Here is a 43,992-nt window from a genome sequence, read left to right as displayed (position 1 = left end):
CATTATTATACATAGTGCTGTTATTGGCATAGATATAAGAGTTAATCGTAGCCAAAGTCTGGTTACATTGGTTCGTAACTACTTGAGAAACTAACGGAATAACCGGTGCAGCAGGCGTAGTAAAAGTGGCTGTATTACCATTGTAAGGTTGCTCTTCCCCGTTTACGATAGCCGTAGCCTGAACTTCATATGTGGCTGAATAGGCTGCAATGGCCAATTCTGAAATAGCGAATGTGCGCGAAGCTCTTTCAAACTCTACAGGAGCAGCTGCCGGAGAAGTTCTGGTTACTTTGAATTTGTGTACAACTGAACTTCCTGAATAAGGAGTTGTATTAGTAGCCACAGAACAAGAAATATTCGTAGTCATCGCAGCCAAAGTACCACTTGCTGTGGTAATGTTAGAAACAACAGGCGCATGACCATTGAATTTAGAACCATCACAATCCTCGTCAACATTGTTGAAGTTGATTTCTGCAGCACCCGGATTAATAGCACCGTTGCCATCATTACAATCAGTATTGTTGGTAGAGAATCCTGTTGGTGCTACAGCAGCACCGGAAGAACATTCCATACTGCTGGTAGTGCTTCCGTAACCATCACCGTCAGCATCCACATAAAACAAGTATTTTGATTGTACGGTAACTACTCTATTTGAAGTTGTTGGTCCGTTACATCCAAAAGCATAGGCTGTAATTGTGGCTTCTCCTGAGAAAGCAGCGTCCCAATTCATCACTCCGGTAACATCATTAATCACTCCGGCTTCTTCAGGCTCAACACCATAGAAAATACCTCCTGTGGCATTGGCCGCCGTAGCCGTATAAATTTCATTAGGAGCATCTTGACATACCAAAGTAGCACCGGCAGTAAAACTTGGTGTTCCAACTTGAGCACCAATACTAACATGAGAACTATTAGTTGTACTAGTACTATTGGCAGTATTACCCGCAATATCACTTATCGAGATAGAAAAAGAAACAACCGAGCCGGAACAAGTTAAAACGGTAGTGGTTGCTGACCAACTAGTACCACTACCTGATACAGTAGCAGAAACACCATTCAGTACAACAGTTGGAGTTGTGATTGATTCTGTTGTACTAAAACTAAGCGTAACTGTATCACCTGGTACCGCAATTGAAGAGTTACCTGCATTGTTCGAAGCAATTGATACTGCTACAAATCCAGGCGATGAATTATCTATAGTGACAGAAGAACTATCGGTAGTAGTAGTTCGAGTAGCCGTATTCCCTGCCGCATCGCTAATACCTATGGAAAAAGTTACTATTCCGCTAGCGTCACCACCAACTACGGTCTTTGTAGCTGACCAAGTGGTTCCACCACCAGTAACAACGGCAGCATTTCCATTAATCGAAACGCTTGGAGTAACAACGGGAACCTCAGAAGTAGTAAAACTTAAAGTAATGACATTCCCTGTTTTAGCATGACTTGAACTGTTAGCATTATTTGAAGCTATAGTAGCTGAAGAAATGTTTGGTGCTGCGGTATCGATAGTAACAGAAGAACCATCCGTAACAGTATTACGAGTACCGACACAACCAAAAGTATTTTGAAATGAAATCGTAAAAGTTACTAAACCATCTGCATCACCACCAACCACTGTTTTGCTGGCCGACCATGTCGTTCCACTACCTGTTACAGTAGCTGCATTACCATTTATGTAAACGATTGGAGTGACAGACGCAGCTTCGGAAGTCGTAAAACTTAATGTAATGACATCACCGCTTTTGGCGAAAAAAGAACTGTTTGCATTGTTAGAGACTATTGATGCCGTAGTAACAGTCATCACATCACAAATCGTGACATCACCGGTAGTGTAATTAAAACTAATTGTTTTACCACCAACCAAGTTACTGGTCAATATTCTTGAGGTACTACCCCCAAGCTGCCCCGGTAAAAAATCATAAACCCCTGCTGCTTGATTTGTGGACGCAAAAGTAAAAGCTATCGCTCCGGTAGTAATACTGGCCGAATGCCCTCCCTTTTGAACAATTAAGGTTCCGGCATTTACCGCAGTAGAACCTGAATATGTATTGTTAGCTGATAGGGTTAAATTTCCAGACCCCTCTTTAATAATTTTTCCTGAACCACTTATAAGACCCGATATAGTAATATCAGCACCTGAAGTTCCTATAGTAAGATCATTGGCGCCAAGTCCAACAGTGCCAGATAAAGTCAATGAACCTGGCAATCCACTCACATCAGCATTGATTCTGGAAGCTGATGCTAAAGTAATATTACCCGGCCAAATGTTGTTTCCACCTGTACTTCTTAATGAACCATTAGACCCGCTAACGCCAAATCCATTCAAAATGGTTGGATAATTGTCATAAGTTATACCACCTCCTGAAGAAAATAGAGAGAGTGTAGCATTATTTTGCACGGTAACTCCTGAAGTTGTTCCTAGTGCTTGGGCATTTTGAAGTTCACCAAAAGCATTTGTATTGATTGTTGTAGCTCCTGAATAGGTGTTACTCTGATTTAAAACAACCTTTGAACCCACATCACCTCCTATAAAAACATCATTTACAGAAGGAGTACTAGTACTAGCGGCATCTAATCCATTTGAAATTATACCGGGTGTAAAAGTCCCCGAACTTAAAAAATAACCCAATTGTACTTGTTTGGAATTGGTTACGGTTGCGGTTTGTTTCCAAAAAGCATCGTCATTAGAATCTCCATCCCACATATCCGAACCATATACAGAAAAAGAATCAATACTAGCAGAGCCGTTCATCGTTAAATTAAAGGCTCTGTAATCTATTCCATCAACCGTCAAGAAAACGTCGGCAGTAGTACTGGAGGTAATTCTCACTGTAAACCTATAATCCTTATAGCTACTTTGTATAGGTGAAAAACCTAATAATGAAACTCCGGCATTTCGATTTACATACCACTGACCATAATTATCAGTATTCACATAAAGCCTTGATCCGCTGGTTCTGTTAATGTAGCTACTCCCTTGAATTCCTCCTGCATTCAATGAAAAACCAATCTGCCCAAAAGCTCTGGTACAAGCAACAGTAATCACAAAAGTGTCACCAACTTGCAGTGATCTGTTACTACCGGTATTGTTACCAGTTGTCTTGAACGTACGCCAAGCAGCTGCTTGTTTAGGGGTGCCAAAACTATTAGCCCACATCCCCATATTATCTGATGAAGGATTAAAAAAACCTCCTCCGTCATTAAAAGTTACGGGAAAATTTCCGGTTTGCATTACATAAGTAACCGTGGTTTGAGAATTACCAAAAAAAGTAACCGTTAAGAATAAAAAAAATAAAATTCTTTTCATAAAAATAATTTTTTAAAATAGTTATAGTAAAAAACAATAACACCTAGCCAATTTGCATTAAGCCAATATTGATCAAATTGAATTTAGTAGAATAGGGGTGTTTAAAACTACCAAATTAACCAATCCAAATTACAAAAGAAAAAACTGCTACACAAACGAAAACGTTTTCGTGTTAATAAATTATTGATTTTTAGTTAATATACTGTGTTTTATAAAAAAAACACCTGACAAAATTAACAAGTAAACAATTGGCAATTGTAGTAACCATAACGGAGTTTGCCAAATAAAAATCAACAATCAGCTGCAGACATTAAACAACTGCAAATATATTTTTATAAATTTGTAAGTAAAACCATAAAAACAAAATCAGATATGGCAAGAGTAATAGCCCCTTTCAAAATAACGGGAACTATTGATGAACTAAATTTCTATATTGACCAAAACAAAGTAAATCGGGTTAGAGAAAAAGGTAAAACAGGCGTAAGCAGTGAAGAGTTCAAAAGAAATCCTATTTTCGAAAAAGTAAAAAAACACAGTAAAGAGTTTGGCCGAGCAGTAAAATATGCACAAGGCTTTAGAGCTACAGCCTATCATTTTTTCAACAGAGCGAAAGATGGTAGCTTTGCAGGACGCGCGAATAAATTAATGTTTGAAATTATAGAAGAAGATGCCACAAACCAACATGGAGAAAGGACTCTGGAAAATGGCTTACTATCACCGGATACAAATAAATATTTTGAAGGATTCGAAGGAAATAAACTAAGACCGCTAAACAACGTATTAAAAGCTGCTTGGTCATGGGAAGAAACTACAAGCCTATTAACCATCAATAATTTTAACCCGAAAACAAGTATTGATTGGCCCGAAAATGCACAACAAGTCCACCTGGCCATTGCCCGCTCAAATTGGAATTACACAGAAAGTAAATTCACGACACATTTCAGCGAAGAAATTATTTTACAAAAAGAGGAAGCAACTACCAACCTACAGCTGCAAACAAGCATTCCTCCCAGTAATCATTTACAACTGCTATACTTATTTATAGGTTTTTCAACCCAAGAGCGAAAAAAAACAAAAGAACTAAAAAGAAGTAACAATACTGTAACCATCATCTGGTCAAAATGACGCCAATCTACAACTAAAACGAAAAAGTATCCTAGGAATACTGCTTCTCGTAATATTTAGCATATTCACCGGAAGTAACATTTTCCAACCATTCTTCATTGGCCAAAAACCAATCAATGGTTTTTTCCAAACCTTCTTCAAAAGTAACAGAAGGTCTCCAACCCAATTCAGTATTGATTTTAGAAGCATCAATAGCATATCTCAAATCGTGTCCGGGTCTGTCTTTTACATAAGTAATCAACTTTTCAGAAGTACCCGAAACCCTATTTAATTTGACATCCATCTTTTGGCAAAGTAATTTGACCAAATCAATATTTTTCCACTCATTAAAACCGCCGATATTATAGGTTTCATGGTTCTTTCCTTGATGAAAAACCAAATCAATAGCAATCGCATGGTCTATCACAAACAACCAATCTCGCGTATAATTGCCATCACCGTAAACCGGAAGGGGTTTGTTGTGAATAATGTTATTAATAAATAGCGGAATCAACTTCTCCGGAAAATGATTGGGTCCGTAATTGTTAGAACAATTGGTGATCACATAAGGCAATCCGTAAGTTTCACCATAGGCACGAACAAAATGGTCCGAACTGGCTTTTGAAGCGGAATAAGGCGAATTCGGGTCGTAAGGTGTGGTTTCTGTAAACAAGCCAGTGGCTCCTAAACTCCCGTAAACCTCATCGGTGCTTACATGGTAAAATCTTTTGCCTTCAAAATGATCTTTCCAAATGGTTTTCGCGGCATTGAGCAGATTCATTGTGCCAAATACATTGGTTTTTACAAAAGCCAACGGATCGGTAATAGAACGGTCTACATGGGATTCTGCAGCCAAATGAATAACACCGTCAAATTGGTAATTTTGAAACAAATCATGGATAAAATCGGCCTCAACAATATCACCCTTGATAAAAGTGTAATTGGGAGAATGTTCAATATCGGCAATGTTTTCAAGATTTCCGGCATAAGTCAAAGCATCTAAATTAAAAATTTGATACTCCGGATAATTCGTCACAAAACGACGAACCACATGAGAACCTATAAAACCCGCACCACCGGTTATTAGAATCTTTTTCATCTCTCTTAAATATATTATATTAAGGCTATTAAACCTTTATAAAACCCTTAACTCTCTTAACTTCTTCATGTTGAAAACTTACTCCGTAAAGTAACTGAACACTAAAGTCTACCATCTGCCTTTTCATTCAAAACACCCTTAACATCAAACAAAACACCGTTTGTCTTTTTTAGTTTTGACAAATCAATGGTGGTGAATTCTTTGTGAGCCACGCCCAAAACTATGGCATCGTAAGTATCACTTGGTAATTCGGCTGTCGTGGTCAATTGGTATTCGTGCTTGACTTCGGACGGTTTGGCCCAAGGATCATAAATCGTAATGTCAATCCCGTAATCTTCTAAAGCATGAACTACATCTACAATTTTGGTATTGCGCACATCGGGACAGTTTTCTTTAAAAGTGATGCCCAACATCAGTAATTTAGCTTTATTGATAGTGACTCCTTTTTTAATCATTAGCTTAACTACTTGTGAGGCCACATATTCCCCCATACTGTCATTCAACCTTCTTCCGGCCAAAATAATTTCGGGATGGTACCCTTTCTCTTGAGCTTTTTGGGCCAAATAATAAGGATCAACCCCTATACAGTGTCCACCTACCAATCCGGGTTTGAACGGTAAAAAATTCCATTTGGTTCCGGCAGCTTCCAAAACCGCATGGGTATCGATTTCTAATAAATTAAAAATTTTAGCCAATTCATTCACAAAAGCAATATTGATGTCTCGCTGTGAATTTTCGATAACTTTCGCGGCTTCGGCTACTTTTATGGAGGGTGCCAAATGCGTTCCGGCAGTAATCACAGATTTGTATAAATCATTGACTTTTTCACCTATTTCAGGAGTAGAACCCGAAGTCACTTTTAATATTTTTTCAACGGTATGCTCCTTGTCTCCCGGATTAATCCTTTCCGGAGAATACCCGGCAAAAAAGTCAACATTGAATTGTAAGCCACTTACCTTTTCCAAAACCGGGATACATTCTTCCTCAGTAACACCGGGATAAACAGTTGATTCATAAATGACAATATCTCCGACTTTCAATACTTTACCAACCGTTTCACTTGATTTATAAAGCGGAGTTAAATCAGGGCGATTGTTTTTATCTACAGGCGTTGGCACGGTAACAACATAATAATTGCAATCTTTAATGTCCTCAATTGAACTACTGCAAAATAATCCTTTAGTTAGGTTATTTGAGGTGGTGAGTACTGCATTCAAAGTGGCTTCATCAATCTCAAGGGTTGAATCCAAACCGGAGTTCAACTCATTAATTCTATCTTGATTGATGTCAAAACCTACGACAGGATATTTTGTAGCAAATAATCTTGCTAAAGGCAAACCCACATATCCTAATCCAATAATTGCAATTTTAATATTCATTATGATTATTTATTTATCTTTTGTTTTAAAAAAACCAGCAATCTTACTAACTGCCAATAGACTGATATACAAACCCTATGGCTTTCATTTTTTCGCCATCCAAAAGATTCCTGCCGTCAAAGACAAAAGCGGGCTTCAACATACTGTCATAAATTTTTTCCCAATCGTAGGTATTAAACTCATCCCATTCGGTCAAGATAGCCACTGCATGCGCATTTTCACAAGCCGCATACGGATTGTCAAAAGTACTGATTCGCTTCTCGTTTTCGGCCGGCTTTCTGGTTTCTAAATAATCCAAATCAGACAACACTTGATGGTGCTTTACTTTAGGATCATACAAAGCAATATTGGCTTGCTCATTAATCAAATCATCGGCTACGTAAATAGCGGCTGATTCTCTGGTATCATTGGTGTCTTTTTTGAAAGCCCAACCCAAGAAAGCAATCTTTTTGCCCGAAACTGTGTTGTATAAGGTTTGCACTATATTTCTGGAAAATCTTCTTTTTTGGTGGTCATTCATGATGATTACTTGTTCCCAATAATCGGCTACTTCATTCAAACCAAAAGCTTTGGAAATATAAACCAAATTCAATATGTCTTTTTGAAAACAAGAACCTCCGAAACCAACTGAAGCCTTTAAGAATTTAGAGCCAATTCGGCTGTCCATTCCAATGGCTTTGGCCACTTCATTGATGTTGGCTTCTGTTTTTTCACACAATTCCGACATTGCATTGATAGAGGAAACCCTTTGCGCCAAAAACGCATTAGCAGTTAACTTAGACAATTCTGAAGACCAAACATTGGTTTTCAAAATGCGCTCTTTAGGTACCCAATTGGCATAAACCTCAACCAATGAGTCAATCGCTTTTTGTCCTTCAGGCGATGTTTCACCTCCAATTAAAACCCTATCCGGATTCAACAAATCCTGAACTGCTGTACCTTCTGCCAAGAATTCGGGATTAGACAATATTTGAAATTGCACTCCGTTTCCGGTGTTGTCCAGTATGCTTTTTAAAGCTTCTGCAGTTCTAACCGGCAACGTAGATTTCTCTACTATAATTTTGTCATTTTTGGCCACTTTAGCAATTTGACGGGCACAAAGTTCAATGTGCTTTAAATCGGCTGCCATACCCTTTCCGGTACCATAAGTTTTGGTGGGAGTATTTACGGATATAAAAATCAATTCGGCTTCATCAATGGCTTTATCAACATCGGTAGAAAAAAACAAATTTTTGTTTCTGGTATTGGCCACAATTTCATTCAATCCCGGTTCGTAGATTGGAATGTTATTCACGTCATCCGCATTCCAAGCGGCTATTCTGGACTCATTTAAATCGACAACAGTAATTTTTATGTGGGGACATTTTTCGGCAATAACAGCCATAGTCGGACCTCCAACATAGCCTGCGCCGATACAACAAATATTAGTTATTTTCATTATTAGTAGTAATTTTTAGTCTTTTTTTAAATTATTCCAATACCACGCCACTGCTTCTTTCAAGCCTTCTTGAAAAGAAAACTTCGGGTGGTAATGCAACAGTTGCTTAGCCTTGTCTATGCTTGCCAAAGAGTGAGGAATATCTCCAACCCTATTGGGACCGTAAACCACAGGAACTTCAGCAATACTTTGATCAAATTCCGACAAATACAACTTGAGATAATGCAACATATTATTCAAGGTCGTTCGGTCTCCAAACGCGGTATTGTAAACGGTATTCACCGCCTCTTTATTCTGAGTCGACATCGCCAATTCATTCATTTGAATCACATTGTCAATATAAGTAAAATCTCTGGAATAGTTTCCGTCACCATTCACTACCGGACTTTCATGTGCCATCAATTGCATCACAAACTTCGGTATGACTGCTGCATAAGCACCATTAGGATCTTGTCTTCTTCCGTAAACGTTAAAATAGCGCAGCCCTATGGTTTCCAATCCGTAAGTTTTGCTAAAAATCTCCGCGTATAATTCGTTTACATATTTGGTGATGGCATAAGGAGAAAGCGGCTTTCCTATCTTGTCTTCCACTTTGGGCAAACTCTCTGAATCGCCGTAGGTAGAAGAACTCGCAGCATAAATAAAACGCTTTACACCGGCATCTCTGCAGGCAACCAACATATTTAAAAATCCGGAAACATTTACTTCATTGCTCGTAATCGGATCATTAATAGAACGCGGTACCGAACCCAAAGCTGCTTGGTGCAAAACATAATCAATATGCTTTACCGCTTCTTGACAAGTTTCCAAATTGCGAATATCGCCTTCTATCAACTTAAAATTCGGGTGGTTTAAAAACCCGGCAATATTGTGTCGGTGACCGGTGGCAAAATTGTCCAAACAAGTTACTTTATGACCTTTCCCTAAGAAATACTCACAAAGGTTAGAACCTATAAATCCGGCACCTCCGGTTATCAATATGGCTTTTGAATCCATTGTCATAACCTGAATTTTTTTAGTATTCTGTATTTCCATTTGGCAAAAAAGCCTGTTGGCTCATCATCTTCGTGGTAACCACTTCCGTAACCATAGCCATAGCTGTAGCCATAACCGTAACCATAGCCATAACCTACACCGTATTTGGCTTTATTCTCATAACCATTGAAAATAATACTCACATTGTTCAACTCTCCGCGTTTGGTTCTGTTGTTCAAAAGTGTCAACATTTCTTTCTTGGTGAAATTTTGACGGACAATATACAGCGTCACATCACAAAATTGGGCCAACTCCAAAGCATCTGAAACCAATCCAACCGGTGGTGTGTCTAAGATGATGTAATCATAATTTTTCTTCAACTCCATCATCATTTCTTTCATAGAATCGCCAAGAATCAACTCCGACGGATTCGGCGGAATCGGTCCGGAAGTAATTACATCTAGATATGGAATATGTGTATGCTGAATAACTTCTTCTAATTTTCTTTGCCCGATTAAATAATTCACAGCACCAATATCATTTTGGATATTAAAATCATCAAAAATTTTAGGCTTTCTCAAATCCAATCCTAAAATGATGGTTTTCTTTTCGCTCAAGGCAAAAACCGTAGCAATATTAATGGAACAGAACGTCTTTCCTTCACCGCTGACAGAGGAAGTCAACATTAAGGTTTTGGTTCCTTCAATACTTTGTTTTTTGTATAAAAACTGAAGCGAAGAACGAATGGCTCTAAAGGATTCCGACAGCGCCGATTTTGGTCTTTCAAAAACAGACAAATTGGTTTCCGAATGCTTAATCCCAACAATTCCGATCAACGGCAATTGGGTCAATGTGGAAATGTCTTCAATATTCTGAATCGAATTACTGATAAAGAATATAAAGAATACCAACACTAATGGCACCAACAAACCGACAAAAAATGCCAAAACATAATTCACACTGGTTTTCGGCCCCAACAATCCGCCACCAACATCTTTGGCCGGATCAATAAACTGTATGTCTGATAAGTTGGCCGCTTTTACGATAGAAGCTTCGCTCCTTTTTTGTAAAAATGTATTGTAGATATTGTCACTCAAATTATATTTTCTGGACAACTTTAACCATTCTTGCTTGTTTTCCGGAAGTCGGCTGATTTCGCCTTCCACTTTGCGGATTTTCTCATTGGCCAATTCCAAGTCATATTGTAAAGCGTTTCGCAATGAGTTGGCATTTTCCAAGAGTACTTTTTTAACCGATTGAATTTCGTTGTCTATTCTTTCGTAGTAAATATCGCCTTTGATAGAATACCCCAAATCGGAACGTTGTATAGACAGGGCAATCAACTTGGCCACATTTGTGGTAATATTGGGTTCTTCAATACCGGCTACGGTTGGCGCCGGTAACTTTGAGAAATCGACACTGCTTTTCAAGTAATTTTTTAGTGAACTTAAATACGCCAACTTGCGCTCTACTTGATCTTTTTGGGCATCATAATCAAGCAACTGACTTTTGTAAGTCGTTCCGCCTTCTTCGATGTCGATGATATTATTGGTTTTGCTGAAATCTTTAAGTTCATCACCTGAATCTTTCAACTGTCCTTCCATTTTGATCAAGGTTTCATCGATAAAGTTGATGGTGTTTTCGGCAAATTGGTTCTTATTTTCAAGTTGCTTTTTAATCAAAACATCCACTGTAGCATTGAGATAATCAACCATTCTGGCTTTGTTGGTTCCTTCCATTCCCAATTTTAATATGGAACCTGCTTTTTCGTCTAAATCAACCCTCAATCCTTTAAAAGCCGAAACCGTATTGTCAAAAGAATTAAAGCGAACCAAAATCTCTTCTTCAAAGTTTTTCCAAGAAGCTTCAGACAAGGTCAACTTCCAATTCAGAAACGGGAGATTAACTTCTTGCCCAATGCGGTAAACCCTTTTGAACTCACCATTGGGCACATTGACAACTGATTTTATATTACCGGCATAGCGAATTACTTCTGCTTGATTGCCTTGGAAAGGAATGGTCACCTGATACTTATCTTTGGTAATCATTTTGACCTTCACGAATTGGTCTAATAATTGGTTTTTCGACTTATCGATGGTTACTTTGAAAGGTACTTCTCCGTAAACATCCTGCAAAAAATATTTTGTTTGTTTCAAATAATCGATGTAAAAGTTCAACCGATCTACTACTAATTCGTTGTGCGATCTTGATTTTAAGGTTGTTGAAATCATCTGAACCTTATCAGAAGTACCGCCCCAATTGAAGACTAAACTCGTATTGGAAGTAAAGAAAGGGTTGTTTTCCTCTTTTACAGCAATGGTCGTTTCAATTCCATAAATTTTTTGCTTTCTGACATTGACTTGATGCGCAATAGAAAAAGCAATGATTAAACCTATAACAAACCATTTCCAATAACTGATGGTTTTGATTAAAAATCCTTTAAAATCAAAGCTGCTTTGTTTGTCAAAAAAAGTAAAATCTTTTACGTCTAGCATGAAGAGGAGTGTTAATTTCTAAGTAACAAAAAAGTAGTTGTAGCCAATGATAATATGGTTACAATTGTGGTTAAAGATTCTATTCCGGTTTTTCCGGTACCCCACGATTTTTGTTTTAGAGGTTTAACATAAACATAATCATTAGGTTGCAAATAAAAACCAGGAGAATTAACCACTTTGGCATCGGTCAAATCCAAACTAAAAGTTTCACTTCCTTGTGGAAAAGTTCGAATCACTTTCACATCTTTTCTATCACCTATAATGGTTATATCACCAGCGTTAGCAATAGCTTCCATGATATTGACTTTGTCTTGAAACAAGGTCTTTGTACCGGTATTGGTTACTTCACCATTAATGGTATATCGAAATCCTGAGAGTTTTACAATAACAAAAACACCGGCTTCGTTTTTAAAATATTTTTCTAAAAGTAATTTTTCAATTTTGATCCTAACCTCTTCAGTGGTAAAACCTAAAACATTGATTTCTCCCAGTATCGGCAACCTGATATTTCCGTGATCATCTACTGCATATCCGTTAAAATAATTCCCTTGATCGGGTGTAGCCACCATATTCTGAGCGCCGGACGGATTGAATATTTCTACCAATTTGGGGTCAATGGCCTTAATGGAAATATTCAATAAGTCATTGGTTTGCAATCGATAAGGCTTTTGATTAGAAGGAGTAACCGCAGTACTTGTTCCTTCACTTTTGTTTTGAAGGTACACCAAATCTTTGGTAGGAACGCAGGAAGTCAATAAAATACTAAAGAGAAAAAATAAATATATTTTGGGTTTATTCATTAGATTTTTAAAAAAAATTAGCAAACAAAGATAGATTTTTCAAATCTAATTACAAAAATGTAGTGGGCTATTATTTTGCTATAAATTTTTTAAAGAATTTTCAAAAGGAACACGGTTCAAAATACTTCTGCCCAATGTTACTTCATCGGCATATTCTAACTCGTCTCCAACGGCAATTCCTCTGGCAATGGTAGAAGTTTTAACCTCGAAATCTTTGATTTGCTTGAAGATATAAAAATTGGTCGTATCACCTTCCATGGTTGAACTTAACGCAAAAATCAATTCTTCTGACTGTCCCAAAGCCACTTTGTCGACCAAGGATTTAATGTTTAGTTGACTCGGACCGATACCGTCAATAGGCGAAATTTTGCCTCCCAAAACATGGTAAATTCCCTTGAACTGATTGGTGTTTTCTATGGCCATCACATCTCGCACATCTTCGACTACACAAATAATTTTGTGATTTCTCGTCGGATTATTGCAAATGTCACATACTTCTACATCCGAAATATTATGGCAAATTTTACAAAACTTAATTTCCTCACGCATAGTCGTTAACGCCTGAGACAAGAATTGAGTTTGCTCTACAGGTTGTTTCAGCAAATGCAACACCAATCGCAAAGCCGTTCGCTTCCCGATTCCGGGCAATTGCGCCATTTCGGCAACCGCTTTTTCTAAAAGTTTTGATGAGAATTCCATTAGGCAAATTTAGAGAAAAGAAGAAAGAAGAAAGAAGAAAGAAAGCAGAACTTTTCATCAAACTAATCGTCTTTGCTCTTTTCTCTTTTTTCTATATTCTTTTTTGTATTTTGGCGACAATAAAAACATCGCTATGTCACCAACTACCATCTTAATTATCATCGTCGTTTACTTTGGGATTTTGATTTTGATTTCCAATCTTGTCAGCAAAAAAAGCTCAGACAACGACACTTTTTTCAAAGCCAATAAAAACTCCAAATGGTATTTGGTGGCTTTTGGAATGATAGGAACAGCGCTTTCCGGCGTGACTTTTATTTCGGTTCCGGGTGAAGTGGGCAATCCTGATTTACAGTTTAAATATTTTCAATTTGTATTGGGAAATGCTATCGGTTTTTTAATCATTGCCAAAATCTTACTGCCGTTGTACTACCGTATGAATTTGACGTCGATTTACAGTTATATTGAACAAAGATTGGGTACGATAAGCTACAAAACAGCAGCATCAATTTTCTTAATCAGTCGTACCATAGGTTCGGCTTTCCGATTGTATTTGGTGGTGATAGTGTTGCAGCGCTATGTGTTTGATGCGTTCCATATACCGTTTGCGTTGACGGTTTTAATTTCATTGGGATTGATCTTTGCGTACACTTATCGCGGCGGATTGAAAACGATTATCATCACCGATACTTTGCAAACGTTCTTCTTGGTTTCCTCGGTGTTTTTGACGATATATTTCATTTGTGACAGTATGGATTTTGTGGCATTTCAAGCTTTTGAAGCGGTCAAAAACAGCAATTATTCTAAAATTTTCTTCTTTGACGATTATTTGAAAGGGAATTATTTTTGGAAACAAGTACTTGGCGGCATCTTCGTCACCATTGCCATGGTTGGATTGGACCAAGATTTAATGCAGAAAAATTTGAGTTGTAAAAATATAGGTGAAGCCCAAAAAAACATGTTCACTTTTACCGGGATTTTTGTGCTGATTAATATTTTCTTTTTAAGCGTTGGCGCTTTGTTGTACTTGTACGCTGAGAAAAACGGCATTGCGGTTCCGATGATTGACGGTGTGGCAAGAACCGATTTATTGTTTCCTGAAATTGCTTTTAATCACTTAACCATTGTTCCGGCGGTAGTGTTTTTATTGGGATTGACGGCGGCGACTTTTGCCACGACTGATTCTGCTTTGACAGCCTTAACGACTTCGTTTTGCGTAGATTTTTTAGGCATGGATAAAGCCGAAAATCAAAACAAACCCAACATTGTCAGAACTCGACATTTGGTTCATGTTGGATTTTCGTTTTTGATGTTTTTGGTGATTGTATTGTTTAATGCTGTGAATGACGCTTCGGTAGTGAAGATGATTTTCAAGATTGCGTCTTATACTTACGGACCGCTTTTGGGCTTGTATGCCTTTGGTTTGTTTGTGAAATCGAAAACGGTTCACGACAAGTTGGTACCGTTCGTTTGTGTAATGGCACCGGCAATTTGCTTTTTTATCAGTAAATATTCTGCGGAGTTATTAGGCGATTATGTTTTGGACAACGAGTTGATTATAGTGAATGGTTTCATCACTTTTATCGGATTGCTTTTGATTAGCAAACCGGCGACCCAAAACACCCGATATTAAAAAGGATTCCTTTTTAGCCCCGGTTGCAGTGGAAATCATCTCGATTTATCGGGATATTGTAACGGAAAACGGGAACATGGATAACAAATTTGCCCAAGCCATTCGCTCCTGACTTCGACTAGCCCAGTCTGACATTAGTACTGATTCGTAGCCAATAAAACCAGTGTACAAGCCACTTCTACTTTGATGCCGTTGCTTTGCAGCAATTGGTAAAACTCAGGATTTTCTGTGCCAGGATTGAAGATGACGCGTTTGGGTTTGGTTTCGATAATGTAGTTATAATATTCTCTTTGTCTTAATGGATTTAAATACAAAGTAACCGTATCGATATTTTTTAATGGAATATTTTTGGTTCTGATGGCAACTCCGGCTACTTCGCCTTGATTTTGACCAATTGCCAGTACCGAATGCCCTTTTTCGACTAACATATTGATGGCTTTGAAAGCATATCTTTCGGGTTTGGTCGTAGCGCCGAGCACTAGTGTTTTCTTATTTTTCATGGTGCAAATTTAACTAATAATGTTTTTAAATTAACACTTACTTTTATTCTTTCCCTATCTTTGTGGTTGATTCGAATTACTAGAAAAAATGGAAATCTTTTTGAATACTTTTTTTGTCCTGCTAGGCGCTTTATTTTCGGTTTTGAACCCCATAGGTGCCATTCCTTTCTTTGTTGGTTTAACGCAAGACTATGATAAATCGGAGCGTTCAAGGGTTTCTCTTTTGACTGCTATTAATGTTTGTATCATTTTATTGATCTCTTTTTTTATTGGCGAATATGTTTTGAGCTTTTTTGGAATTACGATTTCCGCGCTTAGAATTGCCGGTGGCATTTTGATTGCCAGTTCGGGATTTGGTTTGCTCAATGCCAATCCGAAAAAAAGAAAAGGAATCAGCAAAGAAGTGGAAGAAGATTTGCAAAACAGAAATTCGATAGCACTCACACCACTGGCCATGCCCATGTTGGCCGGACCGGGTTCGATTTCGCTTTTAATTGCGTTTAACCAAGACCATCATTCTACTCCGGAAATTTTATCTTCAGTCATTTCCATCATCATAGTGTCGTTATTGATTTTTTTAATTTTGAGAAGCGCTCATTATTTGGCTAAATACCTTGGTGCCTCGGGCATTGTGGCTATTTCCAGAATCGTTGGTTTCTTGACGGTTGCCATTGGAATTCAGTATATCATTAGCGCGGTTTTGAGTATCATCCGTGGCATATAATTAATTACAAATTAGAATTTACGAATTGAAAAAGCCCAAGATCGAATTGATTTTGGGCTTTTTCATATTTTACTTTAAAGTATTTATTCTTTCGGTAGAAAAATTTCCGCCATCATGCAACGGGCACTTCCTCCGCCGCAAGCTTCAATGGTATCTAAACTGGAGTGGATGATTTCAACGTGCGCTTCTAATTGGGCGATTTGTTTTTTGGTCAAACTTTTATAGGCTGACTCGCTCATCACTAAGTATCTTTTATCGTCTTTCCCTTTAACTTCGAGCATGTTTCCGGCGAAGTTGTTGACTTGGTCTTCGGTGATTAAAATTACTTCTTTGTCATCGCCACGCAGACTGTCTAAAACCATTTTGCGTTCTTTTTTATCGTCGATGCAATCGGCACAAACTACGGCAAACGTATCGCCTAAAGTCATCATGACATTGGTATGGTAAATTAGTTTTCGCTCGCCATTAACGGTTTGGAACGCTTCAAAAATAACCGGTGTGAATTCGAAATCCTCACAGAATTCAATCATCAGTTCTTCGTCGGCCCGTGGAGATAAAGCACAATAGGCTTTTCCGTTTTCGCGGTCTAACAGTAAACTTCCGGTACCTTCGAGGAAAACGTTGTCTTCTTCGGCTAAGGTATAATCCATGATTTCGTTGATTTCGAATCCTTCATCTTCTAGAATATCGAGGATATCTTCTCTTCTTTCGGCGCGACGGTTTTCTGCAAACATGGGGTATAAAACCACATCGCCGTTTTCGTGAAACGAAATCCAATTGTTTGGAAAAATACTATCCGGTGTATTCGGTTCCAAAGTATCTTCAACTACGACCACGTTTACCCCTACTTTTCTCAGCTTGTTTACAAAAGCATCAAACTCGGCTTGGGCTTTGGCATTAACAGTTTCAGGTGATAATCCGTCTAGGACTTTTTGGTAATAATTATTAACCGCAGTTTGTTCGTTCATACGAAACGCCACCGGACGAATCATTAGTATGGCATTGGTAGTTTGTTTCATTTTCTTGGTTGTATGTTGTCGGTTCTCCGTTCTCTGTTTTCAGTTAAAAAAATCAGGTTTTCCAGTTTTCTTCGACATATTTTATAAAGTTAAAAATTTTTGCTCCTAGAATATCATAATCATTGATAAACTTTAAATTATCAGGAATTAATCCTTCGTATAAATTATCTATTTTCTCTAAATGACCTTTTGTTTCCAAACAACTTGAATGGCTAAAAACCAAAAACCTGATAAACTCTGCTTTATATCTTTTTCGCCCGTAACCTTCAATAATGTTAGAAACCACAGAATCGGATGATCTTCTTAATTGACTTCCCAATTCATAAAGTTCATACTTTGGCAAAAGTAAAGTTGCCGGATGAACTTGATAGAACAAATCTAAAGCAATCTTGTAAATATCTAAATCTTTGTAACTATTCATTATTAGAATTTTAACCGACAACAGAGAACCGATAACAGAAAACTAATCTCTAATCAACGGTAAAGTCGAGCACCTCAACAATCCTTCTTGTTTGGCAATTTCTGCATATGGTATTTCTTCTACGATAAATCCGTTATCGCGAAGCCACTTGTTTAATCGGGTAAAGTTTTTTTCCGAAACGACAACATTTTCGTCAATGGAAAACACATTAGAATTCATATGGTACATTTCATCACGCGTAATATGGAATAGGTTTTCTTTGCCAAATAATTTCACCAAGAAAACATAATCCGATTCTTCGCGAAAACCGCTTTTGTAGATGATGCCTTTGTTTTTACCAACCGGTTGAAAACAACAGTCTAAATGTAGGGCATTATCTCGAGCTTCCAACTTGGATTTGACCAAATCAAATTCTTTAACGATTTTGTTTGGAAATAATTCCTTGATATAATTCACACCGTGCATGTTGGTTCGTGCAGTAATATAATCTTTATAATCGGAACCTTTGTAAGTGCCAATAAAAATATAGTCGTTCCAAAGCATGACATCTCCGCCTTCGATATGAACTTCTTCGGGTGGGCGAACCACTTTGGCAGGGTCAATTTGGTCAATAACATACTGAATGGCATCGAGTTCTCTTTCTCTTTCGGGTAAAATATTGGCTTTGACAAAAACATCATCAATGACAAATCCGATGTCTCGGGTGAAAATTTGGTTGTAGTTTTCAATGCAATTCGGGCGAAAAACCTGAACATTGTATTTTTGAAACACCTGGTTGAACGCTTCCATTTCTTTAATCATATCGGCTTCAACGGGATACGTTCCGGCCAGGATATGCTCTAATGATTTTGGGTCATACGCTTCATCTGCGGTTGGCGTTGGTCCATTATTTTTGGCACAACCGAGCACAACGGCTCTTAATCTTGAGGTTTCGTTTTTTACATTTAGTTGTAGCATAAAATAGCTTTTGGCATTGGACAAATATAAAAAAGCTTCTCGGTTAGGAGAAGCTTTGTTTATAAGTATTTCGGAGTAAATTTAATTCTTTATCAATTTCTCGGTGTGAATTCGTCCATCTTCAGAGGTTATGTTGATGATGTAAACCCCATTAGCATAACCACTGACGTCCACTTGGGTTTTGTCGGTCATTTCAATATTGCGATTTAAGACCGTTTTACCGTCGATAGAAGTGATATTGATTTTATTGAACTCGGCATTTTTCATCACGATTTCAATCGTACTGCTGGATGGATTCGGAATGATGGCGAAACCATTGGCTATTTTAATCAAATTGACCACCGTATCTTCAGTGGCACGTACCTCTTTAGTTTCAGGTTCGTTTTCGCTTTGTTGTCTGTAGACAAAATCGGTGGTACAACCTTCAGGATAAGCGGCAAACTGTGATCCTAAAGCGGCTTCAAAACCCGGATTAAGTTCAACATAATTGGCCGCATGATACACCACGCCGTTGCCAGTAGTATTGTCACCCACCGAGACAATGTTGGCGGCTTTAATCCAATCTGATCTTTCTTTTTCTTTGGTTGCAGCTACCGCTAAATTATTCAGGTCATCTGTCGGCGAGGCCAATAACAGAGTGGCCTGACAACAATCGGTAAAAGTCACATCGGGTCCAATATTCGCCGAGTTATCGGAGATTTCGTAAACAAAGGTTCCTGCCGGACAATTAACATTAAAAGTACCATTGACCTGAAACTCAAAATCACCGGATGGATTGGCACCAAACAATGTTGGATTGACCGTAAAACAATAGGTACTGGCCGTCAACGTTGTTGGAGCAGCCATAGTGCCTATCACTACATTATTTTGTAAAATATTTAATGAAATTGTATTGACAACCGCATTAACCGGAGGTTGGAAGGTACCACAAACTTCTATAGGCGTTGCACCTGTCATATCAGGACAATTGATGTTTGTTGGATCAGTACTTAATGCGCCTAATTGAGGAACGGCACAAGTAAATCCACAAATATTATCAATGTAAACGGTTCCAAAATGAGCAGAAGGTTCACAATCACTAACCGTGAATTCGATTCTTCCCGGCTGGTTTAAAATATCCTGCACATTCAATCGGGCACAAATCCAATTGGTGTATAAAACCCTTCTGTTGCTTCCAATTACCAAAGTATTGAACAGACAATTATCGGGATTGGCGATGATACAAATTTCATCAACTATATTATTGAACTGGTCATAAACTCTAACTCTGAAAAAAGGTTGTATCGGTTGTCCGTGAGCCGGTTTATTGTCCATGATTAATGAAAAATTAAAATCAATCGTAGCTTGATTGATCACCGGAAAATAGCGTGACATCGTTGTCACATCCGAAGAACCAAATCCATTGGCATTGTTAAGCTTAATAGATTTTGTTCCTCCATTAGAGTTTATCGTTGGCACATTTACGCCTAAAGCGGCCAAAGTTGGATCATATTGCTGATAGCCCGCATTTGTGCTACTAATCAAAGTTATAGTTGAACCAAAGTTGTTGGTACTTGGGGTAACCATATTTGTTGCTGTTGCAGCTGTTGGCATAGAACAAGACTGAAAAAACCCCGTTCCGGTAGCAGGTTGCGGATAAGCATCAGACCAAAAAGAATAACCGGCGGTATTGCTTTCAAAATCTCCGTTTACACAAGTTTGCATAATCGTTTGAGATGGCGTTTTGGCCAAATAATATTCTTTTTTGTCCGGGTTTTGGAGAAAGAACAACTTTCTCAATTCATAAATTTTGGTATTAACTAAGGCTTTCTGTAATTCTTCATCGGTAAATTCCTCTTCTTCTTTGAGGTGTTTGATGACCTCATCGGTAGTTTCTTTCGATAATTTATAATTCTTAAAATTATCATCCACAAAGCGTCTGATTTCATTTTCCGTTTGTTGTGAAATTGAAATCCTGCTGTTTTCATCAGCCAAATACTCATTGAGCTGGGCTGAAACCGTAGCCGAATTGAAAACAATACAGCTCAGTAAAACTATTTTAAATATCTTGTACATATTATTTAGTTTTTGCAATCAAAGCTTGTATTTGAGCTTTCAACTCTTCAATTTCTTTGCTGTTTTTTTCGATGGCTTTGCCTTGAGCTTCTATTTTTTTATCTTGATCAATGATGTAAAGTGTTAACTCTTCAATTTTCTCCATTTGTTTAGACTGCATTTCAGCAACATCAATTCCGTTTTTCGCTAATGCTTCTGCAGAATCAACACCCGGTAAATGTTTGTTAGCTTTTACAAAAGTTTCAACTTCTTTCAACGGCATTAATTTATAGTCATTGGCAAAAACATAATCCGCCCAGTTGGCAGAACTTCTTAAGGCCACTTTTACTTTCTCGGTCATAATTCCACCTTCAACAAAAAGTCTGTAGTTTCCGGTAGTACTTGGATAAGTAGCTGTTGATCCCAAGTAAATTTTACCATTGGCACTGCTGTTTCCTGTGCTGAACCAAAGGTTACTGTTGTTCATTTCCACAATTCTGTTTCCATTAACGGTGGTCGCTGTATTGATAGCACCATTATCTGCATAAAGACTGGTGTCGTTAGCACTAACTACATAAGGTGTCCCGGATGAACCGTTGCCTATTACTGTTACATTATTTCCTGCGGTTACTGTAGTGGATTGAAGCGTTATTGAACCACCTCCGTTGGATAAAGTAACAATCGCGCCGTTTTGAGTGATAGATTGCGGTCCGTGTGTAGGTAAAACAACACTATTTCCATTAGAGATAGAAAGTACTTGTCCGTTTAAGGTTAAGGTTTGTTGATCGGTATCAGTCATATTGGGAATGGTAACTGAACCTCCGCCATTTGAAAGCGTGATGGTATTACCGGTTTGTGAAAGTGTTTGCGGTACATCAGCCGGTAGTGTAACGCTATTTCCATTAGTAATAGAAAGTACATTTCCTGCTAAAGCTAAATTCTGAGCATCTGTATCAGTATCTACAACGGTCGGAATGGTAATAGAACCTCCACCGTTGGATAGTGTAATCGTGTTTCCTGATAGTGAAATCGTTTGTAACTCATTGGTTACGCTTCCATCAACTTCGGTTAAAATTCCCTGTGGTAAAGTTACCGGAGCACTTGGCACACCATTAACAGTAGTAACCAATTGATTACCGGTAATGCTATTCGATATTGAATTCACTATAGGCGCTGAAGCGGCAATATTATTAACATTGGTCGTCATCAAATTGGCATTAGATGACATTACATTCGAATTCGTTAAACCGGCCATTTTTTGTAATACCACATCACCATTGGCATTTACGGTTAAAAACTTTGTTGAAGTTTGGCTGGCTGGCGGATTAAATTGACTGGTTAAGTTGGTAAATCGAAGTCCGGAGTTACCATTTACACCATGTGTAATTTCAACTTTATTGTTTGGTGATTTATTTCCAATTCCAACTTTACCTTCAACCAACATACCGTTTAGTGGTGCTAAAGTCGTATTGGAAGCAGTAGTAGCGGCATTGGGAACATAATTTCTTCCTATCACCATTCCTCCTCCTAAATCGAGTCTGTTGGCCGGAATTACATTATTCCCTAAACCAATACCTACGTTCCCTCCTTTGTTAATGAAAACCCTTTGGTTTCCTAAACCATCAGCCAAAATAATAGTCGCATCTGTATTATTTCCAGCAACTTTAGCCGAAGATGGTGTAGCTTCCAAGCTAACATTTCCTAAAAAAACATTGTAACTTCCGTTGATTAGGTTTTTTGCGGTTTCTGCTCCAATAAAAATATTATTATTCCCTGAAACTAAATTTTTTGGTGTATTTATCCCTAAGGCAATATTGTTGCTTCCGGTAGAATACAACAACGCACCATAACCAATTGCGGTGTTGTTGCTACCAAAAACATTCGCCTCCATTGCTCTGTGCCCAAATGCAATATTACTTTTTCCGGTTAAATTGTTCCATAAACTTCGAGTACCAAAAGCACTATTAAGTGAACCACTGGTGTTATTTGCCAAAGATTCATTTCCGAAAGCACTGTTAAAACCGCCTGTTGTTACAGACAAAACTCTTGCACCAAAAGCATTATTACTGTGACTGGTGTTGTTCATCAAAGCATCTTTACCGAAGCCGGTATTAAAATTCCCGGTGTTGTTCACACCTGAACCTTCTCCTGAAAATGTATTGTCAACTTGTGCGCTAGTTTCAAAAACAACTGTCAAAAGAACTAACGTCGTAAATAAAAGGTATTTTTTTTTCATAACTAAAAAATTTGGGGCATTAGAAAAATAATTTAAAAACTCATTTATCAGGGTTGATTGGATTTGGCTTAAATTTTATTTATAACACTTTCAATGCATTTTGTAGGTTGCACATTGAAATAGCTTGTAGCGCATATATTTTTACATTGACAAAATTATATTATTTTTTTAAAACATCTATAAAATACATATTTAATCGATTAAATACATCTTTTTATCAATTATAATTGTATTATTCTTACGAATTTTAAATACATGAAATACTAACAAAAGAAAGACTAAATCGGAGCAGTGAAAAAAAAATCAGGATATATTTACATCACTCATTACAAATGAGTTAACAACGACAATAAAAAGGTATTGCCTAAAAAAATGGCTTATACCTGAGTATTGGGTATAAAAAAACTCCTTGCAAAAGCAAGGAGTTCAATAAAATATTAATTGGATTTATCTTTTATCCATTGGTTGGAAATCTCTCAGCGGATAACCCGTATAAACTTGTCTTGGACGTCCTATTGGTTCCTTGTTGATACGCATTTCTTTCCATTGTGCAATCCAACCCGGTAGACGTCCGATAGCGAACATTACGGTAAACATTTCGGTTGGAATTCCTAAAGCACGGTAAATGATTCCTGAATAGAAATCAACGTTTGGATATAATTTTCTGGATACAAAGTAATCATCCACTAAAGCTGAAGCCTCTAATTTTTTAGCAATATCTAAAATCGGATCATCAACCCCTAAAGTGTTCAATACCTCATCGGCTGCTTTTTTGATGATTTTAGCTCTTGGGTCAAAGTTTTTATAAACGCGGTGTCCGAATCCCATCAAACGGAACGGATCATCTTTGTCTTTCGCTTTTGCCAAATATTTATCGGCGTCTCCACCATCTTTTTGTATGGCTTCCAACATCTCCAATACCGCTTGATTGGCACCACCATGTAATGGTCCCCAAAGTGCCGAAACACCCGCAGAGATAGAAGCAAACAATCCTGCATGGGAGGAACCAACGATTCTAACCGTAGAAGTCGAACAGTTTTGCTCGTGATCGGCGTGAAGAATAAACAATTTATCTAAGGCGTCAATTACTACAGGATTTGCTTTATATGGTCCGGTTGGTAATTTAAACATCAACTGCATAAAATTATCAACATAACCTATAGTATTGTCGTAATAATTCAAAGGATAACCCATCATTTTTCTGTACGTCCAGGTAGCAATCACCAAGAATTTACCCATGGTTTTACATACGGCTTCGTACATTTCTTTTTCATTTTCTACATCAACCACTTTGGGGTTGAATGCGGTAAGCGCACTGGTTAGTGAAGACAAAACGCCCATTGGGTGAGCTGTTTTCGGAAAACCATCAATGATGTTTTTCATTTCCTCATTAACCAACGTATATTTTCTGATATCATTTTCAAACTGCTCTAATTGAGCTTTAGTTGGCAGTTCACCAAAAATTACTAAATAAGAAACTTCCAGAAAATCGGCTTTCTCGGCCAAATCTTCAATGGCATAACCACGATAGCGAAGGATACCTTCTTCTCCATCAAGGAAAGTGATGTCACTCTTACATGATCCTGAATTTTTATAACCCGGATCTAGTGTGATAGCGCCCGTTAATGCACGAAGTTTTTCAATGTCGATGGCGGCTTCGTTTTCACTTCCTACAATTACAGGAAACTCATACTTTACGCCATCAAGTTCTAATATAGCTGTTTTAGACATGATATAAAATGGAAATAAATCTTGATAAATTAATAATTTAACAAAATTAGGGAATTCGAAATGAAATAAAAAAGAATTACGGCAACGTTTTCGTTAATTATTTGATAAATTTTGCAAAATTGATATATAAGTAAAAAAAGGCGCACTTGCGTACGCCTTTATCACAATTAATTTAACCCAAATTTATTGCTTCACTAACTTTTCTACTTTAATTCCTTTATCAGATACCACTCTAACAAAATACACTCCGACATTTTGGGCAGCAATATCGATAGTTGTATTATTTTCATTTACTATGTTGGTTTGTAAAAGTCTGCCTTGTACATCAAACAACTGAATTGATTTGATATTAAAATCGCCTTTAATATAGACAACGCCACTGCTTGGGTTTGGATAAATACTGATGGAACGATCTGATTCGAAATTAGGATTGCTAAGCGCTTGGAAAATTGTCTCATAATCATTGGTTTCTAACGGATAATTGTAATCAAAATAGATGTTAGCTCGTTTGTTTACATTATCGCCTTGTTGCAACGAACCTACTGATTTTACTTTGAGCAATACATTGCCATGACCACCGGATTCTAACAAGATGTTTTCGAAAATAAATTCCACGGTATTGCCGGTCACTCTGGTATACATGTCATGTGAGGCACTTAATAATTGTAGTGAACTCACATCAAAATCGGCCGGATTGATATCGGTTCGCACAACAATATTTTCTGCTTCTGCCGTACCTGTATTTTCAAATCGAATCATATAATGTAAATAATCTCCAATCTCACTCGGAGCTACTATATTACCTTCAATACAAGTGATATCATTGGGATCAAACGAACCTGAAACCATTTCGTTATAAACACATAAATTATTCATTGTGTCTTCATCGCCGGCTTGCGGTAATATAGAAGCGGTGTAATTTAAAATATCTCCAATGTTCACCGGATTGGTATCTGTCGGCGCATTGATATTAAAGGTTACCAAAATGGCTCTGCTTTCAAAAGGTCTTAAGTTGGCATAATCCCAAGACAAACTTCCCGGACCCGAGGTTGATGGCGTTACTGAAGTGGAAACCAACTCCATTAAATTTTGATTAAAGAAGAAATTAACGCCATACTGTTGTGACAATGTTTGATTTCCTTTATTGCGATATACAATTTTATAAACCGCATCAAAGCCCGGACGTGCCTGATTAACCGGCGCTACTACAATTTCTAAATCGGGATGGATTCCGTTTGGTGCAATACAAAAATTTTGAGTAACAACATTGTTATTAAAATTGGCAAAGTTGATATTGGCATTTTGTGGTGAAACGGTAAACCAAGAAGGATTTTCAATACTGGGATTGATGGTGAAGTTTCCGGATAAAGTATAGAATGTATATTGCCCTTGTGCATTGGTAAATGTCGCTCCCGGACCGCTAAAGCCGGCAATGTTCATTCGGATATACGGATTAAAACCGTCTCCTGTATCACAACCGTTATTGTCATTGTCTACGGTTACAGTACCTGTGATGGTATTGTAATTTCCTCCGGGGGTAAAAGAACAATACGAATTAACCACAACATTAGACATCCCATTCTCTTGGAAATATTGTAAAAATCCCGGAATTCTGTATTCATCCATACATACATATTGCAAATTCGGATTATTCGTTAGTGGATAACCTCCGTTTATAGATAGTGCCGGTCTTCCGAATTTCATAAAAACACTCACAAGGTTTGGACTATCGGTACAAATAAGTGTAGTAAAATTGTGATTGTTGGAAACATCCACCGTAGTTAGCAAATTGGCCGAACAGTTAACATAACTCAAATTGGGCATATTGCTGAAATCTAGATTAGTTAACTGATTACTGTGCAAGTATAAGGATTCTATTGCGGTCAATCCGGTAAAGTTAATCGAGGTCAATTGATTAAACGGACAATACAATGACTGTAAATTTGTGCAAGAACTCACATCTAAAGTGGTTAAAGAATTGAAGGCGCAACTTAGTGTAGTTAAACTGGTTGTTCCCGTTAAGTTGATGTTTTGCAATAAATTATTATCTACATAAACATAAACCAACTGACTCAAACCGCTCAAATCCAAAGACGTCAACTGACTGTTTTCAGAAACAATTTGAATCAAACTGCTACAACCATTCACATTAAGACTGGTCAAATTAGAACCGCCACAAAATAATATCTCCAGATTAGGCATGTTTGACAAATCTAAAGTGGTCAAATAACTCGTACCGCTATTCAATAAGGTAATATTTTGAAAACTCTGAATTCCGGTCAAATCGTAGATAGGAAACTGACTGGAGTAATTCAAATTATTCAAAGAATACACCAATAATGCTTCAGAAACCTGAATCTCACCATCGGCATTTTGATCAATGGCTATATTATTTCCTGCACTGTCTTTGGCTATGTCAACTGTCGAGTTCGCTGCCAAAAGCCTTGCTTTAAAATTGGCATCCGGTATATTAACTATTTGGGCATTGACCAATCCTGACATCAGCAATAATAAAAAGTATAATTTTTTCATAGTATATAGAATTCGTTTTAGATTGATTTTATTTGATAATATAAATTTACTGTATGTTGTTTTAGTAATCTTTAGCAAATGAGTAATGACCTATTCTGATTTAGAATTCGTTACAACATCTTTAATAATTCCTGTAACCTGTCTTTTTTTCTTTGCGAAATAGGAAGATTACTGTTGTCTGCCATAACCACATAACCGCCGTCTTTTTTGATATAGGATTTCAAATAAGCCAGATTAATCAAGTGACTTTGGTGAATCCGTTCAAATCCGTGTTCGGTTAATAATTCTTCGTATTCTTTCAAAGTCTTCGATATTAAAATCGGTTTACTGTTTTTGATGTAAAACTTGGTATAGTTGTCTTCGCTTTCGCAACGAATGATGTCGCTCACTTCAAAAAGATGGATGCCGTCTGAGTTGGACAAAGCAATGCGTTTGAAATTATCTACTTTCTTTCGAATGTTTTCCAACAACAAATCGATATGCGATACGTTATCATTTTTATCAATAACATCTTTTAGTTTGCCGATTACTTTCTGTAATTCTTCGGGGTCAACCGGTTTCAGCAAAAAATCCAAAGCACTAAATCGGAAGGCTTTGACGGCATACTGTTCGTGCGCTGTGATAAAAACAATTTGAGAATTCAACTTTCCTTTTTTATTGACTTCTTCCAATAAATCAAAGCCCGAACCATCGCCCAAATGAATGTCCAGAAACAACACTTGCGGCGGATTTTGCAATAACAAAGGTACACCGGTTTCGACACTATCGGCTTCTCCAACAATCCTGATTTCGGGTGCGTAACGAGCCAACAGACTTTTCATTCCGTTTCTCAAATTGCAGTCGTCATCAATTAATAAGGCTGTAATCATATGGGTTTGGGTTAACTTTGAACTCGTAACTATTTACTATATTGTATCGGCAAATGCAAAGTTACTTTGGTTCCCAAAATCTCTTCGGGATGGGTTTTTACTTCTTCTATTTTGAATTCTGTTTTTTGTTTGGTCGTTGATTCTATCATTTCCAAACGCTTTTTAGTGATATCCAACGCCATTGATTTGTGGGCAACTACCGAATTTTCTTTTTGGGCTTTGGATTCATTAAAACCAATCCCGTTGTCTTCCACCGTACAAATCAGACTGTCTTTTTCTACCGTAAAACGCACGGCAATACTTCCGATTTCCTTTTTAGGAATCACTCCGTGTATGATGGCGTTTTCCACAAAAGGTTGCAATAATAATGGCGGTAAAGCCACATCGTCTTCTATCGCATCACTTTTAAAAATTGAAAAAGTAAATTTATTATTAAAACGCAGTTGCTCCAATTCTAAATAATTTTGCAAACTCTCAATTTCTTTGTCGATGGGAATCAGTGATTCTTTGGAATATTCTAAAGTCAATCGCATCAATTTAGAGAATTTTGACAAATATTTGATAGCCGAATCAGTTCCGTTTTGCACAATAAAACTCGAAATCGATCCCAAACAGTTGAACACAAAATGCGGATTCATCTGCAAATGCAGCGCTTTCTGTTCGTATTCGGCTAATTCTTTTTGTAAAGTTAAATTCTTTTTGAGTTGGATTCGGTTGTAAATCAAAAAAGCAATTCCGAACAATAACAATCCAAAAATAGCGGCAAAAAAGAGTTGTAAAGTGTTTCGCTTGGATTCTTCTTTGAGCAACAAATCTCTTTTTTCAATTTCTTTTTGGTGGATAGTTTCACGTTTTTCAAAATCAAAATTTAATTCTTCTTCCACGCTTCTTCTGATGTTTTCGGCATTGGTCAAACTGTCTTTGGCACGACTGTACAATTTAAAGTGCGCCAATGCCAAAGCCGGTTTATTTTGTTGGGCGTATATGTCACTCAGTAGTTTTTCGGTGATGACCACTTGCTCTAAGACCTTGATCTCTTTGGCTAAAGCCAATGCTTTTTCAGCCATGGTAATCGCTTCCGACAGTTTGTTCTGTTCCAAAAACAATTGGCCCAAATGAATGTAACTATCGCCTACTCCGAATTTGTCATCAATACTTGCAAAGGTCTTAATGGCCGATTTCCAGTTAGACACCGCTTGCTCATTCTGCTTAGAGGCTTTGTAATACAACCCGACATTATTATACCATTCGCCTAAAGCTCTCGGATTCGGATGCTTGTCTAAAGCGGCTTTGGCTTTGCTGTAGTAATCAAAAGCTTTGGGTAAATTGTTTTGCTTTAAGTAACCGTTTCCAATATTGGTATAAGTAATGCCTAAATTAGGATCATGGCGCTTTTCCTGTATTTTTTGGGCTTTGATAAAATATTCTAAGGCTTTAAAATCGGCCGATATTGATTTGTAAACGATACCGATGTTGTTGTAGAGCTTGGCACACTTTTCCTCGTCTTTGAGTCGCTCATAAATTGTAACCGCTTTCAAATAATATTGTAGTGCTTTCGAATAATTGCTCTGTTCCGAAAAAACAATGCCAATACTCCCTAAGGCTTTGGCCAGTCCTTTTTGCTTTTCGGTGTCATCTTTTACAGTTATGGTTTCAAAAAGATGTTGGGCATCGGTAAAATGTTGCAAGGCTTTGGCATAATTCCCAACAATGATATTGGCGTTTCCCATATTGAGCATGGCATTGCCTTCGGCCAATTGGTAATCAATCTTTTGGGCCAAATCAAAGGCTTTTTGGGCATAATCCAACATCAACTTCGGATCACTTGTTTTGTATTGATCGGCAATTGCATTGAGCAATTCGGCTTTGTCTATATCATTTCTGGTTTTTTGTAAAGCCGAAATCAAACTGTCTGTTTTTTGGTCTTGTGACCAACACAGCACAGAAAAAAACAGCAACCCATATAAAAGAAAGTATTTTTCTATTCTCATTCGTACATTTGTGTAATGTTCCAAACAAAAATAGTATTTCCTTTCGGTTGAAATGCTCAAAATGAGTATTTAGGTGGTTTGAATTAGAATTTGAAAGAGCGGCTCTTACGCTTTTCTTTTGGCAACACAAAAAGTGCTGACACCAAACGGGAAGTTAACCATTTTCAACAACTTGTTCTCAAAAACAATCAACTGCAGTAAAATGCTGTTTACAAAGGTATTCCCAATAGAAATATCGCTTTCGCCGGTTTTGTTTTTTTGGAAAACAGCCGTCAATTTTCTGAAGAGGTAAACCGGTAAAAACAAAAAGAAATTCCAATAACTCGATTTGAGAATTTCCAGGTTTTCATTTGAAATTTTCGCTCTTAACTCGGCATTAGTATACCGTCGGTAATGCATGTTTACTTCATCGTGATAACTCCACAACGACATAAAAGCCGGCACAAAAACATACATCGTTCCACCTACTTTCAGCAAAGATTTCCAGTTCTTCAAGGCTTGTTTATCGTCTTGCAAATGCTCCAAACAGTCGGAAGCCACTATGATGTCAAAAGATTCCGCAAGTGTTATGTTTTGCGCATCCATTACAAAAGTATTGGGAATGCCGTTGGCTTGGCAATTGGCTATAGCCTTGTCGCTGATGTCAACGCCGTACAAATTTTCGAGTGCGAAACCCAATTTTTCCAAGTCTTTTAAAAACACCCCGGAAGAACAGCCAATGTCTAATATTTTACTGTCTTTCGGAACATTTTCCAATAGGTCGAGTAAATATTTTCTTCTTGATTTGAACCACCAATGGTCGGTTTCTACATCGTGGTATTTTTTCTCAAAATCTTTTTTCATAGTTTATTTTCTTAATCTACTCGTTTATCAATAAAATAGCGAGGTCTTTGCTTTACTTCCGAATAAATTTTGCCGATATACTCGCCTAAAATTCCGAAACAAAACAACTGAACGCCGCCCAAAAAATACATGGGTAAAACCGTTGAAAGCCAACCGGGAACCACGTTTCCGGTATACAAAGCAAACAGGGCATAACCGGTCATTATCAAACAAAAGAAAAAGATAACAAAACCAATAATGGTCACCAATTTCAGTGGATAATTGCTAAAAGAAGTCACGCCATTCCAGGCAAAAGCCGCCATTTTTCGGAAAGGGTATTTGGATTCGCCGGCAAAGCGTTCTAATCGGTCATAATAAACGACCTCTTTGCTAAAACCGATGGTTGGGATAATTCCTCGTAAAAACAAATTCACTTCTCCGAATTCGGCCAAAGCATTCAAAACTCTTTGGCTGCACAAACGGTAATCGGCATGGTTGTGAATGATATTGACCTTCATTTTCTTCATCAAATTGTAGAACAGCAAGGCGGTGTTTCTTTTGAAAAAAGTATCGGTAGCTCTTTCCTTGCGAACGCCGTACACTACATCAATTCCCGATTTGTATTTGACTATCATTTCTGCTATCACGCGAACGTCATCCTGCAAATCGGCATCGATAGAAATCAAGGCATCGGCTTCGTCTTTAAAAGTCAGTAATCCGGCTAATAATGCTTTTTGATGACCTACATTTCCGGCCAATTTCAGTCCTTTGATATGGGTTAATTGCAACGCTTTTTCTTCGATGATATTCCAAGTTTTGTCTTTGCTCCCATCATCCACAAAAACAGCAAAACTCTTTTCAGAAATAATATTGCGCGAAACTAAATCGGCTATGATGGCATTCAACTGCACGGAAGTTTCCGGCAACACCAATTCCTCATTATAGCATGGTGACACTACACCAATAATAGGTTTGTCATGATTTTCCATTAGCTGACAGATTTAGTGGTAAAAACAAGTCCCGAAAGATAGTTAACTTTTCTTTGAATCCAAGGCAAGCGGTATAATCCGGCGGCACTCATAATATACAAAGCCACTCGCGCCGGAAACATATAACGCGGCTCCATGTAAGTCAATCCGTGGAAAATCAATAAGGCCACAATTACACCCCAAAAAAGCCAATAATTGTTAAGACTTTTTTCTTTAACCAAAAACAAAGCAGCACCAAGTATGATGATAATATTGATAAAGTTAATGATAAAAATAACCAGCCAATAACCCATAACACCGTGAATAGGTCCAAGATGAAAATCTTTGGGTTTTACGCTGTTGATAAAATACATGTGACCATAAAAACATTTGACAAAAAACTGTCTGGTAAACAGAAAAGGATGTTCTAAAGCGTCATTAATTAAGAACTCTCGGTAAACGTCGCCGTGAGAGCGTTTGGTTTCTTCTATGATTTTACCTAAAGCTTCTCCGCTTTTACCCCAATTTTGATAATCTTTACTATCCGGTCTGATATCGCTTTCCCAAAAACGGAAATCGGTTGGTTCTTCTCTGAATTGAAATCGGCCTTGGTGCGCGACAAAATATAGAAGGCCTTCCTGATTGTAACCGCTTTTGGTTCCGGTAACCATTTTGGCCAATTGTAATGTTCCATAGCCCATTAAACCTACACAAGTGAAAGTCAATACCAGTTTCTTTCCATAGGTTTTAAAGAATTGTTTGTTCTTGAAAAAGGCATAAACCACCAACAAGAACCCAATCAACAATAACAACATTGTGTTAGGTCGGTTGAGGATCAAAAACCAAAGCCCTAACAACAATAGCAGCCAACTTTTAGTTTCTCTTGCTTCTTTTGCAATTCTTGACCAACCGTACAAAGCCAAAGTCAGCGAAAAAAACGCAGGCACTTCAGCTAAAATCCCTAAGGAATAATAGCAATGTATAGGAAAGATAAAGAATAGCAATACACTCAACAATCCCACTTCTTTGGAAAAAAGACTGGAGCCAATTTTAAAAATCAGCAGTAAACTTATGGTAATGATGATAAAAGTAAATACTACGGCATAAACCCAAAGTTGGTTATCTGTAGCGTCCGAAGGCGCAATCAAATAAGGTGCAGTGTAAAAAAATACCGGTCCGGGCGCTTTGGTAATAGTGACTTTATCATACCCGATGTCACCTTTTAAATACAAGGCCAAATGCTTTGCTTCTTCATGAAAGGTCATATCTCCAAAAGGTTTTGCTTTAAAAGGCAAATTGAGCACGACAATCATCATTAGTGACGAAATCAAAATGATCAGAAGGTTTACCCTTTTGGTGGAGAAATTTTTAATATCCATTTACCGTTTGACTTGGTGATAAAAATAAAGTCGAAAAATAATAAAAAAACCCGAGCTTTCACTCGGGTTTTTCACTTTGTAACTTATAAGTTGTAATTTACTTTTAAGACAATGCTGCTTTTACTTGGTCAGCTGCTTCTTGGAATTGTACCGCTGATAAAATCGGCATTCCTGAATTGTCAATTAATTCTTTGGCAATTTCTGCATTGGTTCCTTGTAAACGAACAATAATCGGCACTTTAATAGCGTCACCCATATTTTTGTATGCATCAACAACTCCTTGCGCCACACGGTCACAACGAACAATTCCACCAAAAATATTAATCAAAATCGCTTTTACATTTGGATCTTTTAAGATAATACGGAAAGCGGTTTCCACACGTTTTGCATCCGCGGTTCCACCTACGTCTAAGAAGTTCGCCGGTTCAAAACCTGCATATTTAATTAGGTCCATGGTTGCCATGGCTAATCCTGCTCCGTTTACCATACAACCAACCGTTCCGTCAAGGTCAACATAGTTCAAACCTACTTCTTTGGCTTCTACTTCGATTGGATTTTCTTCACGAATGTCGCGCATGTCAGCATATTTTGGCTGTCTGAACAAAGCATTATCGTCTATATTTACTTTGGCATCAACCGCCATAATTTTATTGTCAGAGGTTTTTAAAACCGGATTGATTTCAAACATGGATGCATCTGAACCGATGTAAGCATTGTATAAAGCCTCCACAAATTTTACCATCTCTTTGAAAGCATTTCCGGAAAGCCCTAAGTTAAACGCAATTCTTCTGGCTTGGAAACCTTGCAAACCTACTGCAGGATCAATTTCCTCCGTAAAAATTAAATGTGGTGTGTGCTCGGCTACTTCTTCAATATCCATTCCGCCTTCTGTAGAATACATAATCATGTTTCTTCCTCTGGCTCTGTTTAAAAGAACTGACATATAAAACTCAGAAGTTTCACTCTCGCCCGGATAATAAACATCTTCTGCGATTAAAACTTTGTGAACTTTTTTCCCTTCAGGTGGTGTTTGAGGTGTTTTTAACATCATCCCGATAATTTGTTCTGATATTTCCTCTACTTGTTGCAAGTTTTTGGCCAATTTTACGCCGCCGCCTTTTCCTCTTCCACCCGCGTGAATTTGTGCTTTGATTACATGCCAACCTGTACCGGTTTCTGCTGTCAATTGTTTGGCTGCCGCTACTGCTTCTACGGGACTGTTTGCCACAATGCCACGTTGAACTCGAACGCCATAACTGGCTAAAATTTCTTTACCTTGATATTCGTGTATGTTCATAATAAATAGTTAGTTTGTGAAGTGCTGAAAATTGAATTCAACCAAATGTGCCACAAAAGTAATTAATTACAACCAAACCAAAAAGAAATGTATACCAATTTAGTATATTTATCAAGTGGAAACTTTTTAAAAAAAACAACGCAACCCTTTTGAAGCTAAATCATCTGATTTTTAAATCAAAAGACCATGAAAAAAGCAATCTTAACATTGGGTATAATACTGCTGGTTTTACAATCAAGTTGCAGTAATGATTCTAATACAAATCCCAACACCGTACAAGGACAATGGAAATTGGTCAATGTAAGCGGCACTTTTGCCGGAATTGACAACGATTTTGAACCCGGATTAATTACGTGGGACTTTAATCCGACCACACAAATGGTTAGTATAGTCAATAACAATACTGATTTAGATAAATGGGACGTATTTGAAACCGGTGTTTACAATTACCAGATTGTGGAGAACCCTGAGTTTACTTGCGGAGAGATTCTTAAAATCGACGGTATTGAAATGGGATGCTTCACTGTTACCAACAACAGTCTCGTAGTTGACCAATCAATTGCAGATGGCTTCAGGCTTCAATTTGTGGAATAGCTTTCAAAAAGCACGAATTCTGCTATTTTTTTCCTTGGAATTGCGCCACTTGAGACTTAGCTTTGCAGCTTAATTAAATAACAATTATGCAACCGACAGAATTAGAACAATTGGCCCGTGAATTCGGGAATCCACTTTATGTGTATGATGCTGAAAAAATTGAGTTTCAGTACAATCGTTTAACCAATGCTTTTGCCAAGGTAGAGAAGCTTAGAATTAACTATGCAATGAAGGCCTTGTCAAACATTTCTATTCTGAAGCTACTGAAGAACTTGGGTTCTGGCCTTGATACCGTTTCTATTCAGGAAGTACAATTGGGCTTGCATGCCGGATTTACCCCCGACAAAATCATCTTTACACCCAACGGCGTTTCATTCGAAGAGATTGAAGAAGTAGCCCAATTGGGTGTACAAATCAACATTGACAATCTTTCCGTATTGGAACATTTTGGCACCAAACACCCGAAAGTTCCGGTTTGTATTCGCATCAATCCGCATGTAATGGCCGGTGGAAATGAAAATATTTCCGTAGGTCATATCGATAGTAAATTCGGGATTTCAATTTATCAAATTCCACATATTTTACGCATCGTAGAAAACACCAAAATGCACATCAACGGAATACACATGCATACCGGTTCTGATATTTTGGATATCGAAGTATTCTTGTATGCTGCCGAAATTTTATTTGATGCCGCGAAACAATTTAAAGATTTAGACTTCTTGGATTTTGGTTCCGGATTTAAAGTACCTTATAAAAAAGGAGATATCGAAACCAACATAGAAGAATTGGGTAAAAAATTAACCAAGCGCTTTTTGGCATTCGAAAAAGAATACGGTCGCGAGTTGACCTTGGCTTTTGAACCGGGCAAATTCTTGGTGAGTGAAGCCGGCTATTTTTTGGCCAAAGTCAATGTCATCAAGCAAACAACCTCTACTGTTTTTGCCGGAATTGACACCGGATTTAACCACTTAATCCGTCCGATGTTTTACGGTTCACAACACACTATTGAAAACATTTCTAACCCGAAAGGGAAAGAGCGTTTTTACACCGTGGTAGGTTATATTTGTGAAACGGACACGTTTGCCAGCAACCGCAGAATTACCGAAATCCATGAAGGTGACACTTTGTGTTTCCGCAACGCCGGAGCGTATTGCTTCTCGATGGCTTCCAATTACAACTCGCGCTTTAAACCAGCCGAAGTTTTATGGAAAAACGGCAAAGGTCATTTGATTAGAGAAAGAGAAACCTTTGAAGATTTGTTACAAAACCAAATTATGGTTGAAGTATAAAAAAGAAACCCCGAAATAAACTTTCGGGGTTTTTTATTATTTATCAAGTACTTCCAAAAGCACTTCGCTTTCGGTCGCATTGGGCAAGGTTATTTTTAACTTTTGGGCCAAAGTCGGCGCAATTTGGGTGATTACTTTTTTGTCAAAAGATTCCCCTTTTTTAATGTTCCAGCCATAAAATATCAATGGAACATTGGTATCATAAGCATAAGGAGAACCGTGTGTGGCGCCGGTCGCGGAATACTCTACAAAACCAGGTTTGTACACAAAATACAAATCGCCGTTTTGGGTTGGATCATAACCTTTATGAACAAATCCCAACAACTGATCGCTAATAGAAGAAGCCAAGATTTCTTCTTCGGTATAAACTCTTTTTACATAATTTTTGGTGTATAAAAAGTCTTTGAAACTTTGTTTTACTTTGGCCAAATCCAAGCCTTTGGTTTTGATTATTTCTTTGTCGAAGTGAACATTATAGCTGTCGTATTTCAACAATAAATTGATCCCGAAATTCTGTTCGGAAAAAGCAATTAAATCTTTGGAAACATCTTTATAACTGATGTTATCTACGTTGTACTTATTTTCTTTTAAGTGGGTTGAATTCTCGGAACACGCATGATCTGCCGTCATAAAAACCAAATAATTTCCTTTGCCTACGGTTTTATCCAAATAGTTTAAAAAATCGGCTATGGTCAAATCCAAGCGCAAATAAGTGTCTTGAATTTCTATCGAACGCGGTCCAAATGTATGTCCGATATAATCGGTAGAAGAAAAACTAACGGCTAAAAAATCGGTGATATCATCTTTCCCTAAAGCTTCTTTCTCGATAGCTCTTTTGGCCAAATTGGCTAAAACATCGTTCCCAAAAGGCGTAACACGCAATACTCCGGCATCGTTTCCTTCATACATTTCCTTTAAATTATATGGAAAAACAGGTTCTTTTTTATACAATTTGCCTTCGTAATTGTTGGCATCTGTCAAACTTTCATTGTAAGTTTGGATGGGTTTTAGCAAAGACCAACCGCTGTTCATATAAGGCAAATATTGTTTCTCTTTATTGAATTCGTCGACCCAGGTTGGCAAAGTATTGCCATAAAATGAGCTTGAGATAAACTCACCGGTCTTGGTATACCAAAAAGCCCAATCCGCAAAATGTCCGGCCGGAAGAATGGCACCACGGTCTTTGATGCTCATGCCTATAACTTTGCCTTTGAAGTTGGTGCTGAGTTTTAGCTCATCGGTGATGGTGGTGGTTTGAAGGCTTTTGGGTGACATTTTGCCTTCTTTCTCAGTTCCCGGCACTAAAGTCGTTACACTCTCATCATCGGTGCAATACACTTCTTTCTTTAACGTACGGTGAAACCATTCGTTGCTCACAATGCCATGCATGGCCGGTGTCGTTCCGGTGTAAATGGAAGCATGGCCGGGCGCAGTATAGGTTGGCATATAATTGTAATGCATATTGTGAAACGTAAATCCGTCATTCATCAATCGTTTGAAACCATTTTCAGAAAAATCACTTTGAAAACGGTATAAGTATTCCATTTTCATTTGGTCAATGACAATACCAACCACCAGTTTGGGTCTTTGTTGGGCCAAAAGACCGGGAACGATAAGGAAGGATAATAAGCAGAATATTTTTTTCATAGAAGAAAGTATTGAAACACAAAAATAGGAATTACAACGCAATCCTTTCTGAATATTTATGTTAATCTAAAGTTAGGTTTATACCAAAAAACAAATGCATACTAATTAAAGTATGCATTTGCGTTCAAAATCCCAATTTTTATAACAACACTCAACAACTAACTTATTTTAATATCATAAAAGTACATCTGCGGTTGGTAGCGTGCTCGCTGTCGGTACAATCATTTTTCGGACAAATAATCAACGGTTTGCTTTCGCCGTAACCTACAGATTTCAGTCTTTTTCGGTCGATGCCGTTTTGCACCAAATATTCTAAAGCCGATGCCGCTCTTCGGTTTGACAATCTTAAATTATACATTTCGGAAGCTCTGGTATCGGTGTGCGATCCGATTTGGATTTCCATGTAAGGGTATTTTTTCAACAAACCAACCAATACATCTAAGACTTGTGCCGCTTGTGGCTTGATGTTCCATTTGTCTAAATCGAAGTAAATATTTTCCAATTCGATTAAAACCGTTCCGTCGTCTTTTTTATTGATGATGTCTTCGGCGTCATAATAGGACTCAACTTTCATTTGCAAATCGATATATACTTTGCCTTTTTGACTGGTATCAAATTCGGCTTCTGCCGGAATATAGAAATCTTTGAAAGCCATGATTTTGTATTTCTTATTCGGCTCAGTATTAAAAGTAAAATCACCATCTTTGCCGACCAAAACTTCTTCGAGCAATTCGCCTTTGTCGTTGTATAATTTCACAGTAGCGCCGGGCAAAAGTTCTAAGGATTTCAAATCTCTTACTTCACCTTCGACTAAATATTGCAGCTTGTTTTCTTCGCGAACAAAAGTGTATAAATTGTCATCACCGGTTCGGTTGGAAGCAAAATACCCTTTGTCATTGACTTCGTCCAAAATAAAATTGAAATCATCCATTTCGCTATTGATGGTCGAGCCAAGATTTAACGGTTTATCAAATTCGGTATCAGTCAATTTATAGCTCATGAATATATCCAGATTTCCATTGCCTTGATGACCATCAGAAGCAAAGTATAACGTACCGTCTTCGGTTACAAAAGGGAATTGCTCACGGTGAATAGTATTAATAGTTTCGCCTAAATTTCTCGGTTGGCTGAAAGTGCCGTCCTGCAAAATATCTACCACAAAAATATCCATAGAACCGATGGTTCCTTTCATATCGCTGGCGAAGTATAATTTTTTGCCATCTTTGGTCAGGAATGGATGCTGTACGGAATATTCATCACTGGAGAAAGAACACATTTTAACATTGGTCCATTTACCATCAACAAATTCTGCTTTATAAATTTTTACCGTAGCCACTCTTTCGTTGCCAATTTCGACCTGCTTATCGCCACTTCTGTTGAAATACATGGTTTTACCATCGGCACTGAACGCAGCATTACTTTCGTGTTTTTTGGTATTGATGATATCCGGAAAAGGCTCAACTTGAACCAATTGTCCTTTGTCATTTACCGAAGCCATGAACAAGTCTAAATATGGTCTGTCATTCCAACCATAGGCTTTTTCATCGGCATTTCTGAGCGATGCAAAAGTTACTTTGTCGCCATAAAACGCAATTCCGAAATCTCCATTGGTTCTGTTTTTGGACATGGGTTCCAATTTGAAACTGTTGGGTGTATTGCGGGTAACGTTCTTCATAAACTTAGGCGTATTTTGATTGAAACCTAAATATTCCGACATGATGGCATCGCCCTTGTCAAAATCTTTGATTCCTTTCAGCGCATTGGCATAACGGAAAAACACTTCTTTTTTAAGGCTGTCTTTATAGGTAAAAAACAACTGGCCATAAGCCCGCACGGCATTATCCATTTGGAAATTGTAGTAGTAACAATCGCCCAAATTCTGCAACACTTTTTGAGACTGTTCGCATTGCTCATAAGCCGCTGCTGCTTTGACATAGGATTTTCGGTCAAACAAAGCATGGGCTTGTTTGACAGTAACTTTTTTTTGGGCAAAAAGAGTGGTGATACTGCAAAAAACAAAAAGTATGTAGAAGATTTTTTTCATCGTATCCATTTTAAAAGAATCTTGGTGATTTATCATACCCTTTTCCTGATAGTCGGCCTAAATCAAGGTCGAATAAAACAAAAACCTCATGCGAACCCGTATTGAACTTTCTAAGGTTTGTTAGTGTATAGTCATAAGAATAGCCAATTCTCAAAGTTGGTGTCACATAAAAACTGGCCAAACCGCTGACAGAATCGTCTAATCGGTAACCTAACCCGGCTTCAAATTTATTATTGATAAGCACATTGGTAGTTAAGTCGATTGACAACGGCGCGCCTTCAACGCCTTTGGCCATGAAAGCAGGTTTGATTTTCAAATTGTCGTTGCCATTCAAAGTAAAGACATAACCGCCTGTCAAGAAATAATGAATGGCTTCCACTCCGGTGGTAACAATGCCGTTGGTGTTTTCGAGATGTTTGGTGGTTAATAAATTTGGTGTAGAAAAGCCTAAGTAATAATTATCACCAAACAAATAAGTTCCGGCTCCTACATTAGGAAAGGTTTGGCTGATATTATTTTCAAAAGCCGGATCGAGCAACGGACTGGTGTATTGAAATCCGTTGAAATTAGTACTAAATAAGGTAACGCCCGCTTTGACTCCAAAAGACAATCTGGTTTTTTCAGACAGTGATAACACATAGGCAAAGTCGGCATAAATATTACTTTCTTCTACTACATCGCCTATTTCATCATGAACAATTGATATACCCATTTCCACTTTTCTCGACAAAGGTTTGTGGGCAAAAAAGGATTGGGTTGTGGGTGCGCCTTCGATACCAACCCATTGGGCACGATAAATGCCACCCATGTTAATCACATCCTTATTTTCGGTTGCATACGCCGGATTGATTACGCTCATATTGTACATGTAGTGGGTAAACTGAGGATCTTGTTGCGCAACCATAGAAGAAGAGGTCAATACTATGAGTATTGCAGAAAAATAGCGAATAATTTTATGTTTCATAGTTGTACTCATCTTCCTTATCTGTTTAGATATACTCTTCCTTGAACTGCTTTTCTTGTGCCGTCATTGAAATTCAAAATGTAGAAATAAACGCCGGTTGGCAATAAATTGTCTCCCAAATTCAATCCGCCTACTGATGTAGTTCCGTCCCAATTTGGAGTATTTCTGTTTCCGGTGTAAATCAAATTACCATAACGGTTGTAGATTTCCAATTTGAAATTCGGATATAAAACAGCCAAGTTTTCAATTTCAAAAGTATCGTTGATGCCGTCATTGTTTGGTGAATAACCATCCGGAATTAAAATATCATCACAGACTGTTAAATCCACAATAACTTCCAATCTGACAGAACCTTCACATCCACTCGCTGAAGTTAGAGCAGCATAATAAGTTGTTCCGTGTACCAATAAATCAGTAGTAGAATATGCTGTCCCACCCGTTGGCGCATTGTACCAAATTACTGTTGGGAATCCGACAAGATTTCCGGATAAATTTTCTATAGTTGGGTTGTCGTCATCACAGAAAAGATTGCCGTCTTGAATGATTTGCGGTGTTCCTAATTGGGTCACTTCGAAATTAGTTGACATAACCACATTCCCAATAACTCCACAAGTTGTAGTTACAGAGTTCAACTGACTAATGGTTAGTGCTGTCGTTCCATTATTAACCAAATCGGTAGCCGGAATAGTAAAACTTCCTATTCCGCCTGTAAAAGTTACAGTTACTGTATTTGAAGCTGAATTGGCACCACTCAAAAGATATTGGATAATATAATCCCCATCCGGCATATTTACAGTACCTGAAATGGTAGCTTGACTCGCATAATTAGCACAAGTATCCTGAACAGTCAAAATTGCTGTATTCAAATCCGGAATCGGATTGATGACAAAACTAACCGTTGCATTTTCATTCGGATTGGTACAACCGGTTGCGGCAATGATTCCAATAATGGTCAAAGTATAATTTCCTGCAGCTGTAAATATTGCAGCAGGAACGGTAAACTGTCCTACGCCTCCGGTAATGGTTACATTTCCGGTCACGCCTGAAGTTGGTGTTGCGCCGGGAATGGAATAATTAAACTGGTAAACTCCATCAGGCAAATTGATGGCATTGGCAATAGTAATGACAACATCGGTTCCGAAACATACGCTATTGGCAGTCAGACTGGCACTATCAATATCCGCTAAAGGTCTGACAATGATTTGTGCAGCAACACCAGTTAATGTACTTGAACAGTTAGATACGGTATTTAAAATATTGGTAAAAGTAATTACGGTTGTTCCGGTATTTGGAAGAGATGCGTTTGGTATAGTGAAATTTCCTGCACCGGAGGCAATTGTAACTGTTGTCGTTTGACCCGACAAAGTATTGGCTCCTGCCAAATCATAACTCAAAGTATAAACGCCGTCAGCCATTCCGTTTAAGTTAACAACGACATTGGCTCCAAGACAAGCCGGAGAAATGGTTACGTTAACAGTGGTTAATTGCGGACTTGGTAAAATAGTAAACTGAACTGTTTCGGTATCTGTACCGCATAAATTAGTTATGGTATAAGTATAACTGTATGTTCCGGCAGCCAAATTAATAATAGTGATTGGTGAGGCAACCGTTTGAGCTGAACCATCTGTCCAAGTACCGCCCGAATTTTGTCCGGTTAATAAAGTAGCCAAATCTAAAACACCAACACTTGGACATAATGAAACTATACCTGTAAATGTTCCTGCATTTGGCAAAGGATTAACAACAACTGTTACTGTTGAACTTGCATTTAAACAAGGTGATGTTCCAACAACTGTATAAGTAAAATGATAAGTTCCAACAGCCACTACTGACGGATTAAAAATACTACCTGTCAATGCACCTGAATTATCATCATCATTCCAGGTTCCACCTAAAGTTTGAGTACCATCTAAACCTGTAAACAAATCCAAAGAAGTTATATTGATACAAGTATTTAAGGTTTGACCTGTTCCTCCTGAATTTGGTGCTTGAATTACTATAACCGTTACATCAGCGGTATCAGTAGCACATAAACCTCCCCCAACTGTGTAAGTATAAGTTCCTGCCAAATCAATAGCCGGATTAAAGAATCCTGTTCCACTGGCTAATGCCGGTGACCAAGTACCACCCGCCTGCGCATTTGATCCTAATAATAAAAATAAATCTTGAGCCGGATTATTTGAACATAAAGTAACTGAGCTATCATCGCCTGCATTTGGAACCTGATTAACTATTACTGTTATGACGGCACTATCGTTGTCGCATGGCTGGGCACCGGAAAGTGTGTAAGTATAGTCACCAGCAGCATCTACAGTCGGGTCAAAAACCCCGGTTCCGCTTGCCATGGCAGGAGACCAAACTCCACCGGTTTGAGAATTAGGGCCTAACAATTGAGCTAAATCTTGTACCGGACTGTTGACACAAAGTGTAACCGAATTATTGGTTCCTGCTTCAGGCCCCGGAGTCACTGTTACGGTTACTGTTGAAGTATCATCAACACAAGGAGCAATACCGATAACAGTATAAGTATAAACTCCTGAAATATCAACTGCCGGATTAAAAATCCCGGTTCCACTGGCTAAGGTCGGTGACCAAGTTCCTCCTGTTTGAGGGATGCCCGACAAGGAAGCGAATAAATCAACTGAATTTTGATTCGAACAGATATTCAACGTTCCGTCATTTCCTGCATCCGGTACCGGATTAACCGTTACTTGAACCGATGCAGATGATGGTTGACATGGTGTTGTTCCGGATAGTGTGTAAGTATATGTTCCGCCTGCATCAACTGAAGGGTCAAAAACTCCTATCCCACTCATCAAAGCCGGTGACCAAATACCTCCCGCTTGGGCTGTTGGCCCTAATAACAGAAACAAATCAAATGGTGGACTCAAAACACAAGTTGTTGTATTCGTGCTATTCCCTGCAATTGGCGGATCAACTACCGTCAATATAACACTGCTGGTTTGCGGATTAACACAACTCGGTGTACCTGAACTCGCTACACTCACAATATTTACCGTGGTGTTTGCCGTGTAAGTTCCCGTT

The 43,992-nt window shown here is 37.9% G+C and carries 31 protein-coding genes; 5 read left to right on the top strand and 26 right to left on the bottom strand.

The genetic code is table 11. The features are described from left to right. Nucleotides 1-3,307: S-layer family protein (locus HA632_RS02175; RefSeq protein ID WP_176305603.1), on the bottom strand; the 3,307-nt coding region annotated here is incomplete at its 3' end. A gap of 276 nt (nt 3,308-3,583) precedes the next feature. Here HA632_RS02175 and HA632_RS02170 point away from each other — a divergent pair. Beyond that, a complete protein-coding gene (locus tag HA632_RS02170; protein WP_176305602.1) occupies nt 3,584-4,432 on the top strand; it encodes a hypothetical protein in 849 nt (282 codons plus the stop codon). Nucleotides 4,433-4,463: 31 nt separating this feature from the next. Here HA632_RS02170 and rfbB read toward each other — a convergent pair whose 3' ends face one another. The 7 genes from rfbB to recR all read right to left on the bottom strand — a co-directional run bounded on the left by rfbB (nt 4,464) and on the right by recR (nt 13,296). Further along, entirely contained in the window at nt 4,464-5,510 is a 1,047-nt protein-coding gene (gene rfbB, locus HA632_RS02165) for a dTDP-glucose 4,6-dehydratase (protein ID WP_176305601.1), read from the bottom strand. A 101-nt stretch (nt 5,511-5,611) separates the two neighbouring features. Then, the gene (locus HA632_RS02160; protein WP_176305600.1) at nt 5,612-6,889 is read right to left on the bottom strand and encodes a nucleotide sugar dehydrogenase; all 1,278 of its coding nucleotides are present in this window, start codon (nt 6,887-6,889) and stop codon (nt 5,612-5,614) included. A gap of 46 nt (nt 6,890-6,935) precedes the next feature. Next, nucleotides 6,936-8,327 carry a UDP-glucose 6-dehydrogenase gene (locus HA632_RS02155; RefSeq protein WP_176305599.1) on the bottom strand — a complete coding sequence of 464 codons (1,392 nt, stop codon included), beginning with the start codon at nt 8,325-8,327 and terminating at the stop codon, nt 6,936-6,938. 15 nt (nt 8,328-8,342) lie between these two features. Continuing rightward, nucleotides 8,343-9,323 carry an SDR family oxidoreductase gene (locus HA632_RS02150; protein WP_176305604.1) on the bottom strand — a complete coding sequence of 327 codons (981 nt, stop codon included), beginning with the start codon at nt 9,321-9,323 and terminating at the stop codon, nt 8,343-8,345. Between the two features lie 2 nt (nt 9,324-9,325). Then, nucleotides 9,326-11,797: a polysaccharide biosynthesis tyrosine autokinase gene (locus tag HA632_RS02145; RefSeq protein ID WP_176305598.1), complete on the bottom strand. Its 2,472-nt coding sequence runs from the start codon at nt 11,795-11,797 to the stop codon at nt 9,326-9,328. A gap of 11 nt (nt 11,798-11,808) precedes the next feature. Next, entirely contained in the window at nt 11,809-12,597 is a 789-nt protein-coding gene (locus HA632_RS02140) for a polysaccharide biosynthesis/export family protein (protein WP_176305597.1), read from the bottom strand. A gap of 78 nt (nt 12,598-12,675) precedes the next feature. Further along, on the bottom strand, nt 12,676-13,296 hold the full coding sequence (gene recR / locus HA632_RS02135; RefSeq protein ID WP_176305596.1) for a recombination mediator RecR: 621 nt from the start codon (nt 13,294-13,296) through the stop codon (nt 12,676-12,678). A 133-nt stretch (nt 13,297-13,429) separates the two neighbouring features. Between recR and HA632_RS02130 the strand changes: the two genes are divergently transcribed. Beyond that, nucleotides 13,430-14,926 carry a sodium:solute symporter gene (locus tag HA632_RS02130; protein ID WP_176305595.1) on the top strand — a complete coding sequence of 499 codons (1,497 nt, stop codon included), beginning with the start codon at nt 13,430-13,432 and terminating at the stop codon, nt 14,924-14,926. A gap of 134 nt (nt 14,927-15,060) precedes the next feature. On the opposite strand, the gene HA632_RS02125 is transcribed toward HA632_RS02130, so the two are convergent. Next, nucleotides 15,061-15,426, bottom strand: coding sequence for a CoA-binding protein (locus HA632_RS02125; protein ID WP_176305594.1), 366 nt, complete (start codon nt 15,424-15,426; stop codon nt 15,061-15,063). A gap of 88 nt (nt 15,427-15,514) precedes the next feature. Here HA632_RS02125 and HA632_RS02120 point away from each other — a divergent pair, with 88 nt between their 5' ends. After that, the gene (locus tag HA632_RS02120) at nt 15,515-16,150 is read left to right on the top strand and encodes a MarC family NAAT transporter (protein ID WP_176305593.1); all 636 of its coding nucleotides are present in this window, start codon (nt 15,515-15,517) and stop codon (nt 16,148-16,150) included. Nucleotides 16,151-16,233: 83 nt separating this feature from the next. Here HA632_RS02120 and ctlX read toward each other — a convergent pair whose 3' ends face one another. The 13 genes from ctlX to sucC all read right to left on the bottom strand — a co-directional run bounded on the left by ctlX (nt 16,234) and on the right by sucC (nt 34,406). Further along, the gene (gene ctlX, locus HA632_RS02115; RefSeq protein WP_176305592.1) at nt 16,234-17,169 is read right to left on the bottom strand and encodes a citrulline utilization hydrolase CtlX; all 936 of its coding nucleotides are present in this window, start codon (nt 17,167-17,169) and stop codon (nt 16,234-16,236) included. Nucleotides 17,170-17,221: 52 nt separating this feature from the next. After that, nucleotides 17,222-17,590, bottom strand: coding sequence for a four helix bundle protein (locus tag HA632_RS02110; RefSeq protein WP_176305591.1), 369 nt, complete (start codon nt 17,588-17,590; stop codon nt 17,222-17,224). Nucleotides 17,591-17,632: 42 nt separating this feature from the next. After that, entirely contained in the window at nt 17,633-18,547 is a 915-nt protein-coding gene (locus tag HA632_RS02105) for a dimethylarginine dimethylaminohydrolase family protein (protein WP_176305590.1), read from the bottom strand. A gap of 81 nt (nt 18,548-18,628) precedes the next feature. Further along, a complete protein-coding gene (locus HA632_RS02100; protein ID WP_176305589.1) occupies nt 18,629-20,602 on the bottom strand; it encodes a T9SS type A sorting domain-containing protein in 1,974 nt (657 codons plus the stop codon). Between the two features lies 1 nt (nt 20,603). Next, a complete protein-coding gene (locus tag HA632_RS02095) occupies nt 20,604-22,817 on the bottom strand; it encodes a hypothetical protein (RefSeq protein ID WP_176305588.1) in 2,214 nt (737 codons plus the stop codon). A gap of 447 nt (nt 22,818-23,264) precedes the next feature. Next, the gene (locus HA632_RS02090; protein WP_171222692.1) at nt 23,265-24,548 is read right to left on the bottom strand and encodes a citrate synthase; all 1,284 of its coding nucleotides are present in this window, start codon (nt 24,546-24,548) and stop codon (nt 23,265-23,267) included. A 183-nt stretch (nt 24,549-24,731) separates the two neighbouring features. Then, complete coding sequence (locus HA632_RS02085; protein WP_176305587.1) at nt 24,732-27,080, bottom strand: T9SS type A sorting domain-containing protein; 2,349 nt, start codon at nt 27,078-27,080, stop codon at nt 24,732-24,734. A gap of 110 nt (nt 27,081-27,190) precedes the next feature. Further along, nucleotides 27,191-27,949: a LytTR family DNA-binding domain-containing protein gene (locus HA632_RS02080; protein ID WP_176305586.1), complete on the bottom strand. Its 759-nt coding sequence runs from the start codon at nt 27,947-27,949 to the stop codon at nt 27,191-27,193. Between the two features lie 29 nt (nt 27,950-27,978). Then, the gene (locus HA632_RS02075) at nt 27,979-29,940 is read right to left on the bottom strand and encodes a tetratricopeptide repeat protein (protein WP_176305585.1); all 1,962 of its coding nucleotides are present in this window, start codon (nt 29,938-29,940) and stop codon (nt 27,979-27,981) included. Between the two features lie 105 nt (nt 29,941-30,045). Then, nucleotides 30,046-30,783 (bottom strand): bifunctional 2-polyprenyl-6-hydroxyphenol methylase/3-demethylubiquinol 3-O-methyltransferase UbiG, encoded by a 738-nt coding sequence (locus HA632_RS02070; protein ID WP_176305584.1) that lies wholly within the window; start codon nt 30,781-30,783, stop codon nt 30,046-30,048. Between the two features lie 11 nt (nt 30,784-30,794). Continuing rightward, complete coding sequence (locus HA632_RS02065) at nt 30,795-31,751, bottom strand: glycosyltransferase family 2 protein (protein WP_176305583.1); 957 nt, start codon at nt 31,749-31,751, stop codon at nt 30,795-30,797. Then, nucleotides 31,751-33,109: a glycosyltransferase family 39 protein gene (locus HA632_RS02060; protein WP_194967089.1), complete on the bottom strand. Its 1,359-nt coding sequence runs from the start codon at nt 33,107-33,109 to the stop codon at nt 31,751-31,753. Before HA632_RS02060 ends, HA632_RS02065 begins: the two co-directional genes overlap by 1 nt. A 103-nt stretch (nt 33,110-33,212) precedes the next feature. Further along, nucleotides 33,213-34,406: an ADP-forming succinate--CoA ligase subunit beta gene (gene sucC / locus HA632_RS02055; RefSeq protein WP_171222685.1), complete on the bottom strand. Its 1,194-nt coding sequence runs from the start codon at nt 34,404-34,406 to the stop codon at nt 33,213-33,215. A 186-nt stretch (nt 34,407-34,592) separates the two neighbouring features. Here sucC and HA632_RS02050 point away from each other — a divergent pair, with 186 nt between their 5' ends. Next, on the top strand, nt 34,593-35,000 hold the full coding sequence (locus tag HA632_RS02050; RefSeq protein WP_176305581.1) for a hypothetical protein: 408 nt from the start codon (nt 34,593-34,595) through the stop codon (nt 34,998-35,000). Between the two features lie 86 nt (nt 35,001-35,086). After that, entirely contained in the window at nt 35,087-36,292 is a 1,206-nt protein-coding gene (gene lysA, locus HA632_RS02045; RefSeq protein WP_176305580.1) for a diaminopimelate decarboxylase, read from the top strand. A 36-nt stretch (nt 36,293-36,328) separates the two neighbouring features. On the opposite strand, the gene pafA is transcribed toward lysA, so the two are convergent. The 4 genes from pafA to HA632_RS02025 form a co-directional block, all read right to left on the bottom strand. Beyond that, complete coding sequence (pafA, locus tag HA632_RS02040) at nt 36,329-37,939, bottom strand: alkaline phosphatase PafA (RefSeq protein ID WP_176305579.1); 1,611 nt, start codon at nt 37,937-37,939, stop codon at nt 36,329-36,331. Between the two features lie 163 nt (nt 37,940-38,102). Beyond that, nucleotides 38,103-39,983, bottom strand: a complete 1,881-nt coding sequence (locus HA632_RS02035) for an OmpA family protein (RefSeq protein WP_176305578.1) — start codon at nt 39,981-39,983, stop codon at nt 38,103-38,105. Nucleotides 39,984-39,993: 10 nt separating this feature from the next. Next, nucleotides 39,994-40,947 carry a type IX secretion system membrane protein PorP/SprF gene (locus tag HA632_RS02030; RefSeq protein WP_176305577.1) on the bottom strand — a complete coding sequence of 318 codons (954 nt, stop codon included), beginning with the start codon at nt 40,945-40,947 and terminating at the stop codon, nt 39,994-39,996. 17 nt (nt 40,948-40,964) lie between these two features. Then, on the bottom strand, nt 40,965-43,992 hold a 3,028-nt coding region (locus HA632_RS02025; RefSeq protein ID WP_176305576.1), incomplete at its 5' end, for a gliding motility-associated C-terminal domain-containing protein.

The sequence above is a fragment of the Flavobacterium sp. J49 genome, assembly GCF_011742145.1.
Taxonomy (GTDB): Bacteria; Bacteroidota; Bacteroidia; order Flavobacteriales; family Flavobacteriaceae; genus Flavobacterium.
Note: the sequence above shows the minus strand (reverse complement) of the source record. Positions and strands in the feature narration are given on the sequence as shown.

Coding starts and splice junctions, on each gene's coding strand:
- rfbB (WP_176305601.1), bottom strand. CDS start 5,510: ATGAAAAAGATTCTAATAACCGGTGGTGCGGGTTTTATAGGTTCTCAT.
- HA632_RS02160 (WP_176305600.1), bottom strand. CDS start 6,889: ATGAATATTAAAATTGCAATTATTGGATTAGGATATGTGGGTTTGCCT.
- HA632_RS02155 (WP_176305599.1), bottom strand. CDS start 8,327: ATGAAAATAACTAATATTTGTTGTATCGGCGCAGGCTATGTTGGAGGT.
- HA632_RS02150 (WP_176305604.1), bottom strand. CDS start 9,323: ATGGATTCAAAAGCCATATTGATAACCGGAGGTGCCGGATTTATAGGT.
- HA632_RS02145 (WP_176305598.1), bottom strand. CDS start 11,797: ATGCTAGACGTAAAAGATTTTACTTTTTTTGACAAACAAAGCAGCTTT.
- HA632_RS02140 (WP_176305597.1), bottom strand. CDS start 12,597: ATGAATAAACCCAAAATATATTTATTTTTTCTCTTTAGTATTTTATTG.
- recR (WP_176305596.1), bottom strand. CDS start 13,296: ATGGAATTCTCATCAAAACTTTTAGAAAAAGCGGTTGCCGAAATGGCG.
- HA632_RS02130 (WP_176305595.1), top strand. CDS start 13,430: ATGTCACCAACTACCATCTTAATTATCATCGTCGTTTACTTTGGGATT.
- HA632_RS02125 (WP_176305594.1), bottom strand. CDS start 15,426: ATGAAAAATAAGAAAACACTAGTGCTCGGCGCTACGACCAAACCCGAA.
- HA632_RS02120 (WP_176305593.1), top strand. CDS start 15,515: ATGGAAATCTTTTTGAATACTTTTTTTGTCCTGCTAGGCGCTTTATTT.
- ctlX (WP_176305592.1), bottom strand. CDS start 17,169: ATGAAACAAACTACCAATGCCATACTAATGATTCGTCCGGTGGCGTTT.
- HA632_RS02110 (WP_176305591.1), bottom strand. CDS start 17,590: ATGAATAGTTACAAAGATTTAGATATTTACAAGATTGCTTTAGATTTG.
- HA632_RS02105 (WP_176305590.1), bottom strand. CDS start 18,547: ATGCTACAACTAAATGTAAAAAACGAAACCTCAAGATTAAGAGCCGTT.
- HA632_RS02100 (WP_176305589.1), bottom strand. CDS start 20,602: ATGTACAAGATATTTAAAATAGTTTTACTGAGCTGTATTGTTTTCAAT.
- HA632_RS02095 (WP_176305588.1), bottom strand. CDS start 22,817: ATGAAAAAAAAATACCTTTTATTTACGACGTTAGTTCTTTTGACAGTT.
- HA632_RS02090 (WP_171222692.1), bottom strand. CDS start 24,548: ATGTCTAAAACAGCTATATTAGAACTTGATGGCGTAAAGTATGAGTTT.
- HA632_RS02085 (WP_176305587.1), bottom strand. CDS start 27,080: ATGAAAAAATTATACTTTTTATTATTGCTGATGTCAGGATTGGTCAAT.
- HA632_RS02080 (WP_176305586.1), bottom strand. CDS start 27,949: ATGATTACAGCCTTATTAATTGATGACGACTGCAATTTGAGAAACGGA.
- HA632_RS02075 (WP_176305585.1), bottom strand. CDS start 29,940: ATGAGAATAGAAAAATACTTTCTTTTATATGGGTTGCTGTTTTTTTCT.
- HA632_RS02070 (WP_176305584.1), bottom strand. CDS start 30,783: ATGAAAAAAGATTTTGAGAAAAAATACCACGATGTAGAAACCGACCAT.
- HA632_RS02065 (WP_176305583.1), bottom strand. CDS start 31,751: ATGGAAAATCATGACAAACCTATTATTGGTGTAGTGTCACCATGCTAT.
- HA632_RS02060 (WP_194967089.1), bottom strand. CDS start 33,109: ATGGATATTAAAAATTTCTCCACCAAAAGGGTAAACCTTCTGATCATT.
- sucC (WP_171222685.1), bottom strand. CDS start 34,406: ATGAACATACACGAATATCAAGGTAAAGAAATTTTAGCCAGTTATGGC.
- HA632_RS02050 (WP_176305581.1), top strand. CDS start 34,593: ATGAAAAAAGCAATCTTAACATTGGGTATAATACTGCTGGTTTTACAA.
- lysA (WP_176305580.1), top strand. CDS start 35,087: ATGCAACCGACAGAATTAGAACAATTGGCCCGTGAATTCGGGAATCCA.
- pafA (WP_176305579.1), bottom strand. CDS start 37,939: ATGAAAAAAATATTCTGCTTATTATCCTTCCTTATCGTTCCCGGTCTT.
- HA632_RS02035 (WP_176305578.1), bottom strand. CDS start 39,983: ATGAAAAAAATCTTCTACATACTTTTTGTTTTTTGCAGTATCACCACT.
- HA632_RS02030 (WP_176305577.1), bottom strand. CDS start 40,947: ATGAAACATAAAATTATTCGCTATTTTTCTGCAATACTCATAGTATTG.